The following is a 48,266-nucleotide window of genomic DNA, read 5'->3' as shown; positions in this document are numbered from 1 at the left end:
TGATGGATAGACTTTCCGTATTCCCGGCACAAGCAACCGATTGGTGCGAGTGATGCGGCAACCAGGTTGCCGGTGGGAAGCAAGCATGTAGCTGACAAGACCAGACCTTAGCGATCCGTTCGCTGATCTCGATTGCAGAGTAGCCCCAAGACAGAGGCGCTGCCAAGGCCTGGATAAGAATGAGACAGGTGTTGTTCAGATTGGCGTGATGCCGAGGATTTGAATGCTGTTCTGGGTCTTGAGACTTTTGACGCAGGCATCAGTGGTTCGCCCTTCCAGATCATTCAGATCCAGTTCGGCGGCGACAGGAAGGAGCCGGGCCTTGATGAGTTTCGCGGCTTGCTCGTTATCCGGGCACTCGTCGCACTCAAAGACTTCATCGACTGTTTCACCGTGATCATCCACGAAAGTGATTTTCCACTTTTGCATCAGTGCCTCCTCGAACAAACCCGCAAATGGGCTTACAACCATCTGGACTTTTGGCCTGAGTGATCGTTCAAACGGATCACCGCACGCAAACATGAAAAATACTGAGAACCTGTAGGAGCGAAGCTTGCTCGCGAAAGCGGTGCAAGCTTCGCTCCTACATGGGGCTATGCGTACAGTTTAGTCGTTGCTTGGCTTGTTCACCGCTTGCAGCACGTATTGCGGCAAGGCGAAAGCGCCGATGTGGATTTCCGGATTGTAGTAGCGGGTGATGATGCCGCTGCCGGCGAAACGCTGTTGCAGGGTTTCGCGGGACAACTTGCGATAGGCGGTGTTTGTCGCGCCCCAGGCAAAGGTCATGGCGCCGCCGATGTAGGTCGGCACTGCGGCCTGATAGAAGTGCCAGTCCGGGAACAGGCTGCGCAGGCGGCCAGCGGTGGTTTTGACTTCTTCGATCTGCATGAACGGCGTGCCGTTCTGGGTGACCAGGATGCCGCCTTCGTTCAGGCAGCGACGGCAGGCCTGGTAGAAGTTTTCGGAGAACAGCACTTCACCAGGACCGATCGGGTCGGTGGAGTCGGAAATGATCACGTCGAATTTTTCGGTGGTGGTGGCGACGAAACGCATGCCGTCGTCGATCACCAGGTTCAGGCGTGGATCATCGAACGCACCCTTGGAGTGGTTCGGCAGGAATTCCTTGCACATGTCGACCACGGTGCCGTCGATCTCGACCATGGTGATGTGCTCGATGCTGCGGTGCTTGGCCACTTCACGCAGCATGCCGCCGTCGCCACCACCGATGATCAGCACGCGCTTGGCGGTGCCGTGCGCCAGGATCGGCACGTGGGTGAGCATCTCGTGATAGATGAATTCGTCAGCCTCGGTGGTCTGGATCACGCCGTCCAGCGCCATGACCCGGCCCATGCGCGGGTTTTCGAAAATCACCAGATGCTGGTGTTCGGTGCGCACTTCGTGCAGCAGTTTTTCCATGCGAAAACGCTGGCCGTAGCCTTCGTAAAGGGTTTCCAGGTATTCGCTGGTGGTGATGTTGCTCATGGGAAGTGCTCCGATGAATGCGGTGGCAACGGACGGTTACCCGCCCATGATGGCCAATCGAGCGGCTCGATTAACCGGGAAAGGCGCGCATTCTACGTTGCGGAAGATGACAGGTCGAACGTCAGTTAACGACGCGACACAATCCCTGTGGGAGCTGGCTTGCCAGCGATGCGGACGTCGCGGTCTGTCAGATACACCGCTGTGATCCCATCGCGGGCAAGCCACGCTCCCACAGGTTCAGTGTTGTTTTTGGGAAACAGCTCAGATCCGGACGTTGCCCCGTGGCCCGGCGATGGCCCAGATGATCAGGCCCAGGACCGGCAGCAGCAGGATCAGCAGCACCCAGATGATTTTCATCCCTGTGTCGGCGCCACTTTTGAGCACGTTGATGATTGCCCAGATGTCCAGGACAAGAATAATCAGGCCAATCAGGCCATTGAACGTGGAACCCATGGTGTCGCTCCCTAAGAGTGGTGTGCACTCTTAGGATAGCCGCGCCTTGCGAGGGTTCCGTTTTTTAAACGTGGACCGCGATTTTCAGGGCTTCGAGCGATGGCGCGGCGGTGATACCCACTTGCGCGCACAACTCGAGTACGCGCGGTACGTCGTTGCCGTAGACCAGTACCACTTGCAGTTCGTCGTCGAGCAACTGGCTGAAGTTCATCAGCGTGTAACCGCCGTTTTCCTTGTTCATGCTGCCCATCTGCACCTGAATGCGGTTGAGCGCGGTCAGGGCTTCGGTCTTGGCCAGTTGCTTGGGTTTGATGTTGAAATCAACACCGGGGCCGAACGAGGCGACGATCTGCGCAAACAGATCGCCATAGGTGTCGGCCTGGAACAGGACGGTGTCCGGCAGGCTGCCCACCACCACCCACTCACCCAATGGAATAGGGAACGAGTCGTCGTAGTTGATATCCGGATTGGCTGCCAGAAAAGCCTCGGGATCGGCGTAGGCCTGAGCCGCTTCGTCAGCGACTTTCACGATGGCATCATCGCTCATGCACCCGGAGCTGATTTTAGTGATGAGTTCGACGAGTGCGGCTTTCATGGGACGGATCCTGTAGCGAGTGAATTTTGAGGGCGCGAAGGATAGCGCATTCAGCGTGAGATGCGGACTTGTGGCGAGGGCTTCCTGTGGCGAGGGAGCTTGCCCCCGTTGGGCAGCGAAGCGGCCCCCAGCGTCCGCTCAGACAAACCGAGTTGTCGGGTTTTGGGCAAGCCCCCTCGCCACAGGATTCTGCTCGACTGAAGATTATTTTAAGTGAACAGGATTACCCACCACAGGGGAGCGTGCGTAATCAGGACAGCAGTTTTTGCAGCTGCGCGGTGGTATCGACAGCGCCGAGGGTCTTCGCCGCATCCAGCGCGGTGACGCCATTGGCATCCTTGGCTTTCGGATCGGCGCCTTTGCTGATCAGGTAATCAACAATTTCAACGCGGTTGAACATCGCCGCCATCATCAGCGCGGTGCGGCCATCGAAGGATGAGCCTTCCACTTGGGCACCACCCTCGACCAACGCCTTGACCACCGCCAAGTCGCCCTTGAACGCGGCGCCGGCAATCGGGCTTTGGCCATTGTCGTTACGGATTTCCGGGTCGGCCTTGTGTTCCAGCAGCACTTTTACCGTCTCAACGTGGCCGTGGTAAGCGGCGAGCATCAGCAAGGTGTCGCCCTTGTGGTTGCGCAGGTTCGGCGGCAGGCCTTTGGTCAGCAGCGCAGCCATCATGGCCGCATCGCCCTCGCGCGCTTTGTTGAATACCTGTTCGGCAAATTCAGCGGCTTCTTCGGGGGTCATCTGGCGGCTTTGGTCTGACATCGGGGACTCCACTGTCTGTCATTCGGAAAGCCGACAGTTTCCCGAGCAGCCCCGAGGCTGTCACTTCTTTTTTCTCAAGAGCCGCCATAGCCACATTCAATAGCGGTACTTGCCGCTGTGAATATCCGCCAGGACCTGATCGGTGACTTGCACGTAAGTCTGGGTGCCGGGCAGCCAGGCGTAGATCGGGTCATCGCCGGTTTTGCCGGGGTCGAAGGCTTCGTCCTTGAGCCGGGTCTTCTGGTATTTGAAGGTCCCGGTGGTTTCCATTTTCACTTTGACCCGAAGGAAAAGCGGCACCGCATACGCGGGCATTTGCTGGCGGGCAAACGCCAGCAACTCGCTGAAGTCCAGGGTCGCCAAGGATTCGGCTGGCGTGATCGCGGCCATGCCGGCACGTCCGTTGGTGTTCTGAATTTCGACGCCATACGCCACGGCTTCAGAAATATTCGGATGTTGCAGCAGGACGTTTTCAACTTCGGTGGTCGAGACGTTCTCCCCCTTCCAGCGATAGGTATCGCCCAGGCGGTCAACGAACTGNGCATGGCCAAACCCGATGTTGCGCAACAGATCGCCGGTATTGAAGTAGCGGTCGCCTTTGGTGAACACGTCGTGGAGCACGACTTTTTCAGTCTTCTGCGGATCGGTGTAACCGTCCAGCGGCGCCTTGTCGTCGATTCTCGCCACCAACAGGCCCTGCTCTCCTTTGGCGACTTTGCGCATGAAGCCCTTGGCGTCACGAATCGGCAGGCCGCTGTCGTGGTCGTAGGCCACCAGCTCCCAGGCCATCAGGGAAAAACCGATGGTGTTATCGAAATTCAGCACATTGGTGAAGCCGATATTGCCGTCACTGGCAGCGTACAGCTCGCAGATATGCTCAACGCCATAGCGNGTCTTGAACTCGCGCCAGGCTCCGGGGCGCAGGCCATTGCCGATCATTTTGGTCACGCGGTGTTTGCTGTCGTCGGCCGCGGGCGGTTGATCCACCAGGTAGCGGCATAATTCGCCGACGTAACCGAGGGTAGTCGCCTGGTATTTGCGCACGTCATTCCAGAACTGGCTGGCGCTGAACTTGCGGCGGATGGCAAATCCTGCGGCGCCGCTGATCGCCGAACCCCAACACACGCAGAGTCCGGTGGCGTGATACAGCGGCAAGGTGCAATAGACGACATCTTCGGGCTGCATATTCAGGGCGATCTGGCCGAAACTCGCCGAGCTGCGCATCCAGCGACCGTGTTTGAACACGCCCGCCTTGGGCAATCCGGTGGTGCCTGAGGTGTAGATATAGAAACAAGGATCGTCGAAAAAAACCTGCTGGCTGCTGACCGGATTTTCACTGGACGCCTGGGCACTGGCGCTCATCAGGTTGATGAAACCGTCGGGCGCATGGCCGGGATGTCGATAGGTGTCTTGATCGGCGACGAACCAGGTGCGCGTCGGTTCGATCGACACCCGCTCGCGGACGGCACTGAAAGCCGGGACCAGTTCTTCGCCAACAATGATCGCCGCAGGCGCCACCAGGTTCAGGCTGTGAGCCAGGGTATCGCGGGTTTGCGAGGTATTGAGCAAGGCACTGATCGCGCCGACCTTGGCCACTGCCAATATCGTCACCAGTAGTTCGGGACGGTTCTCGAGAAAAACCGCCACCACGTCGCCCTTTTGGATGCCTTGGGCAATCAGATGATGGGCGATGCGATTGGCCCACTGGTTGACCTGTGCATAACTCAGCGTCACGTCGCCTTGCAGCAACGCGGGCCCATCGGGATTGCGCAAGGTCGCTTGCTCGAACGTCCGTCCGAGGCCACACGGTTGGGTCGGGTCCTTGACGTTGGCAACCTTCATGCCCTTCACCACGCGAGGAATGGCTTTGGCAATGGAAGGCAGCTTGCGGAGCATCATGCCCCAGGTAATCGTGTCGCTCATGCTTGCTCCCGTTCGATCTTTTTATTGTCGGGCGGCCGTCTATGAGTCTGAAAATACGTCAGCGGTTCTTGAGCTGTACACGCGGTTTTTGAAATGTTTTGTATCCGCGCCCCGAGCATTCGAGATCGCGAACCTCAGCGCAGGTGATTGGTTCCATCGAATCGTGGCCAACCACGCAAAATGCAGGATGCACGATGGCCATTCATGCAGATTGCACGAAAGCAAAAATTCACCAAAAATATAAGCCATTGATTTATAACGATTTTAAAAATATCAGGTGCTGGCACAATCACTGCACCTATCTCTCCATGCTTGCCAACTTGAGCCAACGGAGCTGATAGACATGAGCCTGATCCAAGATAAATTCGCTTCTGTATTCTCCAACTTCGAAGTGACCACCCAGCCGCGTCCGGATGGTGGCATTCTGCTGACCCTGCGCAGCACCGAAGGCAAAGTGTTCAAGCGTTCGATTTCGTACCAGCAATTGCATGCCGGCGATCAGTTGTCGTGGGTGATCAGTGCGATTCGCCGTGACCTGGCCGAACAGGCCAGTGAACTGCCGCAGATTTCCATGCTGCAAAGCCAGCAGCGGTTTGCCCTGCCGACCTATCACTCGGCGTGAACCTTGCGGTTGTGTCAATAAACGCGCTGTAAACAAACAGGCCGTGAAAGCTTTAGCTTCACGGCCTGTTTTGTTTCTGACGGTACACCGATCCCCTGTGCGAGCTTGCTCGCTCCCACAGGTTATGTGTCTGTTTTGTTTCTGACGGTACACCGATCCCCTGTGCGAGCTTGCTCGCTCCCACAGGTTATGTGTCTGGACCTTAGAAAGTGGAAAGATCAATCCGGGCAAAACTGTCGACGGTCACATGCCCCGCCAGCTCGCCGCCTTCTCGGGCCAGCCCGCAGGTGGCCATGCCGGCCATGCGCGCCGCGTCCAGTTCCTCGACGATGTCTGACAAAAACACAATCTGCGCAGCCTCCAGCCCGATGGCATAGGTGATGCGTTCGTAAGATTGCGCTTCACGCTTGGGCCCCGACGTGGTGTCGAAGTAGCCGCTGAACAGGGGCGACAAATCACCCGCCTCCGAGCAGCCGAAGATCAGCTTTTGTGCCTGGATCGAGCCCGAGGAATACACAAACAGTTTGAAACCGTCCTGATGCCAGCGCTTGAGCGCTTCAACGGCGTCCGGGTAAACGTGGCCTTTCAACTGTCCGGCATGATAGCCCTGCTCCCAGACCATGCCTTGCAATGCTTTCAGCGGCGTTGCCTTGCGGTCTTCGGCAATCCAGCCCAGCAGGATCTCGATCACCCGCTCAACGTCGGCGCCCGGTTCGTTGCTGTCGCGGCGCACGGCGGCCAGTTGCTCGGCCACATCTGGGCGCACGGCGTGCTGGCGAACAAAGTCCGGCAGGTGTTTGGCGGCATACGGAAACAGCACGTCGAACACAAAACTCACCGCGCTGGTGGTGCCTTCGATGTCGGTGAGAATCGCTTTGATCGGCATCGACTCAGTCCTCAAGACGCGGGAAGCGGCTGGCGATGTCTTCGCCGGTGAAGTTGGCGACCCAGCCTTCTGGATTGTTGAACAGTCGGATCGCGACGAAGTGCGGATGCTCGCCCATGTCGAACCAGTGTGGCGTGCCGGCCGGTACGGAGATCAGGTCGTTCTTCTCGCACAGCACGGCGTAGACGTAATCGTCGATGTGCAGGGTGAACAGCCCACGGCCGGCGACGAAAAATCGTACTTCGTCCTCTCCATGGCGGTGTTCGTCGAGAAATTTGGCGCGCAGTTCGGCTTTTTGCGGGTGATCGCTGTTCAGGCTGATCACGTCGACGGTGACGTAACCGCGCTCGGTCATCAGCTTGTCGATCTGTTCCTGATACGCGGCGATCACTTCTTCCTGGCTGGCGCCGGGCTGGATCTTCGCCGTGGCTTGCCAGCGGTCGAAACGCACGCCCTGCTCGGCCAGGGTCGAGGCGATGTCTTCGAAATGGGTCAGCACCTTGTTCGGAAGATCAGGGCTTGAGACGTGGTAAACGGACAGGCTGCTCATCAGGGCAACTCCTTAACGGTTCATGCGTTGCGGTTCATGCTTGACGGTTCAAAACCGCGCGCATCTTCAACTCGCATTCGAACAAAAATTCAAACGCTTCGATCTGCCGCAGTGCGTCGCTCATGCGCGCACCCCAGGTGTAGAGGCCATGGCCGCGAATCAGGTAGCCGACGCAATCGGGATGGGCTTCAAGCCAAGGCTGCACCTTGGCGGCGAGACGCGCAATGTCCTGATCGTTGTCGAAAATCGGCACACGCACCCGGGACTCGTGGGTCGAGACGCCGCTGAAGGCTTTTTGCAGTTCGTAATCTTCGAACTCGATGAAATCCTGCGGCGTCAGGCGCGACAACACCGTGGCGTTTACCGAATGGGTGTGCAGCACCGCGCCGATCTCCGGGCGCCAGCTGTAGAGCTGGGTGTGCAGCAGGGTTTCGGCGGACGGTTTTTTGCCCGGTTCCAGGCTGTTGCCCGACAGGTCGGTGGCCAGCACATCATCCACACCCAACTGGCCTTTGTGCTTGCCGGACACGGTCAGCAGCGCTTCGGTCGGCGACAGGCGGGTCGAGTAATTGCTGCTGGTGGCCGGCGACCAGCCGCGGCCATACAGAAAACGCCCGGCGTCGATGATTTCCTGGGCGAGGTGTTCACGGGTAAGGCTCATGGCCTGTCCTCTTGCATGCGTGTGGCAATGATAACGGCAGCGGCGAAGGCTGCGAGACTGGCAATACTAAAGGTGAACGTGGCCCCGAGCGCATTCCAGCTGTAGCCGGAATACAACGCACCCAATGCGCCGCCAGTGCCGGCGAGCGCGGCGTAAAGCGCCTGGCCCTGACCTTGCTGACGTGCACCGAAGCTACGTTGCACGAACTGGATGGCAGCGGCGTGAAAGCTGCCGAATGTTGCAGCGTGCAGCACCTGCGCCAGCAGCAGCACCCAGAAGAATTCAGCGAATGAGCCCAGCAGCAACCAGCGTACCGACGCCAACAGGAAACTCACCAGCAGCACCCGACGCACCGAAAAGCGCGCGAGGATTTTGCTCATGACCAGGAACATCAGGACTTCGGCGACCACGCCGACCGCCCAGAGCATGCCGATCACGCCTCGACTGTAACCGAGCCGTTCAAGGTGCAGGGTCAAAAAGGTGTAATACGGCCCGTGGCTCACCTGCATCAGCGCCACGCAAGCGTAAAACGCCAACACGCCGGGGTTGCGCAATTGCCTGAGAAACCCGTCTCCGGCAATTCGCTCGCCCTGAACCGGTTGCGCGTTGGGCACCCACAGGCTGCTGATGATAATGCCGGCCATGATCAGCACCAGCGCCACCGGATAGATGTCGAGGCTCAGCCATTCGAACATCCGGCCCAACGCGACCACGGTGAGAATGAAACCGATCGAGCCCCACAGGCGGATCTGACTGTAGCGCGAGGTCTGCTTTTTCAAGTGCGCCAGGGTGATGACTTCGAACTGCGGCAGCACTGCGTGCCAGAAGAACGCATGCAACGCCATGACCATCGCCAGCCAGGCGTAAGTCTTGCTGACGAAAATCAGAGAAAACGTCAGCAGCGTGCAGACGGCGCCAAAGCGCACAATGGCCAGGCGTCGGCCGGTGTAATCACCGAGCCAGCCCCAGATGTTTGGTGCCACGCAACGCATCAGCATCGGGATCGCCACCAGTTCGCCGATACGCGCGCTGGAGAACCCCAGGTGATCGAAGTACAGCGCCAGGAAAGGGGCCGTCGAACCGAGCAAGGCGAAATAGAACAGATAGAAACTGGAGAGCCGCCAGTACGGGAGCGCCGCCATAGTCCTCAGACCAAAGCGGCTGTGAGGTGAGCCATTAAAGCTGACCCAGCACCGGCGTGCTCACGCGCACGTCGGCATTTTGCCCGCGATTGCGCAGCAGGTGATCCATCAACACGATGGCCATCATCGCTTCGGCAATCGGCGTGGCACGGATACCGACGCACGGGTCGTGGCGGCCCTTGGTGATGACGTCGACCGGGTTGCCGTTGACATCAATCGAACGGCCCGGCGTGGTGATGCTCGACGTTGCCTTGAGGGCCAGGTGCGCCACAATCGGCTGGCCGGAAGAGATACCGCCGAGGATGCCACCCGCGTTGTTGCTGAGGAAACCTTGCGGTGTCAGCTCATCGCGATGCTCGGTGCCTCGCTGGGAGACACAGGCAAAACCGGCGCCGATTTCCACACCCTTGACCGCATTGATGCTCATCAACGCGTGGGCCAGTTCGGCATCCAGACGGTCGAAGATGGGCTCGCCCAGGCCAGGCTTCACGCCTTCGGCGACTACCGTGATCCTGGCACCGACCGAGTCCTGATCGCGACGCAACTGGTCCATGTAGGCTTCCAGCTCCGGCACCTTGTCCGGGTCGGGGCTGAAGAACGCGTTGTCATCCACACTGTCCCAGGTCTTGAAAGGGATCTCGATCGGGCCCAACTGGCTCATGTAGCCACGGACAACAATGCCCTGGGTGGCCAGGTATTTCTTGGCAATGGCACCGGCGGCCACACGCATGGCAGTCTCGCGGGCCGAGCTGCGGCCGCCGCCACGGTAGTCGCGTTCGCCGTATTTGTGGTGGTAGGTGTAGTCGGCGTGGGCCGGGCGGAACAGATCCTTGATTGCCGAGTAGTCCTTGGACTTCTGGTCGGTATTGCGGATCAGCAAGCCAATGGCGCAACCAGTGGTGCGGCCCTCGAACACGCCGGAGAGAATCTCGACTTCGTCGGGCTCCTGGCGCTGGGTCGTGTGGCGGCTGGTGCCGGGCTTGCGGCGATCGAGGTCGCGCTGCAGGTCTTCCAGAGACAGCTCGAGGCCGGGCGGGCAGCCGTCGACAATGGCGACCAACGCCGGGCCATGGCTTTCGCCCGCGGTGGTGACAGTGAACAGCTTGCCGAAGGTATTGCCGGACATGCAGGNCGCTCCGTGAAATGAACCTGAATACGTAATGCGCGCCAGTATACGCAGGCTACCCAAGTAGTTCATCCTCGAACCTTATGGGTGCCCGCGAGTCCAACCGGCACCTTTGTGAATGATGGCGTGATGATGCTGCGAGTTCTAGCCTTGAGCCTTACCCTGTTTACCGGCTTTGCCCAGGCCACTGTCCTGCAACGCCCGATCACGTTGGATACCGGCACCGGAGAGCTTTTCGGCTCGCTGTTGCTGCCGAAATCCGAGACCCCGGTGCCGGTTGTCCTGATCATTTCCGGCTCCGGTCCTACGGATCGCGACGGAAATAACCCTGATGGCGGACGTAACGACAGCCTCAAGCGACTGGCCTGGGTGCTGGCCAAACACAACATCGCCAGCGTGCGTTACGACAAGCGCGGCGTGGCGGCGAGCCTCGCGGCGACGCCGGACGAGCGCAATCTGTCGGTGGAAGCCTATGTGGCCGACGCTGAGGCCTGGGGTCGCAAGCTCAAAACCGATCCGCGCTTTGGCCAGCTGATTCTGCTGGGCCACAGCGAAGGCGCCTTGATCGCCAGCCTTGCGGCGCCCAGCATCAATGCTGCCGCGGTCATCTCGATGTCTGGCAGCGCCCGGCCGATCGACCAGGTGTTGCGTCAGCAATTGAGCAATCGCCTGCCACCGCCGCTGATGCTGCGCAGCAATGAACTGCTCGACAGCCTCAAGGCCGGCCACACCGACGACAACGTGCCACCGCAGTTGCAGGTGATTTTCCGCCCGAGCGTGCAGCCGTATCTGATTTCGCTGTTCCGCCAGGACCCGGCGGCGGCGTTCGCCAAACTGAAAATGCCGGCGTTGATCATCCAGGGCAGCAACGACATCCAGGTCGGCGTCGGTGACGCCAGGATGCTCAAGGCGGCCAAACCGGACGCTGAACTGGCGCTGATCGAAGGCATGAACCACGTCATGCGCATCGTGCCCAACGATGTGAAACGGCAAATGGCCTCTTACAAGGACCCGCAATTGCCGTTGGCCGCCGAACTCGGCGCGCGAATCCTCGGGTTTATTGACGGACTTCGCACCAGTTAGCCACTACTCACCCTCCAGTCCTGAAAAAAACGGCCGATAAGCCTTTGTCGCCAGCGCTATGACTGACGACAAGCAGAGCTTGGACAGGATCTCGCCGTTATGACTGATACCCAGACTTCACCCGACACGACCGCTGAAAAAGACGCACCGCCAGCGGTCGAGCTGCCGTGGGCGGACGTTCACGTCGAGCACCACAAGATGCTCCGCCTGGCGCCGCTGCAAACCGACCGCAATACCGGTGGGCGGCCATTGCGCTTTGTCGAATTCGGTTACGCCGACCGCCACAGCAAGGACCACAGCCTGATGCGCATGAACATCAAGCTGCCTGGCCAGCGCGTGCGCAAAGAGCAGAATCATCTGGACGTGTGGGTCGATCACACCGCCAAGCGTGTGCATTTCGAGCCCGAAAGCGGCTTGCAGATTGAACCGATGAACCGTGGCATCGGCCGGTTCATGGCCGCGCAAGGGATTACCTGGGCGAAGAAGCGTTGGCCCGGCTACACCGTCGACGGCACGGATCTGAACAATAAAGATGCGTTGAACGAAGACACGCGCCTGCGCCGAGATCACTTCCTGAAGTCGCATGGGTTTGAGGTGGTCTACGCCGACGCCCAGCATCTGAAAGGCAGCGTCAAAGAAGTTCGGGTCGAAGATCTGGTCGGTGACTGGAACAGCGAAAAGCTGCAAGTGGTGGAAATTCTCGAAGCCGCGCAGATGCTTCAACAGGCCGAGCAGAATCTGGCGGAGCAGGAAGTGAAGCTGAAGAAGCACGAAGAGAAGGTCAGCAAGTACAAGCGTGAAGACGCCGGGCTGCGCTTTACCATTACGTGCCTGGTGGCGTTTGCGGTGTTTCAGGCGGGGTTGTTGATCTGGATTGCTACGCACCGCTGATGGCTGATCGTTCCCACGCTCTGCGTGGGAATGCAGCCCGGGACGCTCCGCGTCCCCACGAGCAGACGCTGAGCGTCCATTGAGTCATTCCCACGCAGAGCGTGGGAACGATCATTGCGGGTTAGACGCGCGAAGCGAACAAGGCCTGATGATCGCGGCACTGCTCCGCGCTCAGCATGAACACACCATGCCCGCCGCGCTCGAAATCGAGCCAGGCGAAGTCGACTTCCGGGTACAGCGCCTCGACGTGAACCTGGCTGTTGCCCACTTCAACTATCAGCAAGCCCTTCTCGGTCAAATGATCCGCTGCCTCGGCCAACATGCGTCGAACCAGGTTCAAGCCATCATCACCGCAGGCCAGGCCCAGTTCCGGCTCATGCTGATATTCGTCCGGCATGTCGGCGAAATCTTCCGCGTCAACGTAAGGCGGGTTCGACACGATCAGGTCGAAACGCTGACCCGGCAAGCCGTCNAAGCCGTCGCCCTGCACGGTGTATACGCGCTCATCAACGCCATGGCGCTCGATGTTCTGGTTGGCCACTTCCAGCGCTTCGAAGGACAAGTCGCCCAGCACCACTTCAGCGTCCTGGAACTCATAGGCACACGCGATACCGATGCAACCGGAACCGGTGCACAGGTCTAGAATTCGCGCAGGTTCGGCGCCCAACCATGGCTCAAAGCGGTTTTCGATCAGTTCGCCGATCGGCGAGCGCGGGATCAACACACGCTCNTCGACAATAAACGACATGCCACAAAACCACGCTTCACCCAGCAGATAAGCAGTCGGAATGCGCTCTTCGATACGGCGCTTGAGCATGCGTTGCAGGTTGACCAGTTCGTCCTCTTCCAGGTTGCAGTCGAGGTAGCTGTCGGCGATTTCCCAAGGCAGGTGCAAGGCGCCGAGCACCAATTGCCGGGCTTCGTCCCAGGCGTTGTCGGTGCCATGGCCGAAAAACAGGTCNTCCCCATGGAAGCGGCTGACGGCCCAACGGATATGGTCACGCAGGGTACGAAGGCGGGAAGTGATCACGGGGGCAAACTCCAGAAAAAACGACTGGCGATTCTAACAGCCAAAACGCGCCACGACGACGCGGGAAAACAGCGGATCAGATGTAGGACATGTCCATTTTTGCCGTTGGCCATTGAACAAAACCTGCATCTTGACAAGGCTGCACGCCAGCAACGACGGCGCCTACGATAGTAGCGATTCACAGAACCGCTCAGCCAGTGGACAATGTCACAAAAGCCCCCCTCACAGGAGCCCCAGAATGTCCGTTCCAAAGACGATGTTTCAACTCAGCGGTCGCGGTTACGCAGCAGCCAATCTGGGTCATGCGACCCTTGTCATCATCGATGCCCAGAAAGAATACCTCGGCGGCCCACTGGCCCTGACCGGCATGGATGCTGCCGTCGCGAACATCAAACAACTGGTGGCTGCTGCCCGTGCAGCCGGTCGTCCGATCGTGCATGTGCGCCATCTCGGCACCGTCGGCGGGCTGTTCGATCCACAGGGCGAACGCGGTGAGTTCATCCCGGGGCTGGAGCCACAGGCGGACGAAACCATTATCGGCAAACTGCTGCCGAGTGCGTTTCACGGCACCGAATTACTGGAACGCTTGCAGAACCTTGGTTCGCTGGACCTGATCGTGTGCGGCTTCATGAGTCACTCCAGCGTCAGCACTACCGTGCGCGCGGCCAAGAACCTGGGCTTTCGCTGCACCCTGGTGGAAGACGCTTGCGCGACTCGCGATCTGCCCTACAAGGGTGGCGTACTGACGGCCGAGCACGTTCAACAGACTGAAATGGCGATCATGGCGGACAACTTCGCCACCCTCGCCCTCACTCACGAACTGATCTGATCGGCCGCGAAGAGCGGTCAATACCGCCGCTCATCCGCAAAAGCCTCTCATTTGCTGCAATTGACTTAGCCTCAGGAACAACCCGGATANCTTCCGGTCGAAGGGCCGATACCCATTGAGGAAGGTCGGAATGAAGTTATCCGATGGTTTTGACGCACGCCGCTTGCGGCCCAAGGGCCAACGCAACTGGCGTTTTCGATTCGGCGCAGCCTTTGCTGCCTTGCTGGCGACGTGCGGTGTGTTGCTGGCAATGGCCGGCGCCGCCAGCCTGCTCGGCCGTCCCCCGGCCCTGGGCGAGTTGAACGCCAGCCCGCTGGGTTCGGCGATCATTCTGGCGGTTGGCCTGTTCGTGCTCTATATCGGTGTGTGGCTGTGGCGTCGCTGCCGGCGTCGTTCGCGCCAGTCACGAGAGCTGAACATGTCCCCGCACCTGATGAAAAAACACGATTGAATCGAAGGTCCGGCTTTTTTGGCGGGCCTCAATTGTTATGGATAGCGCCTCGACTTGGGTAAACTGGCCGCCCTTCGCGGAGGCTGACATGCAAGACGACGATTTTTCCCTGTTCAAAAACGAGCTGCGCGGCGTCAAGCCGATCAAGCACGACCGCGCCGACACCGGCAAACCCAAGACCGACCGGGCGCANATCGCCAAACTGCGCCAGGCCGCGACCGTTCGCACCGATGCCACCACCGTTGATGGTCTTTCCGATCAGTTCGTGATCGACGTCGGCCCGGAAGACGAGTTGATGTGGGCCCGTGACGGCGTGCAGGAAAGCCAGATGCGCAAGCTCAAGATCGGTCAGATCCCGTTCGAAGGCAGCCTCGACCTGCACGGTATGAACGTGGAAAAAGCCCGCGAAACCCTCTGGGCCTTTCTGGCCGAAGCAACCAAATTCGAAATCCGCTGCGTGCGCGTTACCCACGGCAAGGCCGTGCGGCTGGATGGCAAGCGGCCGATGATCAAAAGCCACGTCAACACCTGGCTGCGTCAGCATTCCCAAGTGCTCGGCTTCACCTCGTGCCAACCGAAACATGGCGGTGCCGGCGCGGTTTATGTGATGCTCAAACGGACCATGATGGAAGGTCGCGACGAGTAAAGCTGTCGCTTCACGCTTGCAGCGCCGTGTTTGCCACCGTACCCTTGCCCTTTGCGAAAATCCCCACAGGTAGTTTCATGTCCCTGGAACAGAATTACACCGCGATTCTCGGCCAATTAATGACGAGAGCGAAATGACTTTACCTTTTTACACACAGATGTGCGTGTTCTACTTGTTTAGTTTCGCAGCTGTTTATGCGATTTTGCGTTTCATACCTGCAGCCCCAGTCATCGCGGAGCAATGGGGGAAGAAACTGCTGATCAAGGCATTCCCGCCTGTATCCGACAACGAACATTACAAATTTTCAATTTTGCGGGCGCTGTTTGGACTGATCCTGCTACTCAGAGCAACCAACATACAATTACTGCTGCTGCCTGAAGAACGCTTAGGCTTGATTGGCCTGTTTAGTGCACTAGACATCATTGCCTCTTTCATGTTGATGGTTGGACTGTTCACCCAGGTTGCGTTGGCATTTTCCATATTTGTAATGTGGCAAGTCGGAGAAAGCGTCCTCGGCACCAGCACACTGGGCAATGATATTGCTGCAATCCTGAGTGTTCTTTTATTACTAACCAGCGCCGGCAAGTATCTCTCAGTGGATGCACTGATTATAAAACGCTGGAATGTGAGCCCAGCGGTGCTGCTTTACACCAAGGCACCACCAGACAAGATTACCATTGCACTGGCAAAATTCGCCGCCTTATTCTCCTACTGGCTGGTGTGTGTGTATTCGCTTTCCATGCACATTAACGAACCCGCTTGGACGACCGGAATCGCCGGTCCGTTGTTGTTGAGCAATAATTTCATGTCTCAATGGCATGCCGGGTTCGAAGCAATTTTCGTGTCCCATAACTTAGCGACCTTGATCGCCAAATATACACTTTGGCTCATGATGGCCTGGTATGCCACCATCCTGCCGTTTACGCTACTGGGCGGCCTGTGGCGTAAGTATGTAATTGTCTGGGCATTGATGTTCTTTTCCCTGTCGATGTTCGTCCTGAACCTTGGATCGCTAGGAGAAATCGAATTTGTATTGTGGGCAGCCATTTTCTGGCCATCGCTTGGCGTTAGTTCAAAACCAAAACTTTTGCTGTTCTATGATGACAAGTGCAACATGTGCGACAAAACGGTTCAAGTCCTCACTTATCTGGACGTCTTCAACCGTATACGTCTTATGCCCGTATCAAAGAGTGCCGACCAGCTTCTAAAATACAATATAAGCAATGAAGAAGCCTTGACGGATCTTTATGGAGTCAATGAAGAAACCGGGAAAACGTTCGGCGGTTATGATCTTTACTGCAAACTAGCCATTCACCTGGTTCTGCTGTGGCCTGTCAGCCCGCTGCTTTGGCTCGGCCGGTTATTCGGCACCGGTGCAGGTATCTACCGAATCATTGCAGTAAGACGGCGAGAGCTATTTGGTGTTTGCACGCTGGCAAGGCCCAAAGTCAATCACGACATCCAGTCTACTCCTGTCAATCGACCGTCTCGCCTCTCAATTGCTGTCGTTGCACATGTAATGCTGCTAGGCACCATTTATTTTTTCTCTATACCAGCACCCTATATTGGAATCACTGGATCAAGTAGTGCTGGCACAAGTGCTGCTCATTTTTATGGCATAGCCCCCATAAATGTTTTCAATAAAACCGACCTTCGAATGTCCGAAAACTGGTTCACTCTGACTGACGTCGAGTCAAATACACTCCTTCCTTATTTCAATGAGAACGGCGAGCGTCTCCCCTATCATAAATCCGACAGGGTCTATTTCGGGTACACCTTAAGGTTCAGGCGCGGAGAGATCGACAGTACGGACTGTGCTTTCGACCGCCAACAAGTATCCATTGACTACCTGACTCGTACTTGGCTGATTCGATCATCTACCCATCATCAGCCCCGTCAATTTACCTACACCCAATATTATCAGCCGATAGCCGACAATGGATCCTTGCTCGAAAACCTCTACAGCACAAGCAATCGCCGTAGGTCTTCCCGCCTACCAAGAACTTCGAGTTCATCCAACAGGCCAGCGTGACTGACAAGCACTTCAAGGCGGCGCGGGTCGCGTTGAAGATCAGGGCCAGACGGCAATACAACTGCCGCCACACTTACGCTACCATGTGCTTAATGGCAGGCATGAACCCTGGGTTCATTGCTAATCAGCTCGGTCACAGCGTGCAAATGCTGCTGACGACTTACGCCCGGTGGATCAACTCCAGTGAAGATTGGAGCGAAGTCGGGAAGCTTGAGCAAAGCCTGAATGGTACAAAATTGGTACAGACTGAAACCGTACCCCTCTAGAACCCATACGGAATAACGCTCTGTGACATTGGAACAGAATTACACCGCGATCCTCGGCCAGCTCGGCGAGGACGTTTCCCGCGAGGGCCTGCTCGACACGCCAAAGCGTGCCGCCAAAGCGATGCAGTACCTTTGCCGCGGCTATGAACAGACACTGGAAGAAGTCACCAACGGTGCCTTGTTCAGCTCCGACAACAGCGAAATGGTGTTGGTAAAGGACATCGAGCTTTACTCGTTGTGCGAACACCACCTTCTGCCGTTCATCGGCAAGGCTCACGTCGCCTACATCCCGAGCGGCAAAGTACTGGGCCTGTCGAAAGTNGCGCGNATCGTCGACATGTACGCNCGCCGCCTGCAGATCCAGGAAAACCTCAGCCGNCAGATTGCCGATGCGGTCCAGCAGGTCACCGGCGCCTTGGGCGTTGCAGTGGTGATTGAGGCCAAGCACATGTGCATGATGATGCGCGGTGTGGAAAAACAGAATTCGTCAATGATCACCTCGGTGATGCTGGGTGAGTTCCGCGAAAACGCGGCCACCCGCAGCGAATTCCTCAGCCTGATCAAGTAACAGGCTACACGAAGAAAACCGGCATTCATCGCCGGTTTTTTTTCGCCTGAGAAAAATCAGGTAAGCTGCGCGCCTTCCGTTCGCCCTGTGAGGCTTATTCCGTGTTCGTAAAAGCGCTTCGTGTCGGCCTTGGCCAACTGATCATCTTCATCGACTTCATCACCCGCCCAAGCAAGAAGCAGCGCCCCGCCGCCGCTCAAGCCCAGGTCGAAACGGCGGCCAAGGACCTGACCCTCTATCAGTTCCACGCCTGCCCGTTCTGCGTGAAGACCCGCCGTACGCTGCACCGCCTGAATGTGCCGGTGGCGTTGAAGGACGCGAAGAACAACGCGCAAGACCGCCAGACCCTGCTGGAACAAGGCGGCAAGATCAAAGTGCCGTGCCTGCGCATCGAAGAAAATGGCCAGACCACCTGGATGTATGAATCCAAGGTGATTATTGATTATCTGGATAAGCGATTTGCTGCAGCCTGATGGTTTTGTGGTGGTTTGACTGACGCCATCGCGGGCAAGCCCGCTCCCACCCGAACAGAAAAAAACCGGCCGATCGCCGGTTTTTTTTCGCCCCCACACCGGCGACAGACTGCTCGCGAACGCATCCCTCCCGGCGATATATCCCTATTGCCAATCTTTTCGTCTACAAAACCAAAAACATTATTTGCTTTATTTGTATACAAAAGCATAATCCACTTCGTGCGAGTTCCTGACCAACCGGTCAACAAACCCGCCAGTACCTCAAAGCGCCGTTGCCCACTCATGTGACCGGCGCTGGAAATAACAATAAAACTCTTGAGGAGTACTCGCTGTGGAAAGCCGCAAATCCGAAGCCCCAACGCTGGACCTNNCNNCGCCGCAACGCAANGGCTGGCTGGAACGCCTGTTCAAACTGAGCTTGCATGGCACCACAGTGAAGACCGAGCTGATTGCCGGCCTCACCACCTTCATCACCATGGCCTACATCATCTTCGTCAACCCCAACATCATGGCCGACGCCGGAATCGATCATGGTGCAGCGTTTGTCGCCACCTGTATCGCCGCCGCACTGGGTTGCCTGTTGATGGGCCTGTACGCCAACTGGCCAGTCGGCCTGGCGCCGGGCATGGGCCTGAACGCGTTTTTCACCTATACCGTGGTCGGCACCATGGGCTATCACTGGGAAACGGCGCTGGGCGCGGTGTTTGTTTCCGGTGTGTTGTTCATGTTCCTGACCTTTTCGCGGATTCGCGAATGGTTGCTCAACAGCATTCCTGTGAGCCTGCGCTACGCCATGGGCGCCGGCGTGGGGTTATTTCTTGGGTTGATCGGCCTGAAAACCGCCGGCATCGTAGTGGATAGCCCGGCCACCCTGATCAAGCTCGGCTCCCTGCGCGAGCCCGGCCCGCTGCTGGCCGCCATCTGCTTCCTGATGATCGCCGTGCTCAGCTACCACAAAGTGTTCGGTGCAATCCTCATCAGCATCATCACCGTGACCCTCGCGGGCTGGGGCCTGGGCCTCGTCCACTACGAAGGCATCATGTCTGCCCCGCCAAGCCTGGCGCCCACCTGGATGGCCATGGACGTGAAGGGTGTGTTCAATGTCAGCATGATCAGCGTGGTGTTTGCCTTTTTGTTTGTGCACATGTTTGANACCGCCGGCACCCTGATGGGCGTCGCCCAGCGCGCCAATCTGGTGAACGCGGACGGCCGCATCGAAAACCTCTCTCGTGCCATGAAAGCCGACAGTGCTTCCAGCGTGTTTGGCGCTGTAGTCGGCGTCCCGCCCGTCACAAGCTATGTGGAAAGTGCCGCTGGCGTAGCGGCAGGTGGTCGGACTGGTCTTACCGCCGTCACCGTAGGTGTGTTATTTATTGCAGCCATGTTCTTCGCTCCACTGGCNGGCATGATCCCGGCTTATGCCACTGCAGGCGCACTGATTTACGTGGCGATGCTGATGATGGCGAGCATGGCCCATATCAATTGGGATGAAGCCACCGACAGCATTCCGGCGATTGTCACGGCAATCATGATGCCGCTGACCTTCTCGGTCGCCGACGGTATCGCCCTGGGCTTTATCACGTACGTGGCGCTCAAGGCCGGCACCGGCAAGTACCGCGAAATTTCCGTCAGTTTGTGGGTGCTGTGCGCGATCTTCATCGCCAAGTTTATTTTCTTGTAAGCGTTACGCCGTAAGCGTTTCAAATCAGCCTCACCCCGTCGGGTGGGGCTTTTGCACAAATGGAGGAAAGTAATGACCCTGGAAACCTGGCTGCTGTTCAGCGGCGCTGCTTTGATCGTGATCCTGATTCCCGGCCCGCTGTCGCTGCTGATGATCAGCAACAGCCTCAACTACGGCCTGCGCCGCGCGTACCCGGCGTTCCTGGGTGGAGTGATTGCCTCGATCTGCTTGCTCAGTGCCTCGGCGCTGGGCCTGGGCGCGCTGCTGTTGGCATCGGAACAGTTGTTTAGCGCGCTGAAAATCGTTGGTGCGCTGTACCTGTTCTACCTCGCCTGGCAGAGCTGGCAGCAATCGCGCCAGCCATCGGTAGGCGCTGAAGTGCCCCAGACGGCGCCGGTGCCGCGTTTTCGCGCCCTGTTTGGACGCGCATTCGTGTTGGGCGCAAGCAATCCGAAGGATATTTTGTTCTTTGCTGCTTTCCTGCCGCAGTTTTTGAGCGCCGAACAACCGTTCCTCCCGCAATTGCTGATTATGATTGCGACCTGGACCGTGCTGGACCTGCTGTGCAAGTTGGCCTATGGGCTCGGCGCTCATGGCGCAGCGAAATATCTGCGCAGTGGCAAGGGACAAAGTTGGTTTAACCGGGTGAGCGCAGGACTTTTCAGTGGCGCGGGCGCGGCCTCCTTATTAAGCAACCACTGATCAGAACGCGTTACCCCCCACACTTAATTTCAATAAGGCTTTATTGACATCACCGGACCAGGAACCGTTTGCCAAGGATGGCAACACTTCAACCCCGCCCCGCAACAAACAGCAACACGCGATATACATATATATAGTTGTCTTTTCAGAACTCCCCCTAACATGGCGCAGCGACTTCGCACACAACGCCTGAAAAAGGAAGTTCTTATGGCAATTGTTTTCCAACCAGCCAACCTTGATCACTATAACGCCGTCGAAGTGACGGACATTGACCTGCAAGCCAATGAGTATTCGCCGACCACTATTGATGTCGACAAAGAAAGCATCACCTCCGCCCCACAACCAACAAACGCCAATAAAAGCCAGCTAAGGGTTATAGATGAGCTATTCGGTCCTATCAAGATAGGCTCCCATTCGATTACCCGATGCGCGCTGGATGCATTGGGTGCGACATCGAATGGTCAGCGTTTGAACGGTCAAAACACGTTCTTTCGCCATCCCAAGCGATCTTTTGTCAACGCGTTGCAGTTTGACCCTTTGTACATTGAAGCCCGTATGCGCTCCACCGGTACAACAGACGATTACACACTTCCTTCATTACTGTTTGAAATGGCGTCACAACGCCCGCTAACGGCTCCGCCCCTGTTAAGTGACAAACTCGATACGCCTGCCGATCCTGAACAGTACCGACACAAACTGGACAAACTTCTGAAAGCGGCACAGAAGCTTGATATACGCCACGCGCACTTATCCAAAAGTACGCCCCCATGGGTGAATCGGATCAAGAGCAGCAGCATGGTCAGTATGGGGACCGGGCTTCAGGCCTTTGGCATTTACAGCGGATTGCGTGGGCTTCAAGACGCCATTGCACGCAAAGACCACGGCGAAGTTGTATTCAACAGCCTCAGCACTTCAGCGGAAGTCACTTCGTTAGCCGTCGAAGTTGCGGTCACCAAGCAAGCAAAATACATGATCGAGGCGGGGCAAAAAGCCTACAAGGATTTCGCCAGAACCAGCTTCGGCGTTCGTCTGGGACGTGGTGCCGGCCTGATCGCAAGCGCACTGGCGCTGCCCTTCGATGTTATTTCCGCCGTTAAATCCTTTAACCATGCAGCGACGGCGACAGGCAAAGAAGCCATGGATCAATATGTCACCGCGGGCTTGAGCGTGACCAGCGCGGCAATGACGTTGATTTTGGGTGCCGCCGCGTTGGCAGGCTTCTCCGTTATCGGCCCGGTGGGGCTGGCAGCCGGACTTCTGCTGGTTGCAGGTTCCCAGGTCTACGCGGCGGTACGCGTTGTCGACGATATCGATGATTACATCGAACTCACTACCCACGAGCGCCTGCGCACGGGCTGGTTCGCGTTTTGGGGAATCAGTCCCGACGAAAACATACAAACCCGCCACGCGGTTGCCAAATCAACCGTTGAACATTCGAGATTGTTACAAGCGACCGCCCGAAAACTACTGGAAGGCAGGTTAAAGGACAGTACCGAGGTCATTGTAAACGGCAGGTTTACAGTAGAACTGACGCCAACACGGGTGCCGAGCTTCGATTGGGATGCCCAACACTACACGTATAAAACCGTCCAAAAACCCCATGTTATTGACAGTAACGACACCCTTGATGCGCGCAGCGGAGTGACTGCAAATATGCCGGGGGCGGAGTTTGGAGCACCCGGAGAGAACAAAGGAGCGGTGTGGTTTATTGGCGGCGGAAACGACACCATTCTTGGCATCGAAAAAAAGCCGAACAGATTCTATTACGGCGCAGGTATCAAGAACCTGACCGGGGGCGAAAAAGAGGATGAATTCGTCTTCGAGGGCGCTGCCGAACTCCTCAAAAACGGCCCAAAAGACCCTCTACCCACTACATTGAAAGGTGGCTTGGGCAACGACACATTAGTCGTCTCCGGCAGCTACACCGGGCGTAACCAACAACGATTTGGATATTTCATCGATCTGGACGATGGGCGGCTTTCTATCATCACCCGTGACCAGACCAATGACAGCCGCTTTAACTATCGACACACGCTTCTAGAGAGCATTGAGAACGTAGAAACCCTGGCGGGTGCGGAAAACAAGGTCATAGGTACCGATGGGCCGAACACTATCAAGTCTCGGGGTCGCGACACCATTGAGGCGGGCGCCGGGGATGACAAAATCTACCTTCTGAACAATCAAGGGTCGGCCTCCGGAGGGCCGGGAAAGGATCACTATGCAGTGGCCCATAAATCCGGCAGCGTATTTATTACTGAAGATGGTGTGGACGAGAGCGTCATTGCACTGGACTGGAGAATGGACCTGATCAAAGGCTGGAGGATCGAAGAACAGGAACTGGTCATCACCTCAGGATTTGATCTCGATGACATCAGCGAGAGGGATGTGTATATCAAGGGCGTCTATAAAACAGTCAACAATGAACGACAACTGCAGAACAGGAAACTGACTTTTGTTACACAGGACGGGTTTCATTTGATGCCTGAACTTCCTGACACCCTTGAGACGGCTGACCCGTTCGACATCAAAACCGTCATTACCCAACAGGGAACAACACAAAACCCGGTCATACTTTACAACCGCGAATACACGGTTGCACACGACAAAAACACGAGCTATTACATTTCGAAATTCAATGAGCATACGACCCTTGCAGTAAAGCAACGAAGCACAAACACGCTTGCGACCCTTTATCTGGATTACGCCAGCCATGAACTGACCCGGGCCGAGGCTTACTACAACGTAGACCTGATGCGCCAGCCTGATTTCGACCGCATCATGTATAAAGAATGCGGCATGACCTTTCACTTTGACAATAAGCGATTGACTATCAAGAACCTGGCCAGCTCTATCTGGAGCGGAGACCATAGAATCACAAGCCGACTAACGCGCCCCACCAACCTGTTGAACCAGCATTTTATTCTGATTATGAACGATGGCGTTTCTTATAGAGTTGGCCCACCCTCCCTACCCGATACAGCATTTTCGAACGATCAGTTCCAGATAAACGGCCCGATGGAGCGCACCAACGAAGTGCCGCTGCCACTAGCGGCTAGAGATGGAAAGTCTATTTTTCGTCAACCCTTGGACAACGAAGGCCATAAGCTGGGCAACCGGGAGAAATGCGTCAAACTTATCGCTTACCCGGATCAAACAGCCATCGAACATCTAGAGGGTGACGGCTCGACGTACCTTGTCCACCTCAGCACCGAAATGACGTTAAGCATTTCAACCCCAGGTGCTCGGGCGAACGCCAACCTTAAATCGAAATCGGCGTCTACCTGGGAATTCGATGCAACGGGCCTCGCCTACACCCGTATCAAACGGGTGGATAACCATCTGCTGATCGGACATACCGTCATTCATCTACCCCACTACGATGATCCCCAGGATTTGATCGATCAAATACGTGTCATCACGCCAGACGGGGTTGTCTACAAAGTCGATCTTGATTTCGACGAGGTCTACATTGATTCGCTGGATGGCAGGTACTTTAAAGGCCTCCTTTTGAACGAAGGAGCCCTAGCGGCAGAACTGACATCATTAGAACTGGAAGAGGTCGCCGTTCGACACATAGCCATGAGAGACGGTACTGCCGGCAGTCTGTCTTACAACCTGTCCGACCGTCGCTGGATACTTGATACAGACAAGTCCCGCACTGTCCTTTACACCGACCTCGTACCAATACATCGGTGCGCGCACCAACTCGAACACTGTTATGAGCTGATGGAATTCGGTATCAACTCAACCCCTCCTGCAAGCGCTGCCAATCTGCAGATACTTTTAGATACCTGCAAACTTTTATAGAGCCTGATCAAGACCTATATCACTATCAAGTTGAAGCCTTTTGTAGCAAATACCGCCACACCCTATAAATATTTATAGCCTCTCAACAGCTGATTCAATCAAAACTGACCACTGTGATGTCCAGGGCCGTGTACCTTCACGAGCCCTGTTTTTCACCCAACTAATTGTTCGTCCATTTCAGATGCCCTTCCTGATCTAGACCTTCACCAGATTATTTATCGGAACTTCGGTCATGGCTAAACCACCCAAAAAAGTTTCCAGCCCCAATACGCCTGGCACTTCATCGACCCTCCCCAGACCCTCCCCTGAGGATGACGTGGCCAGGATCGGCCCATCCGGCCGCGCTGACACGCCTGTGCGTGGAGGCGAAACGCCTACAGACCCACCTGCCCCAAATACCTTGCCAGGGCGACACGTCTCAACAACCGCCCGTTGTCGTCACCAACATGCCTGGCCGCACCGCCGGCCACTTCGTGCAACACGAAAACCTGGTGTCCTGGCCCCTTGAACGGATTGACCAACTGATTCAAGTCGGTGACACAGGGCTCTTCATGAACAAGGAGCAAAGGTTATATGCCAATCTTGAAAAAGCAGGGATTGGCAGAGTGGAACCCAACGCCAACGGCGATTACCAAGTCTATTTCCGTCAGCACCGTGCTGGTCCGCAACGGGTATGAGGTATTTCCTTTACTGAATGAGCATCTCCATTTTTCCGTCAACTCCAGGCGAACAAAAAGTGGGTTCGCGCGTGACCGCTTCGACCTTCGCGGTCCCCGTCCATCTGATCAACAATCCACTGGTGATCAGAAAACTACCCGCCGCTGACGGGCTTGGAATTCGTTGGCACAACCTGAGAAGTTATGTCGAGTTGCTCGACGAAGGCATTGTTCAAGTCGTCAGAAACGCGAATGGCGATTATCAGGCGACCTTCGGCCAGGAATGGACACCGTCCGGCCCCGTACTCGAGAGGGTTGGACTGACACGATTCTGGCGCCGTAAAGCTCCGACGCAAACCACTGATCAACTGACGGCTCGTCAACCGTCCTCCACCGTCGAAGAAGCCGGTCCGAGCAAGCGCCAGCGCCTTGAGGAACATGAACAGCAGCCAGGCCCCCGTGGACCCGAGCAACAGGTTATTCCTCTCTACCCCGCCCACCCGACCAATGAAAACCCCTGCCTGTGGGCATCCTGGGGAAAGGTCAACAAGCCGCATTCAACGGAATCCATACAGATCGGTGAACTGCATTATGAAACGGTACCCAAGGTCAAAAACGTACCAAAAGTCTTGAATTACCTCCAGCATCCCCAATTCCAGCCTTCTCGTTTCGACTTGTTTGAACAGATGTTGCACGCGAAACCCTGGTTGCAGCCCGTACCGGTAGTCCTGAACAGCGATGGCAAGTGGATTGTGAATAGCACCCGCCGATTGTTTGAAAAACCGATGACAGAGTCTGTTTCAACTACCTTCCCGGACTTTTCACCGGTCACCTCGCGCGCTGTCGCAAAGCGACTATTCGAATATTCGGGGGGATCCGAGGTAATCGCCCGCGACGGCTTGTACACCACCATATTGACGCTGGATCACTGGAAGGAACGGGCGGGCATCTTTGATGCAAAGTTCGAAAATCCGATTGATTTATTGCCTGTCGCTTCACGCATGGATGATGAGGGGACAATCATTTCCATGGTGCCTCCGGAATTTGGTGAACCCTTGCGCAGGCTGGACTTCCTCCCCAGGCATTTCCAGATGGAATGGGACAGCTTTGTCCCAACGCCAACGGCGATTACCAAGTCTATTTCCGTCAGCACCGTGCTGGTCCGCAACGGGTATGAGGTATTTCCTTTACTGAATGAGCATCGCAATCCCAAGCTGATATTCAAACGCGCAGGCCACGAGAAGGTTTACTTCCTGAAACTCGGCATTGTTGAGAGAAATGCGATTGAAATAAACCCGTCTCCCGTGCCCGAATTTGCCTACCCAGCTTTAGTTTCACAGGTGGGTAATGAAGCCCAGCAAGCACTCACCACCGCCAATCTACAAAACAACATCGTCTGGCTAATAGGTGGATTTCAAACAGCTCCGTTAGGCTGGCAGTCAGTTTTCATTATCAGAGAGCGTTAATAACAGCCATCTTTATTTACAGCCGAAATTCACTAAAGCTCCTTATCAGATCTTCGATGCTTATCGCTCAGACATCACCAACTTAACTAACTTTTAAGGAACACTGCTCATGGCTAAACCGCCAAAAAGAGTTGCAACTTCCAATACACCCGCCACTTCAACAACCCTTCCAAGGTCTTCATCAGAAGACAGTCGGGTACGAGGAAGCAGTCACGCCGCAACGGTCGGCCGACCGCTGGGAGACGCCAATCCCGTTTCCGACGCCAATGTGTCAAGTTCATCGCAAAGTACCTTGCCTCGTCAGCCAGTCGTCGTTACCGACATGCCGGTTCCCGCAACAAGCGCCGCCGAAATCGCTGCCAGCATGATTTCCTGGCCTCGAAACAAGGTCGATGAGCTCTTCAAGATCGCCAACACCGGGCTGTTCATGAGCAGCCGGCAACAGCTTTACGCGGATATTGGAGAGGAGGGCATTTTTCTGATCAGAACAAATGCGAAAGGCGATTATCAGGTTCCCCTCCCGTTTGCCCCAGGCCAACCCGGCCCGATCCTCAAGAAAATCCCTGGCCAGCCACAGTGGAGAATCGCCCGAGAGGGCCTGGTTCTCCCCACCGCAGGCGTACCAGCGAGGCCGGAAGCGCTGGAGATCATTCCCCGGCACTTGGCCGAAAAACTGACGCCACCCAATGCCAACGGCCTGCGCTACGACAAGCTGAAAAGAACCTATGTCGACCTTGCGGAAGAAGGCACGGTCATGGTTCGTAAAAATACGAACGGGGACTATCAGGCCTCCTCAACAAGCGAATTGACCCCTTCGGGCCCGCTACTCGAAGGCATTGATGGGATGACGCTATGGCAACGCAAGACAATCAACACCACAGCCTCAGACGCGGAAGAGTCAGGCCCCACGCCAGGCAAGCGCCCTCGCCTGGATCAAAATGCCGAGGCGTCCGACCCCGTGGCAGATAACAGCCATCCTGCCGGCACCTTGAATGAAAACCCCTATTTGTGGGCCTCCTGGGGAAGAATAACCAAACCAGATTCGGGCGAATCCATAAAAATTGGTCAGCTCCACTACCCGATCGTGCCAAAGGGGCCGATGGCCGATCAGCTACCCCTCGTTTTCATTCAACACCCCGGATTTGCGCCTTCGCGTTTCGAGGTATTCGAACGCATGTTGCAGGAAGCACCTTCGTTGCAACCCGTTGCCACGTCCCACCACGCCGGCACAAATATTCGGAAAGTCGACGGCGCTACTCGCCTCTTTGAGAAATCACTGACGCAACAGGTCGCGGATGTCTACAAGGGTTTCACGGAGCCGACTTCGCGCGCCGTTGCCAAGCGACTATTTGAGGTTTCCAATGAGTCGCAGGTGTTCAATGGCCGCGGGTTGGCGCTAATGATGCAAACCTTTCGCCATTGGCAGGGCAAGTCGACCATCGGCGTGCCACGACTCGGCGACCCGTTGGATATGTTGCCTGTCGCGTCCGGCAATGAAGGCGCCAGACGGATCGTCGAATTGCTCACTCCAGATTCCGTAGCGCCCTTACAGCAGTTGAACTTCAGACCCGAGAGCACTCATGCCTGGCAGTCCTACGCCGAGTTGCCCAACGGACCGGGTCGACTTTCGTTACTACTTGCTTCGATACTGGGCCACAACGGCTACAAGGTCTTCCTTCCTGCAAACGCTGAGAATGTTCAGCTCACGCCCCCAACGCTGGTATTTAAAAAGCCCAATCACAACAAGGTCTACTTTCTTAAACTGGGACGTGTGGAGACCGATGCGATTGAAATCAAGCCGCCGCCCATACCAGAGCTTGCCGACCCTCTGCTGAGGGCACGAGTGGGTGCCGAAGCCCACCAGTTGCTGCTTGCCGCCAATGCGAAGGGTGATGTGGTATGGCTGATAGGTGGCGTCCAGCACCCGCTCGCAGGAAATCCTTCTGTTTTCATTATCAAGGAACGCTGACAGAGAAACGTGCGCACCTCGTCGTCGGTTAGCGGGGCGCAACCCAAATGTGTTGGGTCAAACACGACGCAAAAAAAAGCCCGCAGTGTGAGCGGGCGAAAGACCAAAGAAGCTATATGCGCAGTCGCTTCCAGGTTGAGGCAGCTGCTTGGGGGATCAGCTGCCGCGGTACGTGGAATAGCTGTAAGGCGAAATCAGCAGTGGCACATGGTAGTGATCCTGTTCGGCACTGATGCCGAAGCGCAGCACCACCACGTCNAGGAACGCAGGTGCAGGCAGCTGAACACCGCGGGCGCGGTAGTAATCGCCCGCATGAAACTGAACCTGATAGACCCCGGAACGGTAGTCATCGCCTTGCAGCAGCGGTGCGTCGAAACGGCCGTCGCTGTTGGTGATCGCGGTGGCAACCAGCTCCAGCTGCGCGCCTTCGACGCGGTACAGCTCGACCTTGATGTGACTGCCGGGGCAGCCGTGTGCGGCGTCCAAAACGTGTGTAGTCAAACGTCCCATTGATTCTGCGCGCCTGCCTGCACGGAGCAGTCAGGCCTCGCGCCTCCCGAAGTCAGTTGAAAAGGAGACCGCACCGGTTCGGAGCACGAAACGCTGCGGCGAGGGGCTGATTAAGACACTTTTCAAAAAAATTGTACACAATAAAAACGACATTTTTAGCGCTGCCCTCGCCAACCAGGGGATTGCAGCGAATCCATCGCCAAACCTTACGCTCAAAGGACCTCCTATCCATTAACTGACCAATTAGGCAGGTTTCTTGCAATAACATGCACAGATGACAGTTCATCAAAAATGCAAAAATTCAGGCTTACAAAGTGAATATAAAGTTGTATACAATCAGCCCATCGCTGTGACGCCAGCCTGTCATCTCACCGCCAGGCCGCCACACAACGCTACCACGCACAAGAAGGAAGACTGCAGTGAGCGCTGACTACCCACGCGACCTGATCGGTTACGGCAGTAACCCTCCTCACCCACACTGGCCGGGCAAGGCGCGCATCGCGTTGTCTTTCGTACTGAACTACGAAGAAGGCGGCGAGCGCAATATTTTGCACGGTGACAAAGAGTCCGAAGCCTTCCTCTCGGAAATGGTCTCGGCCCAACCGCTGCAAGGCGAGCGCAACATGAGCATGGAGTCGCTGTACGAATACGGCAGCCGTGCCGGTGTGTGGCGCATCCTCAAGTTGTTTAAAGCATTCGATATCCCGCTGACCATCTTCGCCGTGGCCATGGCCGCCCAGCGCCACCCGGATGTGATCCGCGCGATGGTCGCCGCCGGTCACGAGATCTGCAGCCACGGCTATCGCTGGATCGACTACCAATACATGGACGAGGCCCAGGAGCGCGAGCACATGCTCGAAGCGATCCGCATCCTCACCGAACTGACCGGCGAGCGCCCACTGGGCTGGTACACCGGGCGCACCGGCCCCAACACACGGCGGCTGGTGATGGAGGAAGGCGGCTTCCTCTACGACTGCGACACCTATGACGACGACCTGCCCTACTGGGAACCGAACAACCCCACCGGCAAGCCGCACCTGGTGATTCCCTACACCCTGGACACCAATGACATGCGCTTCACCCAGGTCCAGGGTTTCAACAAGGGCGACGACTTTTTCGAGTACCTCAAAGACGCCTTCGACGTGCTGTATGCCGAAGGCGCCGAAGCACCGAAAATGCTCTCGATCGGCCTGCACTGCCGTCTGATCGGCCGTCCGGCGCGACTGGCCTCGCTCAAGCGCTTTATCGAATACGCTAAAAGTCATGAACAGGTGTGGTTCAGCCGTCGCGTCGACATCGCGCGCCACTGGCACGAAACCCACCCGTACCAAGGGGCTGCCAAATGAGCACCTTTCAAACGCTGAAACCCTCGACCCTGAGCCGCGATGAATTCATCAACGCCTTCGCCGACATCTACGAACATTCGCCATGGGTGGCCGAAAAGGCCTTCGACCTGGGCCAGGACGCCTCGATCGATGAGATCGAAACCCTGCACCAGCGCATGAGCGACATCCTGTTGAGTGCCGATCATGCCAGCCAGCTGGCGCTGATCAACGCTCACCCGGACCTGGCCGGCAAAGCCGCCGTCCAGGGCGAGTTGACCGAAGCCAGCACGAATGAACAAGCTGGCGCCGGTATTCACCAATGCTCGAGCGACGAGTTTTCGCGCTTCACCGAGCTGAACGACGCTTACAAAGCCAAGTTCAAGTTTCCCTTCATCATGGCGGTAAAAGGCAGCAACCGGCATCAGATCCTGGCCGCGTTCGAAACGCGCATTCACAACCCGGCAGACGCCGAGTTCCAATGCGCGCTGGCGGAGATCAACAAGATCGCCCTGTTCCGTTTACTGACCCTATAGCGAGCCTTGCCCGAGTGTTCTTAAACGCGAAAAGCACCCAGGGCACTGCAAGCATCCCAAGCCAACTTATTAAAGGCAGACAAGAAGAATGAAAGCTTACGCCGTACCTTTCGAGAAGTTCGTCAACCTGGCCGACGCCCGTCTTGGCACCAAGATTCTTTCGGTGACCGATGACTGGTTCGCAGACGCCAACCGCCTGTTCCAGCCGACTCCGGCCGTGTGGAAGGAGGGCGTTTTCGATGACAACGGCAAGTGGATGGACGGCTGGGAGTCGCGCCGCAAGCGCTTCGAAGGCTACGACAGCGCGGTGATCCGCCTGGGCGTACCGGGCTCGATCAAAGGCGTGGACATCGACACTTCATTCTTCACCGGCAACTTCCCGCCGTCGGCCTCCCTGAAAGCCTGCTTCCTGGCCTCGGGCGATCCTGACGAAAACACCCAGTGGGTGGAAGTGCTCTCGGCCGTCGAGCTGCAAGGCAACAGCCACCACTACCACGAGATCAACAACGACAAAGCCTTCAGCCACTTGCGCTTCAACATCTACCCGGATGGCGGCGTGGCCCGTCTGCGTGTGTACGGTGTGCCGTTCCGCGACTGGTCGTCGGTGGGTGACAACGAACAAGTCGACCTGGCTGCAGCCTTGAACGGCGGTCGTGCCCTCGCTTGCTCCGACGAACACTTCGGGCGCATGAGCAACATCCTCAACCCGGGCCGTGGCATCAACATGGGCGACGGCTGGGAAACTGCCCGTCGTCGTACACCGGGCAATGACTGGGTGATCGTCGCGCTGGGCCACCCGGGTGAGATCGAGAAAATCGTGGTCGACACCCTGCACTTCAAGGGCAACTACCCGGACACCTGCTCGATTCAGGGCGCGTTCGTGAAGGGCGGCACCGACAGCCAGATCGAAACCCAATCGCTGTTCTGGCGCGAACTGCTGCCGGCGCAGAAACTGGAGATGCACGCCGAACACACCTTCGCCGAGCAGATCAAGGCACTGGGCCCAATCACCCACATCCGCCTGAACGTGTTCCCGGATGGTGGTGTGAGCCGCCTGCGCGTATTGGGCAAGGTCGCTAAATAAGCGCTGAACCTCATCGCTGGCAAGCCAGCTCCCACAGGTTTTGTGAACGCCACAGTCCACTGTGGGAGCTGGCTTGCCAGCGATGACGATAGAACCCACAACACAGAATTCAGAAAAGAAGACCAGCATGCGCACACTGACGATCGAACCCCTGACCAAAGAAGCCTTCGCCCCTTTCGGTGACGTTATCGAAACCGACGGCAGCGATCACTTCATGATCAACAACGGGTCGACCATGCGCTTTCATAAACTGGCGACGGTCGAAACCGCGACGCCTGAAGACAACGCCATCATCAGCATCTTCCGCGCCGACGCGCAGGACATGCCGCTGACCGTGTGTATGCTGGAGAGACACCCGCTGGGCAGCCAGGCTTTCATTCCGCTGCTCGGCAACCCCTTTCTGATCGTGGTCGCGCCACTTGGCGATGAACCTGTATCGGGCTTGGTCCGCGCCTTCGTTACCAACGGCAGGCAGGGCATTAATTACCATCGCGGCGTCTGGCACCACCCGGTGCTGACGATCGAAAAGCGGGATGACTTCCTGGTGGTTGATCGCAGTGGCACCGGCAATAACTGCGATGAGCATTTTTTCAAAGAGGATGAGCGGTTGATCCTCGCCCCCCACCAATAAGAGAAGGTCTGATCACTCGACAACAGAGTGACAGGCGAGAGGTAAAGACTGTGGAAGCACATTTGATGGAATGGCTGAACCTTAGCGTGCGCTGGGTTCACATGATCACCGGCGTCGCGTGGATCGGCGCTTCTTTCTACTTCGTCTGGCTGGAAAACAACCTCAATCGCGTCAACCCCAAGGACGGCCTGGCCGGCGACTTGTGGGCGATCCACGGTGGCGGTATCTACCACCTGGAGAAATACAAACTGGCCCCACCGACCATGCCGGACAACCTGCACTGGTTCAAATGGGAAGCCTATTTCACCTGGATGTCCGGCATCGCGCTGCTGTGCGTGGTGTTTTACGCCAACCCGACCTTGTACCTGCTGGCNCCCGGCAGCAGCCTGACCGGCCCTGAAGGGGTCGCACTGGGCATCGCCTCGTTGTTCGTCGGCTGGTTCGTCTACTCCTTCCTCTGCGACTCGGCCCTGGGCAAACGCCCTGCCCTGCTCGGCTTNATCCTGTTCGTGCTGTTGATTGCCGCTGCGTACGGCTTCAGCAAAGTGTTCAGCGGCCGCGGTGCGTACCTGCATGTGGGCGCCGTGATCGGCACTATCATGGTCGGTAACGTGTTCCGCATCATCATGCCCGCACAGCGCGCGCTGGTGGCGGCGATCGCGGAGAACCGCACACCCGATCCGGCGTTGCCGGCCAAGGGTTTGTTGCGTTCACGTCACAACAACTACTTCACCTTGCCAGTGCTGTTCATCATGATCAGCAACCACTTCCCGAGCACCTACGGCAGCCAATACAACTGGCTGATCCTGGCCGGTATCGCCGTGGCGGCCGTGTTGGTGCGTCACTACTTCAACACCCGTCATGACAGTCACAAGTTCGCCTGGACGTTGCCTGTCGCGGCTGTTGGCATGATCTGCCTGGCTTACGTGACGGGCCCGGCGCAAATGCCGAGCGCACCTGAAGTGGCCAAGGCGCCTGGCACCATCGAGTACCAGCCGCTGCCGGAAACCGCGGTCGGTGGCGGTGCTAAACCTGCCGCTGCGAAGCCTGCAGAAGCACCGGTCCAGGCGTCCAACGCCGGCCCGAGTTTCGACAAGGTGCACAGCGTGATCCAGGAACGTTGCTCGGTGTGCCATTCGGCCAAGCCCACCAGCCCGCTGTTCAGNACGGCACCGGCTGGCGTGATGTTCGACACCCCNCAGCAGATCCAGCAAATGGCGCCGCGCATCCAGGCTCAGGCCGTCACNAGCCAGATCATGCCGCTGGGCAACATCACCCAGATGACCCAGCAGGAACGTGACCTGATCGGTGCGTGGATTGTGCAGGGAGCTCCGACCAATTAAGTAGCAAAAGCATCGCGAGCAAGCTCGCTCCCACACAGGCAACACACATCCTGTGGGAGCGAGCTTGCTCGCGATTGGCCGCCTGTGGGAGCGAGCTTGCTCGCGATTGGCCGCACTGCGGTCAACCTGATGCACAAAATCACAAGAATAAAAAAGATCCGAGGTGTTGCATGTCCGAGCTATCCGAAGCGCGCATCCCCGACGCACCCGCTATTCAGCGTTTGCCCCTTTTGCAACTGATCCTGGTCGGCCTGCAACACGTTCTGCTGATGTACGGCGGCGCCATCGCGGTGCCGCTGATCATCGGGCAGGCCGCTGGCTTGAGCCGTGAAGAAATCGCCTTTCTGATCAACGCCGACCTGCTCGTCGCCGGTATCGCCACGCTGGTGCAGTCGTTCGGTATCGGCCCTGTGGGCATTCGCATGCCGGTGATGATGGGCGCCAGTTTCGCCGCCGTCGGCAGCATGGTCGCCATGGCCGGCATGCCAGGGATCGGCTTGCAGGGCATCTTCGGAGCAACCATCGCCGCCGGTTTCTTCGGCATGATCATCGCGCCGTTCATGTCCAAGGTCGTGCGCTTTTTCCCGCCGCTGGTGACTGGCACGGTCATCACCTCGATCGGTTTGTCGCTGTTTCCCGTGGCCGTCAATTGGGCGGGCGGCGGTGCCGGCGCCACGCAATTCGGTTCACCGATTTACCTGGCCATTGCCGCGCTGGTGCTGGCCACCATTCTGCTGGTCCACCGTTTCATGCGCGGGTTCTGGGTCAATATTTCCGTGCTGATCGGCATGTGCCTGGGCTACGTAATCTGCGGGCTGATTGGCATGGTCGACCTCAGCGGCATGGCGGATGCCCCCTGGGTGCAGATTGTCACCCCGCTGCACTTCGGCATGCCCAAGTTTGAACTCGCACCGATCCTGTCCATGTGCCTGGTGGTGGTGATCATCTTCGTCGAGTCCACCGGCATGTTCCTCGCNCTGGGCAAAATCACCGGCCAGGAAGTCTGCCCAAGNATGCTCCGCCGTGGCTTGTTGTGTGATGCCGGNGCCTCGTTCTTCGCCGGTTTCTTCAACACCTTTACCCACTCCTCGTTCGCCCAGAATATCGGCCTGGTGCAGATGACCGGCGTGCGCTGCCGCTCGGTGACGATCATGGCCGGGGCCTTTCTGATTGTGCTCAGCCTGCTGCCCAAAGCCGCGTTTCTGGTGGCCTCGATTCCACCGGCGGTGCTGGGCGGCGCAGCGATTGCGATGTTCGGCATGGTGGCCGCGACCGGGATCAAGATTCTTCAGGAAGCCGACATCGGTGACCGTCGCAACCAGTTGCTGGTGGCGGTGAGCATCGGCATGGGGCTGATCCCGGTGGTGCGTCCGGAATTCTTCGCGCACTTGCCGTTGTGGATGAGTCCGATCACCCACAGCGGCATTGCGATGGCGACGTTGAGTGCGCTGTCGCTGAACCTGCTGTTCAACATTCTTGGCGGCCGCGAACGCGCGGCGATCAACGACTGCCACGCCCAGTAACAGGTAACGACACAAAACCCTGTGGGAGCGGGCTTGCTCGCGAAGAGGTCGTCACATCCAACATCAATGTTGACTGGCAAACCGCTTTCGCGAACAAGCCCGCTCCCACAGGGTTGGGGGTTGCCTGTGCCTCAAACAATAAAAACAAGAGGGAGCAACAGATGATTCGGACTCAAAAAAACCTGCTGTTGGGCAGCAGTCTCCTGGCTGCAAGCCAGGCCATGGCCGGCGATTTACTGCTGTGGCAGACCAACAGCCTGAGCTATTTGTACGGCAAGGATTTCGCGGTCAACCCGTCGATCCAGCAGACGATAACCTTCGAGCACGCCGACCGCTGGAAGTACGGCGACAACTTTCTGTTCGTCGACAGCACTTACTACAACGGCGAGAAAGACCGGAACAAAGGCGTTCACGCCTATTACGGCGAATTCAGCCCGCGCCTCTCCTTCGGCAAAATCCTCGACCGCCGTTTCGAATTCGGCCCGATCAAGGACGTGTTGCTGGCCATGACCTACGAGAATGGCGAAGACGACACCGAGGCCTACCTGATCGGCCCCGGTTTCGATCTCGCGGTACCGGGCTTCAATTTTTTCACCTTGAACTTCTACTATCGCCAGACCGAAGGCTCGCGTCCCGGCGACGATGTCTGGCAGATCACGCCGGCCTGGTCCTACTCCCTGCCATTGGGCAACTCGAGCCTGTTGATCGACGGCTACATCGACTGGGTCGTGGATAACGACCAGAACTCACAGGGCACCTACCACGCCAACCTGCACGTCAACCCGCAGATCAAGTACGACCTGGGCAAAGCCTTGGGCTGGCGGGAGAAACAGGTGTACGTCGGCGTCGAGTACAGCTATTGGAAAGACAAGTACGGCATCGAAAACAACGGCAACTTCGACACCCATGAAAACACCACCAGCCTGCTGGTGAAGGTGCACTTTTAAGATGGCCCGCAACCGTGCTCCAAACCTGTCGTCGGTGCGCTGTTGCGGGGCACTTGAGACCTGGCCAAGGAGTCAGTATTCTCCGCGGCCGCCTGAATCCGCTTTAAAAAAAAGCCCGGATTTAATTCCTGACCAGAAAGCCAACTTATCCCGGCTCTGCACGGTACCAAGGCACTCCAACCCCCCTCTCAATCGACTGCTCTTGAGCAGCCGAGCGGGAGTTTTTTGGCTTTTCGAACGCCTTGGCTCAGCTCTTGCTAACAGCACTAAAGCTGACCGACTGGATGATTTTTTACCGCTACAGAAAAAGGCGCCACACCAGAGCGTCGACCTTAGAAAAAAAACGTGGAACCACCTACTTTTTGGGAGCAACCGAATGAAACGCACGTGCACCAGCCTGATGCTTGCGGGATCGTTACTGGCCGGGGGCCAGGCAATGGCCGGCGACCTGCTGCAATGGCAGAACAACAGCCTGACTTATCTGTATGGCAAGGATTTCCAGGTCAACCCGCGCATTCAGCAAACGGTGACCTTCGAACACGCCGATGGCTGGAAATACGGCGACAACTTCTTCTTCATCGACAAGATCTTCTACAACGGCAAGGAAGACACCTTCGCGGGCAAGAACACCCACTACGGTGAGTTCAGCCCTCGCTTGTCGTTTAACAAGATCTTCGACCAGAAACTCGAATTTGGCCCGATCAAAGACGTGCTGCTGGCCATGACTTACGAGTTCGGTGAAGACGATACCGAGTCCTACCTGATCGGTCCTGGTTTCGACCTGGCGATCCCTGGGTTCGACTACTTCCAGCTGAATTTCTACAACCGCCATACCGAAGGCGACCGTCCGGGTGACAACATCTGGCAGATCACCCCGGTCTGGTCCTACACCATTCCGGTCGGCGATTCGAACATCCTGATCGATGGTTTCATGGACTGGGTGGTCGACAACGACGTCAACAAAAAAGGCGAATATCACGCCAACCTGCACTTCAATCCGCAGATCAAATACGACCTGGGCAAGGCACTGAACCTGGGCGAAAAGCAGTTGTACGTCGGCGTCGAATATGACTACTGGAAAGACAAGTACGGCATCGAAGACAGCCAGGGTTTCAAGACTGATCAGAGCGTGACCAGCTTCCTGGTCAAGGTTCACTTCTGATCCGGCGGCGTCTGTAAGGACGCCATCGCGAGCAAGTCGAATCGTCGCACCNACAATCTGTGGCACAACACAAAACCTGTGGGAGCCAGGCTTGCCCGCGATGGCCGCACCGCCAATCTCAAGCCGATACCATAGATTCCGACAACCCCAGAAACCGGCACAACTCCCCGCGCTTGGCCAACGCATCCCGCCGCCCCAGATCAATCAGCTCGCTGCAATACCCCGCCTCAAACAGCAGATAACTCAGCACCCCCGCCCCACTGGTCTTGGTCGCCCCCGGCCCGCGCAAGAACAGGCGCAACGCCGCCGGCAATTCCTGCCGATGCCGCGCGGCAATTTCATCGATCGGCTGACTCGGCGAAATCACCAGCACGTCCACTGGCGCCACGCCCAACGCGCGCGTCGGCGTGTCATCGGGCAGCAAGTGACTGAACTGATTCAGACGCTGCAGCAACTCGATGTCACCTTCCAGGCTGTCAATGAACGTGCTGTTGAGCATGTGCCCACCGATCTGCGCCAGGGTGGGTTGCTGACCGGTGTAGGCGCGTTGCAGCGGCTGCTCCGGGTCGACGCCGCGCGGGTTGCCGCTGACGCCCACCACCAGCACCCGACTGGCGCCCAGATGCAGGGCCGGGCTGATCGGTGCCGATTGGCGCACCGCACCATCGCCGAAATACTCTTCGCCGATTTTTACCGGTGCGAACAACAAGGGAATCGCTGAACTGGCCAGCAAGTGATCGACGGTCAATTGCGTGGGGACGCCGATCCGCCGGTGGCGCAACCAGGCATCGATGGTGCCGCCACCCTGATAGAACGTGACGGCCTGCCCGGACTCGTAACCGAACGCCGTGACCGCCACCGCCTGCAACTGCTTCTGGGCGATGGCCTCGGCGATACCGTTCATGTGCAGTTTGTCGTCGAGCAAACCGCGCAGCGGCGAACTGTTGAGCAGCGCCACCGGAACCTGGGCGCCAAGCCCGAGCAGACTGTGGCTGACAAAGCGGCTGGCTTGGTGGATGACACCTGGCCAGTCGCTGCGCAACACCAGGTGGCTGCGAAAGCCCTGCCAGAAGGCGGTGAGGCGCTGGATGGCGGCGGTGAAGTCCATGGCACCGCTGGCCAGGCTCACCGCATTGATCGCGCCGGCCGAGGTGCCGACAATCACCGGAAAAGGATTCGGCGCCCCCGGTGGCAGCAACTCCGCAATCGCCGCCAGCACCCCCACCTGATACGCCGCCCGAGCCCCGCCGCCGGAAAGAATCAACCCTGTAACCGGTTCAGCAGGACTCATCGCAACACTCCATGGTGCAAAAAAGGGATCTGGGGATCAGCCGCGTTTCTTGTACAACTTCGGCTCGCCCGGTGGACGGCTCTTGAAGCGTCGATGGGCCCAAAGGTATTGCTCGGGGCACTCACGCAGGGCACCTTCGACCCACTGATTGATGCGCAGGCAATCGGCCTCTTCGGTCTCGCCGGGGAAACCTTCGAGCGGCGGGTGGATCATCAACCGATAGCCGCTGCCGTCCGCCAGACGCTCCTGGGTAAACGGCACCACCAGCGCCTTGCCCAACCGGGCAAATTTGCTGGTGGCCGTCACGGTAGCCGCCTGAATGCCGAACAACGGCACGAAGATACTTTGCTTGGCGCCGTAGTCCTGGTCCGGCGCGTACCAGATGGCTCGGCCCGAGCGCAGCAATTTGAGCATACCGCGCACGTCGTCGCGTTCCACCGCCAGGGAATCGAGGTTATGCCGCTCGCGACCCCGGCGCTGGATGTAGTCGAACAACGGGTTCTTGTGCTCGCGGTACATGCCGTCGATGGTGTGCTGCTGCCCCANCAGGGCCGCGCCGATTTCCAGGGTCGTGAAGTGCAAGGCCATCAGGATCACGCCCTTGCCGTCCAGATGCGCCTTTTTCAGATGCTCCAGGCCTTCGACATGGGCCAGCTTCGCCAGNCGCTGACGNGNCCACCACCAGCTCATGGCCATTTCAAAGAAAGCGATGCCGGTGGAGGCGAAGTTTTCCTTGAGCAGGCGCTTACGCTCGTCGGTGGATTTTTCAGGGAAACACAGTTCCAGATTGCGCTTGGCAATGCGCCGTCGGTCGCCGGCCAGCCGATACATCAGTGCGCCGAGCAGGCGACCGATAAACAGCAACGCCGGATACGGCAACTGAACAATCAGCCACAACAGCCCCAAGCCACACCATAGCGGCCAGAAACGCGGCATAAGAAATGTTTTTCGAAAACGCGGGCGATCCATTACAGATTCCGGTAAAGACAAGGGCCGCGCATTCTACAACGGTTCGACTCGGCTTGCGGCCCGTGGATGTTCTCGTTATAAGTCTCGACACTTTTCGTGACAAGCCGCTTTTGCCGACCATGAGCCAAACCGAACCGCTAGACCAAGATCCCGTGTTCCAGCTGAAAGGCAGCATGCTCGCCATCACCGTGCTGGAGCTGGCCCGCAATGACCTCGANNCCCTGGACCGCCAACTGGCCGCCAAGGTCGCCCTGGCGCCGAATTTTTTCAACAATGCCCCACTGGTGCTGGCCCTGGACAAACTCCCGGCCGGCCAAGGCGCGATTGATTTGCCCGGCCTGATGCGCGTGTGCCGCTCCCATGGCTTGCGTACCCTGGCAATTCGCGCCAGCCGCATCGAAGACATCGCCGCCGCCATCGCGGTCGATTTGCCGGTGCTGCCGCCGTCCGGCGCGCGTGAGCGTCCCCTGGACCCGCTCGAAGGCCAGGTGAAGAAAAAGCCGGAAAAGCCGCCCGAGCCGACCCTCAAACCGACGAAAATCATCACGTCGCCAGTACGTGGTGGCCAGCAGATTTATGCCCAGGGTTGCGACTTGGTGGTGATCTCCCCGGTCAGCCCGGGTGCGGAACTTCTGGCCGATGGCAACATCCATGTATACGGCCCGATGCGCGGACGTGCGCTCGCCGGNNTCAAAGGCGACACGAAAGCCAGGATTTTCTGTCAGCAGATGAGCGCTGAACTGGTCTCCATCGCCGGCCACTACAAGGTTTCCGAGGATCTGCGCCGCGACCCTTTGTGGGGCGCGGGCGTGCAAGTCAGCCTGTCAGGCGACGTGTTGAACATCATTCGGCTTTAACGGATACTGCCGCATTTTCCAAGCATCTCTAAAACGTAGCGAAAACGGCTCAAACGAAGTAGGAAAAAGGCCAAACGCAGTGTTTAACGCTGTTCTGGACCGGATTCCAGCCAAGGCTGTCCGACTGCAGTAGTTTTTCAAGAGATGTTTTTCAGGGNCGAAAAGTCCTTTTTCCTTAGGGGTGAAACACCTTGGCCAAGATTCTCGTGGTTACATCCGGCAAGGGTGGTGTGGGTAAGACCACCACCAGCGCCGCTATCGGTACCGGCCTCGCTCTGCGCGGCCACAAGACAGTCATCGTCGACTTCGACGTCGGTTTGCGTAACCTCGACCTGATCATGGGCTGCGAACGCCGCGTGGTGTACGACTTCGTCAACGTAGTGAACGGCGAAGCCAACCTGCAACAGGCCCTGATCAAGGACAAGCGCCTTGAGAACCTGTACGTGCTGGCCGCCAGCCAGACCCGTGACAAAGACGCGCTGACTGTGGAAGGCGTGGAAAAAGTCCTGATGGCGTTGAAAGAAGACTTCGAATACGTGGTCTGCGACTCCCCTGCCGGCATCGAGAAAGGCGCCCACCTGGCCATGTACTTCGCCGATGAAGCCATCGTGGTGACCAACCCGGAAGTGTCCTCGGTACGTGACTCGGACCGCATGCTCGGCCTGTTGGCCAGCAAATCCAAGCGCGCCGAAGATGGCCAGGACCCGATCAAGGAACACCTGCTCCTCACCCGTTACAACCCGCAGCGTGTGAGCGATGGCGAAATGCTGGGCGTCGAAGACGTCAAGGAAATCCTGGCGGTCGCCCTGTTGGGTGTCATTCCGGAATCCCAAGCGGTACTGAAAGCTTCCAACTAGGGCGTGCCGGTGATTCTTGACGACCAGAGCGACGCCGGCCAGGCGTACAGCGATGCCGTAGATCGTCTGCTGGGCAAAACCGTGGAACATCGTTTTCTCGATGTGACGAAGAAGGGCTTCTTCGAGCGCCTGTTTGGAGGTAGATAATGAATCTTTTTGACTTCTTTCGCGCCAACAAAAAGCCAAGTACCGCGTCGGTAGCGAAAGAGCGTCTACAGATCATCGTGGCGCACGAACGCGGCCAACGCAGCACACCGGACTACCTGCCAGCCTTGCAAAAGGAACTGGTCGAGGTGATTCGCAAGTACGTCAATATCGGCAACGATGACGTGCACGTCGCCCTGGAAAACGACGGCAGCTGCTCGATTCTGGAACTCAATATCACCCTGCCTGATCGNTAGTCGATCCAGCGGGAGCCACGGCGGCTCAGGGCCCTTCTTTCACTGGACGGGGCCTGAGCCGCCGTTGGCGTTTGTTACGACGGATCGCTAGTCGATCCAGCGGGAGCCACGGCGGCTCAGGGCCCTTCTTTCACTGGACGGGGCCTGAGCCGCCGTTGGCGTTTGTTACGAGGCTGTTTTAATGCCGTTGTCCAACATCCGCATCATCCATCAGGACGCCGCTGTCCTGGTGGTGAACAAGCCGACCTTGCTGCTCTCGGTGCCCGGCCGCGCCGATGACAACAAGGACTGCCTGATCACCCGCCTCCAGGAAAACGGCTACCCCGAGGCCCGCATTGTCCATCGCCTGGACTGGGAAACCTCAGGGATCATCCTGTTGGCCCGTGACCCGGACACTCATCGCGAGTTGTCTCGGCAATTTCACGACCGCGAAACCGAAAAAGCCTACACCGCCTTGGCCTGGGGCCAGCCGGCACTGGACAGCGGCAGCATCGACCTGCCCCTGCGCTACGACCCGCCGACCAAACCACGCCATGTGGTCGACCACGAGTTCGGCAAACACGCCCTGACCTTCTGGCGAGTGCTGGAACGTTGTGGCGACTGGTGCCGCGTCGAACTGACGCCGATCACCGGCCGCTCCCACCAGTTGCGCGTGCACATGCTCTCCATCGGCCATCCGCTGCTGGGTGACGGTCTCTACGCCCACGAGCAGGCCCTGGCCGCTTGGCCGCGTTTGTGCCTGCACGCCAGCATGCTCAGCTTCACCCATCCGCAAACCGGTGAACGCTTGCGCTTCGAATGCCCCGCACCGTTTTAAGCACTGCCTGACAAGCAGTCGCCTGCTTTAGCAAAAGGATCCCCATCCCGATGAGTTGTACCGATTCCCTGGCAACACCCGTCAAGAAAACCCGCCACCAACTGCTTTACCTGATCTACGGCAACCAGGACGTTTACCGGCGCGAAGCCAAATTCAGTATTTTGACGGCGCTCTCCCATGCCAGGAACGGCAAGCTCCCGAGCATCCGAATCCTCACGGATCGCCCTCAGGATTACGCCGGCTGGCCGGTTGAAACCGTCACGCTGACCCAGGAAACCCTGACCCTGTGGCAAGGCGAAAACGGCTATCACCATCGCCGCAAGGCCTGCGCGATGGCCGCCGGTCTCACGCTGGCGGAAAAAACCCTGTTCGTCGATACCGACACACTGTTCACCAGCGACCCGAACCTGATCTTCAACCAGATCCAGCCGCAGCACTACTTGATGGATCGCTTCGAGTACGACTGGCAGGACGTGTGTGAACGCCCCGACTACGTGAAGCTGGGCGGTTGCCTGCGCGCTCACGGCGTCACTGCGCAGAACGGTTTCAAGCTGTACAACAGCGGACTGTGCGGCGTGACCGACCGCGACGCCGCGCTGTTCGAAGAATCGATCAAGCTCATCGACGAGTGGACCCGGGACGGCTTCGACATCCACACCATCGAGCAGATCGCCCTGTCGTTCGCGATGCGCGACAAGCCGGTGTATGAAGCCCGAAAATACATCTATCACTACTTCGCGGAAAAACGTTTTTTCCATGCGATGCAGGCGTATTTCTTCTCTCAGCATGGCGAGCAGTTCAGCCGCGAGCTGGTTGAACTGTGCCGAGACGTGCCGCGGGTCAAACCCTTCCCTTCGGCCTGGCAACGGCTGAAAATCAAATGGAAGCTGCGTCATCAGAGCGGCGCCCTGCGAAAAGTCGGCCGCGATCTGCTGTACGGCAGTGCGGCGCCCGATCACCCGTACTACACGGCCTGCCGCCACGAATGGTGGGAATGTGCCTCGCGGGAGATCCTTCGCTGGGACCAGGCTCAACAGAAAAAGCTGCTGGAGACTCATCAGAACGGCTGGCCCCGGCAATTGCCCAAGCCCGAAAAGCCTGAAGATGAGCGGATCATCATGAAGTACCTGAAAAAGCGGGTAGCGGCTGCCAGCTGACGTGACCGGTTCACGTCATGCCCAAAGGCCCCGGCCAATACGTTAAACTCCCGCCCACTGCTGTCTGGAGCTATTTATGCGCGAAGCGTTGAATCAAGGCCTGATCGACTTCCTCAAGGCCTCCCCTACTCCTTTTCATGCCACTGCCNGCCTNGNCCAGCGTCTGGAAGCGGCGGGTTTTGTGCGCCTTGACGAGCGCGAGCCGTGGACCACCGAAGCCAACGGTCGTTATTACGTCACCCGTAACGACTCGTCGATCGTCGCCATCAAGATGGGCCGCCACTCGCCGCTGCAGGGCGGGATTCGCCTGGTCGGCGCCCACACCGACAGCCCGTGCCTGCGGGTCAAGCCCCAGCCGGAGCTGCAGCGCCAGGGCTTCTGGCAGTTGGGTGTGGAAGTCTACGGCGGTGCGCTGCTGGCCCCATGGTTCGACCGCGACCTGTCGCTGGCCGGCCGCGTGACCTTCCGCCGCGACGGCAAGGTCGAGAGCCAGCTGATCGACTTCAAGGCGCCAATCGCCACCATCCCGAACCTGGCAATCCACCTCAATCGTGAAGCCAATATGGGTTGGGCCATCAATGCCCAGACCGAACTGCCACCGATCCTCGCGCAATTTGCCGGTGACGAGCGCGTGGACTTCCGCGCCGTGCTCACCAATCAGCTGGCGCTAGAACATGGCCTGAATGCGGACGTGGTGCTCGATTACGAGCTGAGCTTCTACGATACCCAAAGCGCGGCGATCATCGGCCTGCATGGCGACTTCATCGCGGGCGCGCGCCTGGACAACCTGTTGTCGTGCTACGCCGGCCTGCAAGCCTTGCTCACCAGCGAAACCGATGAAACCTGTGTGCTGGTGTGCAACGACCACGAAGAAGTCGGCTCCTGCTCGGCGTGCGGCGCCGACGGTCCGATGCTTGAGCAAACCTTGCGTCGCCTGCTGCCTGAAGGCGACGAATTCGTGCGCACCATTCAAAAGTCCTTGCTGGTCTCGGCCGACAACGCCCACGGCGTGCACCCCAACTATGCGGAAAAGCACGACGCCAACCACGGCCCGAAACTCAACGCCGGCCCGGTAATAAAGGTCAACAGCAACCAGCGCTACGCCACCAACAGCGAAACCGCCGGCTTCTTCCGCCACCTGTGCATGGCCCAGGAAGTCCCGGTGCAGAGTTTTGTGGTACGCAGCGACATGGGCTGCGGCTCGACCATCGGCCCGATCACCGCCAGCCATTTGGGCGTACGCACCGTGGACATCGGCCTGCCGACGTTTGCCATGCACTCCATCCGTGAACTGTGCGGCAGCCACGACCTGGCCCACCTGGTCAAAGTGCTGAGCGCGTTCTACGCCTGCCAGGAATTGCCGTAATTCCTGAAAAGCATCGCGGGCAAGCCCGCTCCCACAGGTTAATGCGAAACCCTGTGGGAGCGGGCTTGCCCGCGATGGCAATCGAACCGACAACAGGCNGGGCAAGCCCGCTCCCACAGGTTAATGCGAAACCCTGTGGGAGCGGGCTTGCCCGCGATGGCAATCGAACCGACAACAGGCTCACTTCTGACACGCATCACCACCGGTCGCCCAAAAGCCACCTAGACTTTAAATATCCCTTCCGACAAGGCAGTCACCCATGATCTCGATGTCTTCATTCCACGCCATGCTGATCCCCATTCTCGCCGGGATGATCTTGCTGGCAATCGGCTTCAACTTCCGTGACAAAAATGCCGGTGTGTTTGCCATGTGGATCGGCATGCTGATGATCCTCGCCACCGTGGTGTTCAAGATCCTCGCCAAACTCAACGAATAAATCCTCCCCCTGGCTCGCATTGATTTTGACGGGCTCGTACACTCGGCCGATCTGTTCATCCCGAGGTTGACCGCCTAGTGTTCGCTCGTCTTTTCGCTCTGCCGTGTTTTTTCCTTGTCTGCCTGATGACGCTGCTGCCGATGGCGCCTGCCCAGGCGGTCGGTTTACCGGGCTTGCTCAACAGTTCGGCCAAGACCCAGCCAGAAGCGCAGGAACCGCTAGGCCAATCGCTGGACGAAGTCATCAAGTCGCTGGAGAACGATCAGCAGCGGAGCAAACTGCTGGCGGACCTGAAAAAGCTGCGCGACGTCACCAAAAAGGCGCAGCCGGCCACCGAAGAAGGTGTACTCGGCCTGATCGGCGGCACACTGGCCAGCTTCGAAAAGCAGTTTTCCGGGGCCGACAGTCCCCTCACGCGCTGGTCCGAAGAGTTTGACCTGGCCAAAGACGAACTGACCGCGCTAATGCTGCCGGCCAACGAATGGCTGCCGATCATCTTTGCCTTCGCCATGATTCTGATGGTCTGGAGCCTGCTGGCCGCTGCGCTGATCTGGGTCAGTCACCGGGTGCGCATGCGCTTCGGCCTGACCGAAGAATTGCCGCAACACCCCAAGGCTCNGGACATGCTGCGCTTCGCCCTGCGCAAATTGGGGCCATGGCTGATTGCCCTGGTCATCACGGTTTACCTGAGCTATGTCCTGCCCTCGTCCCTGGGCAAATCCCTGGCGATGGTGCTGGCTTACGCATTGGTGGTCGGCACCTGTTTCTCGGCGATCTGCGTGATTGCCTTCTCCGTACTGGACGGCCCGCATCGCCATCGCGCCTTGTACATCCTGCGCCATCAAGCCTTTCGGCCGTTGTGGCTGATCGGCAGTTTCGCGGCGTTCGGTGAAGCGCTGAGCGACCCGCGCCTGGTCGCCAGTCTGGGCAGTCACCTGGCCCACACCGCCGCCACCGTCGCCAACGTCCTGGCAGCNTTGTCCACCGGCGTATTTATCCTGCGTTTCCGCCGGCCGATCGCCCACCTGATCCGCAACCAACCGCTGTCCCGGCGCCTTACCCGCCGCGCGCTCAGCGACACCATCGATATTCTCGGCACCTTCTGGTACGTGCCGGCCCTGGTGTTGGTGGNCATCTCGTTGTTTGCCACCTTCCTGTCTGCCGGCGACACCAGCACCGCCCTGCGCCAATCTCTGTTATGCACGGTGTTGCTGGTGTTGTGCATGGTCATCAACGGCCTGGTTCGTCGTCATTCGCTTAAACCGCAAAAGGGTGTGAAGCGTCATGCGCTGTATTCGGAGCGTCTGAAAAGTTTCTTCTACACCCTCGCCCATCTCGTGGTCTGGCTGGTCTTCATCGAACTGGGCCTGCGGGTCTGGGGCATGTCGCTGATCGCGTTCACCGAGGGCGAAGGCCATGAAGTCAGCGTCAAACTGTTCAGCCTCGCCGGNACGCTGCTGTTTGCCTGGTTGATCTGGATCCTCAGCGACACCGCGATCCACCACGCCCTCACGCGCTCGCGCAAAGGCCTGGCCAACGCGCGTGCGCAGACCATGATGCCGCTGATTCGCAACGTGCTGTTCGTGACCATCTTTATCATCGCCGCCATCGTCGCCCTGGCGAACATGGGCATGAACGTCACGCCACTGCTGGCCGGTGCCGGTGTGATCGGCCTGGCCATCGGTTTTGGTGCGCAATCGCTGGTAGCGGACCTGATTACCGGCCTGTTCATCATCATCGAAGACTCCCTGGCCATCGATGACTACGTGGACGTTGGCGGCCACCTCGGTACCGTCGAGGGCCTGACCATCCGTACCGTGCGCCTGCGGGACATCGACGGCATCGTGCACACCATTCCGTTCAGCGAAATCAAGAGCATCAAGAACTACTCGCGGGAGTTCGGCTACGCGATCTTCCGGGTGGCGATCCCCTACAACATGGAAATCGACGACGCCATCAAGTTGATGCGCGACGTCGGCCAGAAAATGCGCAACGACCCACTGCAACGCCGCAACATCTGGTCGCCGCTGGAAATTCAGGGCGTGGAAAGCTTCGAGTCCGGCAGTGCGATCCTGCGCGCGCGCTTCAAAACCGCGCCGATCAAGCAGTGGGAAGTGTCGCGGGCGTTCAACCTGTCGCTCAAGCGCCATCTGGATGAGGCCGGGCTGGATTTGGCGACACCGCGGATGAGTGTGCAAGTCATCACGGCGGGTGGTGGGCCGCAGAAGGATGTGTCCGCTACTTGATTACAGGGTGGCTGTCAGGGCCCCATCGCGGGCAAGCCCGCTCCGACAAGGC

The 48,266-nt window shown here is 58.0% G+C and carries 44 protein-coding genes and 2 pseudogenes; 31 read left to right on the top strand and 15 right to left on the bottom strand.

Annotation, left to right across the window (positions count from 1 at the left end):
• Positions 1-195 precede the first annotated feature (195 nt).
• The 6 genes from B7L09_RS26890 to B7L09_RS26865 all read right to left on the bottom strand — a co-directional run bounded on the left by B7L09_RS26890 (position 196) and on the right by B7L09_RS26865 (position 5,222).
• Positions 196-429, bottom strand: coding sequence for a hypothetical protein (locus B7L09_RS26890; RefSeq protein WP_094471408.1), 234 nt, complete (start codon positions 427-429; stop codon positions 196-198).
• A gap of 177 nt (positions 430-606) precedes the next feature.
• Positions 607-1,482: a polyamine aminopropyltransferase gene (gene speE, locus B7L09_RS26885; RefSeq protein ID WP_094471407.1), complete on the bottom strand. Its 876-nt coding sequence runs from the start codon at positions 1,480-1,482 to the stop codon at positions 607-609.
• A gap of 261 nt (positions 1,483-1,743) precedes the next feature.
• Entirely contained in the window at positions 1,744-1,935 is a 192-nt protein-coding gene (locus tag B7L09_RS26880; RefSeq protein ID WP_010456621.1) for a PLDc N-terminal domain-containing protein, read from the bottom strand.
• A gap of 64 nt (positions 1,936-1,999) precedes the next feature.
• Positions 2,000-2,530 carry a hypothetical protein gene (locus B7L09_RS26875; protein ID WP_094471406.1) on the bottom strand — a complete coding sequence of 177 codons (531 nt, stop codon included), beginning with the start codon at positions 2,528-2,530 and terminating at the stop codon, positions 2,000-2,002.
• Positions 2,531-2,780: 250 nt separating this feature from the next.
• Positions 2,781-3,299 (bottom strand): ankyrin repeat domain-containing protein, encoded by a 519-nt coding sequence (locus tag B7L09_RS26870; RefSeq protein WP_094471405.1) that lies wholly within the window; start codon positions 3,297-3,299, stop codon positions 2,781-2,783.
• 96 nt (positions 3,300-3,395) lie between these two features.
• Positions 3,396-5,222: a long-chain-acyl-CoA synthetase gene (locus tag B7L09_RS26865; RefSeq protein ID WP_094471404.1), complete on the bottom strand. Its 1,827-nt coding sequence runs from the start codon at positions 5,220-5,222 to the stop codon at positions 3,396-3,398.
• A 343-nt stretch (positions 5,223-5,565) separates the two neighbouring features.
• Between B7L09_RS26865 and B7L09_RS26860 the strand changes: the two genes are divergently transcribed.
• Positions 5,566-5,844, top strand: coding sequence for a DUF3509 domain-containing protein (locus B7L09_RS26860; RefSeq protein WP_094471403.1), 279 nt, complete (start codon positions 5,566-5,568; stop codon positions 5,842-5,844).
• Between the two features lie 202 nt (positions 5,845-6,046).
• Here B7L09_RS26860 and mtnC read toward each other — a convergent pair whose 3' ends face one another.
• The 5 genes from mtnC to aroC are packed head-to-tail and all read right to left on the bottom strand — an operon-like array spanning position 6,047 to position 10,209.
• Entirely contained in the window at positions 6,047-6,730 is a 684-nt protein-coding gene (mtnC, locus tag B7L09_RS26855; RefSeq protein ID WP_094471402.1) for an acireductone synthase, read from the bottom strand.
• A 4-nt stretch (positions 6,731-6,734) separates the two neighbouring features.
• The gene (locus B7L09_RS26850; RefSeq protein WP_010456634.1) at positions 6,735-7,280 is read right to left on the bottom strand and encodes a 1,2-dihydroxy-3-keto-5-methylthiopentene dioxygenase; all 546 of its coding nucleotides are present in this window, start codon (positions 7,278-7,280) and stop codon (positions 6,735-6,737) included.
• Between the two features lie 34 nt (positions 7,281-7,314).
• Positions 7,315-7,941 (bottom strand): methylthioribulose 1-phosphate dehydratase, encoded by a 627-nt coding sequence (locus B7L09_RS26845; protein ID WP_094471401.1) that lies wholly within the window; start codon positions 7,939-7,941, stop codon positions 7,315-7,317.
• On the bottom strand, positions 7,938-9,083 hold the full coding sequence (locus B7L09_RS26840) for an MFS transporter (RefSeq protein ID WP_094471400.1): 1,146 nt from the start codon (positions 9,081-9,083) through the stop codon (positions 7,938-7,940). Before B7L09_RS26840 ends, B7L09_RS26845 begins: the two co-directional genes overlap by 4 nt.
• A gap of 34 nt (positions 9,084-9,117) precedes the next feature.
• Positions 9,118-10,209: a chorismate synthase gene (aroC, locus tag B7L09_RS26835; protein ID WP_094471399.1), complete on the bottom strand. Its 1,092-nt coding sequence runs from the start codon at positions 10,207-10,209 to the stop codon at positions 9,118-9,120.
• Positions 10,210-10,338: 129 nt separating this feature from the next.
• On the opposite strand from aroC, the gene B7L09_RS26830 reads away from it, so the two are divergent.
• Positions 10,339-11,292, top strand: coding sequence for an alpha/beta hydrolase (locus B7L09_RS26830; RefSeq protein WP_094471398.1), 954 nt, complete (start codon positions 10,339-10,341; stop codon positions 11,290-11,292).
• Between the two features lie 99 nt (positions 11,293-11,391).
• Positions 11,392-12,183: a hypothetical protein gene (locus B7L09_RS26825; protein WP_094471397.1), complete on the top strand. Its 792-nt coding sequence runs from the start codon at positions 11,392-11,394 to the stop codon at positions 12,181-12,183.
• A 121-nt stretch (positions 12,184-12,304) separates the two neighbouring features.
• On the opposite strand, the gene prmB is transcribed toward B7L09_RS26825, so the two are convergent.
• The gene (prmB, locus tag B7L09_RS26820) at positions 12,305-13,213 is read right to left on the bottom strand and encodes a 50S ribosomal protein L3 N(5)-glutamine methyltransferase (protein WP_094471396.1); all 909 of its coding nucleotides are present in this window, start codon (positions 13,211-13,213) and stop codon (positions 12,305-12,307) included.
• Between the two features lie 238 nt (positions 13,214-13,451).
• On the opposite strand from prmB, the gene B7L09_RS26815 reads away from it, so the two are divergent.
• From B7L09_RS26815 to B7L09_RS26750, 12 genes and pseudogenes are all read left to right on the top strand, one after another.
• Positions 13,452-14,042 carry a cysteine hydrolase family protein gene (locus tag B7L09_RS26815; protein WP_094471395.1) on the top strand — a complete coding sequence of 197 codons (591 nt, stop codon included), beginning with the start codon at positions 13,452-13,454 and terminating at the stop codon, positions 14,040-14,042.
• A gap of 130 nt (positions 14,043-14,172) precedes the next feature.
• Positions 14,173-14,493, top strand: coding sequence for a hypothetical protein (locus B7L09_RS26810; protein ID WP_010456650.1), 321 nt, complete (start codon positions 14,173-14,175; stop codon positions 14,491-14,493).
• An 88-nt stretch (positions 14,494-14,581) separates the two neighbouring features.
• On the top strand, positions 14,582-15,139 hold the full coding sequence (locus B7L09_RS26805) for a Smr/MutS family protein (RefSeq protein WP_094471394.1): 558 nt from the start codon (positions 14,582-14,584) through the stop codon (positions 15,137-15,139).
• Between the two features lie 133 nt (positions 15,140-15,272).
• A complete protein-coding gene (locus tag B7L09_RS32680; protein WP_094471393.1) occupies positions 15,273-17,171 on the top strand; it encodes a DCC1-like thiol-disulfide oxidoreductase family protein in 1,899 nt (632 codons plus the stop codon).
• Positions 17,123-17,437: pseudogene (locus B7L09_RS32510) on the top strand (site-specific integrase); the annotation flags it as partial. The gene B7L09_RS32680 and the pseudogene B7L09_RS32510, both read left to right, overlap by 49 nt.
• A gap of 22 nt (positions 17,438-17,459) precedes the next feature.
• The gene (gene folE, locus B7L09_RS26790) at positions 17,460-18,005 is read left to right on the top strand and encodes a GTP cyclohydrolase I FolE (protein WP_010456659.1); all 546 of its coding nucleotides are present in this window, start codon (positions 17,460-17,462) and stop codon (positions 18,003-18,005) included.
• A gap of 101 nt (positions 18,006-18,106) precedes the next feature.
• Positions 18,107-18,478 (top strand): glutathione S-transferase N-terminal domain-containing protein, encoded by a 372-nt coding sequence (locus B7L09_RS26785; protein WP_094471392.1) that lies wholly within the window; start codon positions 18,107-18,109, stop codon positions 18,476-18,478.
• A 331-nt stretch (positions 18,479-18,809) separates the two neighbouring features.
• A complete protein-coding gene (locus tag B7L09_RS26780) occupies positions 18,810-20,159 on the top strand; it encodes an NCS2 family permease (protein WP_094471391.1) in 1,350 nt (449 codons plus the stop codon).
• A gap of 72 nt (positions 20,160-20,231) precedes the next feature.
• Positions 20,232-20,861 carry a LysE family translocator gene (locus B7L09_RS26775; RefSeq protein WP_094471390.1) on the top strand — a complete coding sequence of 210 codons (630 nt, stop codon included), beginning with the start codon at positions 20,232-20,234 and terminating at the stop codon, positions 20,859-20,861.
• 207 nt (positions 20,862-21,068) lie between these two features.
• Positions 21,069-24,668, top strand: coding sequence for a calcium-binding protein (locus B7L09_RS26770; protein ID WP_094471389.1), 3,600 nt, complete (start codon positions 21,069-21,071; stop codon positions 24,666-24,668).
• Between the two features lie 694 nt (positions 24,669-25,362).
• A complete protein-coding gene (locus B7L09_RS31795; RefSeq protein ID WP_141213510.1) occupies positions 25,363-26,790 on the top strand; it encodes a hypothetical protein in 1,428 nt (475 codons plus the stop codon).
• A gap of 109 nt (positions 26,791-26,899) precedes the next feature.
• A complete protein-coding gene (locus B7L09_RS26750; protein ID WP_176457778.1) occupies positions 26,900-28,759 on the top strand; it encodes a hypothetical protein in 1,860 nt (619 codons plus the stop codon).
• Positions 28,760-28,915: 156 nt separating this feature from the next.
• Here the strand turns inward: B7L09_RS26750 and uraH are convergent, their stop codons facing one another.
• Positions 28,916-29,269 carry a hydroxyisourate hydrolase gene (uraH, locus tag B7L09_RS26745; protein WP_094471385.1) on the bottom strand — a complete coding sequence of 118 codons (354 nt, stop codon included), beginning with the start codon at positions 29,267-29,269 and terminating at the stop codon, positions 28,916-28,918.
• Between the two features lie 419 nt (positions 29,270-29,688).
• On the opposite strand from uraH, the gene puuE reads away from it, so the two are divergent.
• From puuE to B7L09_RS26705, 8 genes are all read left to right on the top strand, one after another.
• On the top strand, positions 29,689-30,615 hold the full coding sequence (gene puuE, locus B7L09_RS26740) for an allantoinase PuuE (protein ID WP_094471384.1): 927 nt from the start codon (positions 29,689-29,691) through the stop codon (positions 30,613-30,615).
• On the top strand, positions 30,612-31,127 hold the full coding sequence (gene uraD, locus B7L09_RS26735; RefSeq protein ID WP_094471383.1) for a 2-oxo-4-hydroxy-4-carboxy-5-ureidoimidazoline decarboxylase: 516 nt from the start codon (positions 30,612-30,614) through the stop codon (positions 31,125-31,127). The genes puuE and uraD overlap by 4 nt, the downstream gene beginning before the upstream one ends.
• Positions 31,128-31,215: 88 nt before the next feature.
• Positions 31,216-32,211, top strand: a complete 996-nt coding sequence (gene alc / locus B7L09_RS26730; protein ID WP_094471382.1) for an allantoicase — start codon at positions 31,216-31,218, stop codon at positions 32,209-32,211.
• A 127-nt stretch (positions 32,212-32,338) separates the two neighbouring features.
• Positions 32,339-32,842 carry an ureidoglycolate lyase gene (locus tag B7L09_RS26725; RefSeq protein WP_008005655.1) on the top strand — a complete coding sequence of 168 codons (504 nt, stop codon included), beginning with the start codon at positions 32,339-32,341 and terminating at the stop codon, positions 32,840-32,842.
• Positions 32,843-32,892: 50 nt separating this feature from the next.
• Entirely contained in the window at positions 32,893-34,185 is a 1,293-nt protein-coding gene (locus tag B7L09_RS26720; protein WP_094471381.1) for a urate hydroxylase PuuD, read from the top strand.
• 170 nt (positions 34,186-34,355) lie between these two features.
• Entirely contained in the window at positions 34,356-35,708 is a 1,353-nt protein-coding gene (locus B7L09_RS26715; RefSeq protein WP_094471380.1) for a nucleobase:cation symporter-2 family protein, read from the top strand.
• 161 nt (positions 35,709-35,869) lie between these two features.
• Positions 35,870-36,655 carry an outer membrane protein OmpK gene (locus tag B7L09_RS26710; protein WP_094471379.1) on the top strand — a complete coding sequence of 262 codons (786 nt, stop codon included), beginning with the start codon at positions 35,870-35,872 and terminating at the stop codon, positions 36,653-36,655.
• A gap of 376 nt (positions 36,656-37,031) precedes the next feature.
• Entirely contained in the window at positions 37,032-37,817 is a 786-nt protein-coding gene (locus B7L09_RS26705; RefSeq protein WP_094471378.1) for an outer membrane protein OmpK, read from the top strand.
• A 118-nt stretch (positions 37,818-37,935) separates the two neighbouring features.
• On the opposite strand, the gene B7L09_RS26700 is transcribed toward B7L09_RS26705, so the two are convergent.
• Together B7L09_RS26700 and B7L09_RS26695 are read right to left on the bottom strand one after the other, a co-directional pair.
• Complete coding sequence (locus B7L09_RS26700; RefSeq protein WP_094471377.1) at positions 37,936-39,108, bottom strand: patatin-like phospholipase family protein; 1,173 nt, start codon at positions 39,106-39,108, stop codon at positions 37,936-37,938.
• A gap of 36 nt (positions 39,109-39,144) precedes the next feature.
• Positions 39,145-40,077: a lipid A biosynthesis lauroyl acyltransferase gene (locus tag B7L09_RS26695; RefSeq protein ID WP_094471376.1), complete on the bottom strand. Its 933-nt coding sequence runs from the start codon at positions 40,075-40,077 to the stop codon at positions 39,145-39,147.
• Positions 40,078-40,196: 119 nt separating this feature from the next.
• On the opposite strand from B7L09_RS26695, the gene minC reads away from it, so the two are divergent.
• The 8 genes and pseudogenes from minC to B7L09_RS26660 all read left to right on the top strand — a co-directional run bounded on the left by minC (position 40,197) and on the right by B7L09_RS26660 (position 48,214).
• Positions 40,197-40,934: a septum site-determining protein MinC gene (gene minC / locus B7L09_RS26690; protein WP_094471375.1), complete on the top strand. Its 738-nt coding sequence runs from the start codon at positions 40,197-40,199 to the stop codon at positions 40,932-40,934.
• A gap of 191 nt (positions 40,935-41,125) precedes the next feature.
• Positions 41,126-41,938: pseudogene (gene minD / locus B7L09_RS26685) on the top strand (septum site-determining protein MinD).
• Entirely contained in the window at positions 41,938-42,192 is a 255-nt protein-coding gene (gene minE / locus B7L09_RS26680; RefSeq protein ID WP_094471374.1) for a cell division topological specificity factor MinE, read from the top strand. The pseudogene minD and the gene minE overlap by 1 nt, the downstream one beginning before the upstream one ends.
• A gap of 181 nt (positions 42,193-42,373) precedes the next feature.
• Entirely contained in the window at positions 42,374-43,009 is a 636-nt protein-coding gene (locus B7L09_RS26675; RefSeq protein ID WP_094471373.1) for an RluA family pseudouridine synthase, read from the top strand.
• Positions 43,010-43,059: 50 nt separating this feature from the next.
• Positions 43,060-44,166, top strand: coding sequence for a hypothetical protein (locus tag B7L09_RS26670; RefSeq protein ID WP_094471372.1), 1,107 nt, complete (start codon positions 43,060-43,062; stop codon positions 44,164-44,166).
• Between the two features lie 76 nt (positions 44,167-44,242).
• Entirely contained in the window at positions 44,243-45,532 is a 1,290-nt protein-coding gene (locus B7L09_RS26665; RefSeq protein ID WP_094471371.1) for a M18 family aminopeptidase, read from the top strand.
• A 259-nt stretch (positions 45,533-45,791) separates the two neighbouring features.
• Positions 45,792-45,968, top strand: coding sequence for a hypothetical protein (locus tag B7L09_RS32060; protein WP_176457777.1), 177 nt, complete (start codon positions 45,792-45,794; stop codon positions 45,966-45,968).
• 77 nt (positions 45,969-46,045) lie between these two features.
• A complete protein-coding gene (locus B7L09_RS26660; protein ID WP_094471370.1) occupies positions 46,046-48,214 on the top strand; it encodes a mechanosensitive ion channel family protein in 2,169 nt (722 codons plus the stop codon).
• Positions 48,215-48,266 lie beyond the last annotated feature (52 nt).

The organism is Pseudomonas mandelii, assembly GCF_002251635.1.
Classification (GTDB): Bacteria; Pseudomonadota; Gammaproteobacteria; order Pseudomonadales; family Pseudomonadaceae; genus Aquipseudomonas; species Aquipseudomonas mandelii_B.
This window is presented reverse-complemented; position numbering and strand designations above follow the sequence as displayed.

Bases quoted from the DNA above. Each gene is read 5' to 3' on its own strand.
- B7L09_RS32060 (WP_176457777.1), top strand. From the start codon at position 45,792: ATGATCTCGATGTCTTCATTCCACGCCATGCTGATCCCCATTCTCGCC.
- B7L09_RS26860 (WP_094471403.1), top strand. From the start codon at position 5,566: ATGAGCCTGATCCAAGATAAATTCGCTTCTGTATTCTCCAACTTCGAA.
- B7L09_RS26890 (WP_094471408.1), bottom strand. From the start codon at position 429: ATGCAAAAGTGGAAAATCACTTTCGTGGATGATCACGGTGAAACAGTC.
- B7L09_RS26770 (WP_094471389.1), top strand. From the start codon at position 21,069: ATGGCAATTGTTTTCCAACCAGCCAACCTTGATCACTATAACGCCGTC.
- B7L09_RS26850 (WP_010456634.1), bottom strand. From the start codon at position 7,280: ATGAGCAGCCTGTCCGTTTACCACGTCTCAAGCCCTGATCTTCCGAAC.
- speE (WP_094471407.1), bottom strand. From the start codon at position 1,482: ATGAGCAACATCACCACCAGCGAATACCTGGAAACCCTTTACGAAGGC.
- B7L09_RS26750 (WP_176457778.1), top strand. From the start codon at position 26,900: ATGGCTAAACCGCCAAAAAGAGTTGCAACTTCCAATACACCCGCCACT.
- B7L09_RS26675 (WP_094471373.1), top strand. From the start codon at position 42,374: ATGCCGTTGTCCAACATCCGCATCATCCATCAGGACGCCGCTGTCCTG.
- B7L09_RS26725 (WP_008005655.1), top strand. From the start codon at position 32,339: ATGCGCACACTGACGATCGAACCCCTGACCAAAGAAGCCTTCGCCCCT.
- B7L09_RS31795 (WP_141213510.1), top strand. From the start codon at position 25,363: ATGAGCATCTCCATTTTTCCGTCAACTCCAGGCGAACAAAAAGTGGGT.
- alc (WP_094471382.1), top strand. From the start codon at position 31,216: ATGAAAGCTTACGCCGTACCTTTCGAGAAGTTCGTCAACCTGGCCGAC.
- B7L09_RS26830 (WP_094471398.1), top strand. From the start codon at position 10,339: ATGATGCTGCGAGTTCTAGCCTTGAGCCTTACCCTGTTTACCGGCTTT.
- B7L09_RS26670 (WP_094471372.1), top strand. From the start codon at position 43,060: ATGAGTTGTACCGATTCCCTGGCAACACCCGTCAAGAAAACCCGCCAC.
- B7L09_RS26845 (WP_094471401.1), bottom strand. From the start codon at position 7,941: ATGAGCCTTACCCGTGAACACCTCGCCCAGGAAATCATCGACGCCGGG.
- B7L09_RS26700 (WP_094471377.1), bottom strand. From the start codon at position 39,108: ATGAGTCCTGCTGAACCGGTTACAGGGTTGATTCTTTCCGGCGGCGGG.
- B7L09_RS26775 (WP_094471390.1), top strand. From the start codon at position 20,232: ATGACCCTGGAAACCTGGCTGCTGTTCAGCGGCGCTGCTTTGATCGTG.
- mtnC (WP_094471402.1), bottom strand. From the start codon at position 6,730: ATGCCGATCAAAGCGATTCTCACCGACATCGAAGGCACCACCAGCGCG.
- uraD (WP_094471383.1), top strand. From the start codon at position 30,612: ATGAGCACCTTTCAAACGCTGAAACCCTCGACCCTGAGCCGCGATGAA.
- B7L09_RS26710 (WP_094471379.1), top strand. From the start codon at position 35,870: ATGATTCGGACTCAAAAAAACCTGCTGTTGGGCAGCAGTCTCCTGGCT.
- B7L09_RS26875 (WP_094471406.1), bottom strand. From the start codon at position 2,530: ATGAAAGCCGCACTCGTCGAACTCATCACTAAAATCAGCTCCGGGTGC.
- B7L09_RS26870 (WP_094471405.1), bottom strand. From the start codon at position 3,299: ATGTCAGACCAAAGCCGCCAGATGACCCCCGAAGAAGCCGCTGAATTT.
- B7L09_RS26705 (WP_094471378.1), top strand. From the start codon at position 37,032: ATGAAACGCACGTGCACCAGCCTGATGCTTGCGGGATCGTTACTGGCC.
- B7L09_RS26840 (WP_094471400.1), bottom strand. From the start codon at position 9,083: ATGGCGGCGCTCCCGTACTGGCGGCTCTCCAGTTTCTATCTGTTCTAT.
- aroC (WP_094471399.1), bottom strand. From the start codon at position 10,209: ATGTCCGGCAATACCTTCGGCAAGCTGTTCACTGTCACCACCGCGGGC.
- B7L09_RS26825 (WP_094471397.1), top strand. From the start codon at position 11,392: ATGACTGATACCCAGACTTCACCCGACACGACCGCTGAAAAAGACGCA.
- B7L09_RS26880 (WP_010456621.1), bottom strand. From the start codon at position 1,935: ATGGGTTCCACGTTCAATGGCCTGATTGGCCTGATTATTCTTGTCCTG.
- B7L09_RS26815 (WP_094471395.1), top strand. From the start codon at position 13,452: ATGTCCGTTCCAAAGACGATGTTTCAACTCAGCGGTCGCGGTTACGCA.
- B7L09_RS32680 (WP_094471393.1), top strand. From the start codon at position 15,273: ATGACTTTACCTTTTTACACACAGATGTGCGTGTTCTACTTGTTTAGT.
- B7L09_RS26810 (WP_010456650.1), top strand. From the start codon at position 14,173: ATGAAGTTATCCGATGGTTTTGACGCACGCCGCTTGCGGCCCAAGGGC.